55 protein-coding genes and 1 tRNA gene (2 of these 56 running past the window's edge) are annotated in these 56,115 nt (G+C 63.4%); 10 read left to right on the forward strand and 46 right to left on the reverse strand.

All coding sequences use genetic code 11. The annotated features are described in order from the left end of the window. Positions 1-800 carry the 5' portion of a tripartite tricarboxylate transporter substrate binding protein gene (locus RN01_RS27010; protein ID WP_011517696.1) on the reverse strand. The gene continues 172 nt to the left of window position 1, outside the view, so only the first 800 of its 972 coding nucleotides appear in the window; it begins with the start codon at positions 798-800; its stop codon lies beyond the left edge, outside the window. 103 nt (positions 801-903) lie between these two features. Next, entirely contained in the window at positions 904-2,427 is a 1,524-nt protein-coding gene (locus tag RN01_RS27015; RefSeq protein ID WP_024570332.1) for an acyl-CoA synthetase, read from the reverse strand. A gap of 124 nt (positions 2,428-2,551) precedes the next feature. Here RN01_RS27015 and RN01_RS27020 point away from each other — a divergent pair, with 124 nt between their 5' ends. From RN01_RS27020 to RN01_RS27030, 3 genes are all read left to right on the forward strand, one after another. Continuing rightward, positions 2,552-3,472 carry a LysR family transcriptional regulator gene (locus RN01_RS27020; protein WP_017512100.1) on the forward strand — a complete coding sequence of 307 codons (921 nt, stop codon included), beginning with the start codon at positions 2,552-2,554 and terminating at the stop codon, positions 3,470-3,472. Positions 3,473-3,585: 113 nt separating this feature from the next. Continuing rightward, entirely contained in the window at positions 3,586-4,098 is a 513-nt protein-coding gene (locus RN01_RS27025) for a helix-turn-helix domain-containing protein (protein ID WP_017512101.1), read from the forward strand. Further along, a complete protein-coding gene (locus RN01_RS27030; RefSeq protein ID WP_011517700.1) occupies positions 4,085-5,452 on the forward strand; it encodes an MATE family efflux transporter in 1,368 nt (455 codons plus the stop codon). Before RN01_RS27025 ends, RN01_RS27030 begins: the two co-directional genes overlap by 14 nt. 46 nt (positions 5,453-5,498) lie before the next feature. Here RN01_RS27030 and RN01_RS27035 read toward each other — a convergent pair whose 3' ends face one another. Then, the gene (locus tag RN01_RS27035) at positions 5,499-7,940 is read right to left on the reverse strand and encodes a carbohydrate-binding protein (protein ID WP_017512102.1); all 2,442 of its coding nucleotides are present in this window, start codon (positions 7,938-7,940) and stop codon (positions 5,499-5,501) included. A 268-nt stretch (positions 7,941-8,208) separates the two neighbouring features. On the opposite strand from RN01_RS27035, the gene RN01_RS27040 reads away from it, so the two are divergent. After that, positions 8,209-9,351 carry a metallophosphoesterase gene (locus RN01_RS27040; protein WP_029700381.1) on the forward strand — a complete coding sequence of 381 codons (1,143 nt, stop codon included), beginning with the start codon at positions 8,209-8,211 and terminating at the stop codon, positions 9,349-9,351. Between the two features lie 83 nt (positions 9,352-9,434). Here the strand turns inward: RN01_RS27040 and ettA are convergent, their stop codons facing one another. After that, complete coding sequence (gene ettA, locus RN01_RS27045; protein WP_008643099.1) at positions 9,435-11,102, reverse strand: energy-dependent translational throttle protein EttA; 1,668 nt, start codon at positions 11,100-11,102, stop codon at positions 9,435-9,437. Between the two features lie 141 nt (positions 11,103-11,243). Between ettA and RN01_RS27050 the strand changes: the two genes are divergently transcribed. Further along, positions 11,244-11,468: a hypothetical protein gene (locus RN01_RS27050; RefSeq protein WP_017512104.1), complete on the forward strand. Its 225-nt coding sequence runs from the start codon at positions 11,244-11,246 to the stop codon at positions 11,466-11,468. Between the two features lie 41 nt (positions 11,469-11,509). Then, positions 11,510-12,007, forward strand: a complete 498-nt coding sequence (locus RN01_RS27055) for a M48 family metallopeptidase (protein WP_017512105.1) — start codon at positions 11,510-11,512, stop codon at positions 12,005-12,007. A gap of 13 nt (positions 12,008-12,020) precedes the next feature. Here RN01_RS27055 and RN01_RS27060 read toward each other — a convergent pair whose 3' ends face one another. Next, positions 12,021-12,920, reverse strand: a complete 900-nt coding sequence (locus tag RN01_RS27060) for an endo alpha-1,4 polygalactosaminidase (RefSeq protein ID WP_017512106.1) — start codon at positions 12,918-12,920, stop codon at positions 12,021-12,023. A 468-nt stretch (positions 12,921-13,388) separates the two neighbouring features. On the opposite strand from RN01_RS27060, the gene RN01_RS27065 reads away from it, so the two are divergent. After that, the gene (locus tag RN01_RS27065; protein ID WP_024570331.1) at positions 13,389-15,080 is read left to right on the forward strand and encodes a diguanylate cyclase; all 1,692 of its coding nucleotides are present in this window, start codon (positions 13,389-13,391) and stop codon (positions 15,078-15,080) included. Positions 15,081-15,252: 172 nt separating this feature from the next. Here RN01_RS27065 and RN01_RS27070 read toward each other — a convergent pair. The 6 genes from RN01_RS27070 to petA form a co-directional block, all read right to left on the reverse strand. Then, positions 15,253-15,328, reverse strand: a tRNA-Thr gene (locus tag RN01_RS27070). A 52-nt stretch (positions 15,329-15,380) separates the two neighbouring features. Next, on the reverse strand, positions 15,381-15,878 hold the full coding sequence (locus tag RN01_RS27075) for a ClpXP protease specificity-enhancing factor (RefSeq protein ID WP_017510763.1): 498 nt from the start codon (positions 15,876-15,878) through the stop codon (positions 15,381-15,383). A 31-nt stretch (positions 15,879-15,909) separates the two neighbouring features. Continuing rightward, positions 15,910-16,521: a glutathione S-transferase N-terminal domain-containing protein gene (locus tag RN01_RS27080; protein ID WP_008643086.1), complete on the reverse strand. Its 612-nt coding sequence runs from the start codon at positions 16,519-16,521 to the stop codon at positions 15,910-15,912. A 278-nt stretch (positions 16,522-16,799) separates the two neighbouring features. Continuing rightward, positions 16,800-17,543 carry a cytochrome c1 gene (locus tag RN01_RS27085; protein ID WP_017510764.1) on the reverse strand — a complete coding sequence of 248 codons (744 nt, stop codon included), beginning with the start codon at positions 17,541-17,543 and terminating at the stop codon, positions 16,800-16,802. A 37-nt stretch (positions 17,544-17,580) separates the two neighbouring features. After that, on the reverse strand, positions 17,581-18,984 hold the full coding sequence (locus RN01_RS27090; protein WP_011517711.1) for a cytochrome bc complex cytochrome b subunit: 1,404 nt from the start codon (positions 18,982-18,984) through the stop codon (positions 17,581-17,583). Between the two features lie 2 nt (positions 18,985-18,986). Further along, on the reverse strand, positions 18,987-19,604 hold the full coding sequence (gene petA, locus RN01_RS27095) for a ubiquinol-cytochrome c reductase iron-sulfur subunit (protein ID WP_024570330.1): 618 nt from the start codon (positions 19,602-19,604) through the stop codon (positions 18,987-18,989). 219 nt (positions 19,605-19,823) lie between these two features. Between petA and mscL the strand changes: the two genes are divergently transcribed. Then, the gene (gene mscL, locus RN01_RS27100) at positions 19,824-20,258 is read left to right on the forward strand and encodes a large conductance mechanosensitive channel protein MscL (RefSeq protein ID WP_017510766.1); all 435 of its coding nucleotides are present in this window, start codon (positions 19,824-19,826) and stop codon (positions 20,256-20,258) included. A 14-nt stretch (positions 20,259-20,272) separates the two neighbouring features. On the opposite strand, the gene RN01_RS27105 is transcribed toward mscL, so the two are convergent. After that, complete coding sequence (locus RN01_RS27105; protein WP_017510767.1) at positions 20,273-21,019, reverse strand: Nif3-like dinuclear metal center hexameric protein; 747 nt, start codon at positions 21,017-21,019, stop codon at positions 20,273-20,275. Positions 21,020-21,039: 20 nt separating this feature from the next. On the opposite strand from RN01_RS27105, the gene RN01_RS27110 reads away from it, so the two are divergent. Then, positions 21,040-22,236, forward strand: a complete 1,197-nt coding sequence (locus RN01_RS27110) for a Do family serine endopeptidase (RefSeq protein WP_017510768.1) — start codon at positions 21,040-21,042, stop codon at positions 22,234-22,236. Positions 22,237-22,720: 484 nt separating this feature from the next. Here the strand turns inward: RN01_RS27110 and RN01_RS27115 are convergent, their stop codons facing one another. The 27 genes from RN01_RS27115 to RN01_RS27245 all read right to left on the reverse strand — a co-directional run bounded on the left by RN01_RS27115 (position 22,721) and on the right by RN01_RS27245 (position 43,603). Continuing rightward, entirely contained in the window at positions 22,721-23,863 is a 1,143-nt protein-coding gene (locus RN01_RS27115) for a porin (protein ID WP_008643071.1), read from the reverse strand. Positions 23,864-24,117: 254 nt separating this feature from the next. After that, positions 24,118-24,900, reverse strand: coding sequence for a twin-arginine translocase subunit TatC (gene tatC, locus RN01_RS27120; RefSeq protein WP_008643069.1), 783 nt, complete (start codon positions 24,898-24,900; stop codon positions 24,118-24,120). Between the two features lie 2 nt (positions 24,901-24,902). Further along, a complete protein-coding gene (gene tatB, locus RN01_RS27125; protein WP_011517717.1) occupies positions 24,903-25,409 on the reverse strand; it encodes a Sec-independent protein translocase protein TatB in 507 nt (168 codons plus the stop codon). 101 nt (positions 25,410-25,510) lie between these two features. Beyond that, complete coding sequence (gene tatA, locus RN01_RS27130; RefSeq protein WP_008643065.1) at positions 25,511-25,738, reverse strand: Sec-independent protein translocase subunit TatA; 228 nt, start codon at positions 25,736-25,738, stop codon at positions 25,511-25,513. Between the two features lie 153 nt (positions 25,739-25,891). Further along, positions 25,892-26,248: a histidine triad nucleotide-binding protein gene (locus RN01_RS27135; protein ID WP_008643063.1), complete on the reverse strand. Its 357-nt coding sequence runs from the start codon at positions 26,246-26,248 to the stop codon at positions 25,892-25,894. A 72-nt stretch (positions 26,249-26,320) separates the two neighbouring features. Beyond that, a complete protein-coding gene (locus tag RN01_RS27140) occupies positions 26,321-26,716 on the reverse strand; it encodes a hypothetical protein (protein ID WP_008643061.1) in 396 nt (131 codons plus the stop codon). 53 nt (positions 26,717-26,769) lie between these two features. After that, positions 26,770-27,138, reverse strand: coding sequence for a phosphoribosyl-ATP diphosphatase (locus RN01_RS27145; RefSeq protein ID WP_017510770.1), 369 nt, complete (start codon positions 27,136-27,138; stop codon positions 26,770-26,772). After that, positions 27,135-27,542 carry a phosphoribosyl-AMP cyclohydrolase gene (gene hisI, locus RN01_RS27150; protein ID WP_008643058.1) on the reverse strand — a complete coding sequence of 136 codons (408 nt, stop codon included), beginning with the start codon at positions 27,540-27,542 and terminating at the stop codon, positions 27,135-27,137. The genes RN01_RS27145 and hisI overlap by 4 nt, the downstream gene beginning before the upstream one ends. Before the next feature lie 2 nt (positions 27,543-27,544). Beyond that, positions 27,545-28,315: an imidazole glycerol phosphate synthase subunit HisF gene (hisF, locus tag RN01_RS27155; protein WP_008643056.1), complete on the reverse strand. Its 771-nt coding sequence runs from the start codon at positions 28,313-28,315 to the stop codon at positions 27,545-27,547. A gap of 61 nt (positions 28,316-28,376) precedes the next feature. Further along, positions 28,377-29,120, reverse strand: a complete 744-nt coding sequence (gene hisA / locus RN01_RS27160; protein WP_017510772.1) for a 1-(5-phosphoribosyl)-5-[(5-phosphoribosylamino)methylideneamino]imidazole-4-carboxamide isomerase — start codon at positions 29,118-29,120, stop codon at positions 28,377-28,379. 179 nt (positions 29,121-29,299) lie between these two features. Next, a complete protein-coding gene (gene hisH / locus RN01_RS27165) occupies positions 29,300-29,956 on the reverse strand; it encodes an imidazole glycerol phosphate synthase subunit HisH (RefSeq protein WP_024570329.1) in 657 nt (218 codons plus the stop codon). Next, entirely contained in the window at positions 29,950-30,573 is a 624-nt protein-coding gene (locus RN01_RS27170; RefSeq protein WP_008643049.1) for a YchE family NAAT transporter, read from the reverse strand. Before RN01_RS27170 ends, hisH begins: the two co-directional genes overlap by 7 nt. 81 nt (positions 30,574-30,654) lie before the next feature. Then, complete coding sequence (gene hisB, locus RN01_RS27175) at positions 30,655-31,242, reverse strand: imidazoleglycerol-phosphate dehydratase HisB (RefSeq protein WP_017510774.1); 588 nt, start codon at positions 31,240-31,242, stop codon at positions 30,655-30,657. Between the two features lie 7 nt (positions 31,243-31,249). Continuing rightward, complete coding sequence (hisC, locus tag RN01_RS27180) at positions 31,250-32,350, reverse strand: histidinol-phosphate transaminase (RefSeq protein WP_017510775.1); 1,101 nt, start codon at positions 32,348-32,350, stop codon at positions 31,250-31,252. A 36-nt stretch (positions 32,351-32,386) separates the two neighbouring features. After that, positions 32,387-33,721 carry a histidinol dehydrogenase gene (hisD, locus tag RN01_RS27185; RefSeq protein ID WP_011517723.1) on the reverse strand — a complete coding sequence of 445 codons (1,335 nt, stop codon included), beginning with the start codon at positions 33,719-33,721 and terminating at the stop codon, positions 32,387-32,389. A gap of 37 nt (positions 33,722-33,758) precedes the next feature. Next, positions 33,759-34,433: an ATP phosphoribosyltransferase gene (hisG, locus tag RN01_RS27190; protein WP_008643045.1), complete on the reverse strand. Its 675-nt coding sequence runs from the start codon at positions 34,431-34,433 to the stop codon at positions 33,759-33,761. A 68-nt stretch (positions 34,434-34,501) separates the two neighbouring features. After that, complete coding sequence (gene murA / locus RN01_RS27195) at positions 34,502-35,752, reverse strand: UDP-N-acetylglucosamine 1-carboxyvinyltransferase (protein ID WP_017510776.1); 1,251 nt, start codon at positions 35,750-35,752, stop codon at positions 34,502-34,504. 68 nt (positions 35,753-35,820) lie between these two features. Beyond that, positions 35,821-36,066, reverse strand: a complete 246-nt coding sequence (locus RN01_RS27200; RefSeq protein WP_011517725.1) for a BolA family protein — start codon at positions 36,064-36,066, stop codon at positions 35,821-35,823. Between the two features lie 34 nt (positions 36,067-36,100). Further along, a complete protein-coding gene (locus RN01_RS27205; protein WP_011517726.1) occupies positions 36,101-36,922 on the reverse strand; it encodes an ABC transporter permease in 822 nt (273 codons plus the stop codon). Beyond that, positions 36,919-37,869, reverse strand: coding sequence for an ABC transporter ATP-binding protein (locus RN01_RS27210; protein WP_008643041.1), 951 nt, complete (start codon positions 37,867-37,869; stop codon positions 36,919-36,921). Before RN01_RS27210 ends, RN01_RS27205 begins: the two co-directional genes overlap by 4 nt. 255 nt (positions 37,870-38,124) lie before the next feature. Continuing rightward, complete coding sequence (locus tag RN01_RS27215) at positions 38,125-38,421, reverse strand: lipid asymmetry maintenance protein MlaB (protein WP_008643040.1); 297 nt, start codon at positions 38,419-38,421, stop codon at positions 38,125-38,127. Positions 38,422-38,541: 120 nt separating this feature from the next. Further along, entirely contained in the window at positions 38,542-39,168 is a 627-nt protein-coding gene (locus RN01_RS27220; RefSeq protein WP_008643038.1) for a phospholipid-binding protein MlaC, read from the reverse strand. A gap of 185 nt (positions 39,169-39,353) precedes the next feature. Next, positions 39,354-40,154 carry a VacJ family lipoprotein gene (locus RN01_RS27225; protein ID WP_017510778.1) on the reverse strand — a complete coding sequence of 267 codons (801 nt, stop codon included), beginning with the start codon at positions 40,152-40,154 and terminating at the stop codon, positions 39,354-39,356. Beyond that, positions 40,151-40,690 carry an outer membrane lipid asymmetry maintenance protein MlaD gene (mlaD, locus tag RN01_RS27230; protein WP_008643034.1) on the reverse strand — a complete coding sequence of 180 codons (540 nt, stop codon included), beginning with the start codon at positions 40,688-40,690 and terminating at the stop codon, positions 40,151-40,153. The genes RN01_RS27225 and mlaD overlap by 4 nt, the downstream gene beginning before the upstream one ends. Positions 40,691-40,725: 35 nt before the next feature. Then, entirely contained in the window at positions 40,726-41,502 is a 777-nt protein-coding gene (mlaE, locus tag RN01_RS27235) for a lipid asymmetry maintenance ABC transporter permease subunit MlaE (RefSeq protein WP_008643032.1), read from the reverse strand. Then, positions 41,499-42,350, reverse strand: a complete 852-nt coding sequence (locus RN01_RS27240) for an ABC transporter ATP-binding protein (protein ID WP_024570328.1) — start codon at positions 42,348-42,350, stop codon at positions 41,499-41,501. The genes mlaE and RN01_RS27240 overlap by 4 nt, the downstream gene beginning before the upstream one ends. Positions 42,351-42,484: 134 nt before the next feature. Further along, positions 42,485-43,603, reverse strand: coding sequence for a tripartite tricarboxylate transporter substrate binding protein (locus tag RN01_RS27245; protein ID WP_024570327.1), 1,119 nt, complete (start codon positions 43,601-43,603; stop codon positions 42,485-42,487). Positions 43,604-43,775: 172 nt separating this feature from the next. Between RN01_RS27245 and RN01_RS27250 the strand changes: the two genes are divergently transcribed. Continuing rightward, entirely contained in the window at positions 43,776-44,285 is a 510-nt protein-coding gene (locus tag RN01_RS27250) for a GNAT family N-acetyltransferase (RefSeq protein WP_017510781.1), read from the forward strand. A 94-nt stretch (positions 44,286-44,379) separates the two neighbouring features. Here RN01_RS27250 and RN01_RS27255 read toward each other — a convergent pair whose 3' ends face one another. The 7 genes from RN01_RS27255 to pilQ all read right to left on the reverse strand — a co-directional run. Continuing rightward, positions 44,380-45,843 carry a glutamate synthase subunit beta gene (locus RN01_RS27255; protein WP_017510782.1) on the reverse strand — a complete coding sequence of 488 codons (1,464 nt, stop codon included), beginning with the start codon at positions 45,841-45,843 and terminating at the stop codon, positions 44,380-44,382. Between the two features lie 111 nt (positions 45,844-45,954). Next, the gene (locus RN01_RS27260; RefSeq protein WP_223277360.1) at positions 45,955-50,622 is read right to left on the reverse strand and encodes a glutamate synthase-related protein; all 4,668 of its coding nucleotides are present in this window, start codon (positions 50,620-50,622) and stop codon (positions 45,955-45,957) included. A 366-nt stretch (positions 50,623-50,988) separates the two neighbouring features. Then, a complete protein-coding gene (locus tag RN01_RS27265; RefSeq protein WP_017513334.1) occupies positions 50,989-51,732 on the reverse strand; it encodes a transposase in 744 nt (247 codons plus the stop codon). A gap of 86 nt (positions 51,733-51,818) precedes the next feature. Continuing rightward, entirely contained in the window at positions 51,819-52,967 is a 1,149-nt protein-coding gene (locus RN01_RS27270) for a deoxyguanosinetriphosphate triphosphohydrolase (protein WP_008643017.1), read from the reverse strand. Between the two features lie 53 nt (positions 52,968-53,020). After that, positions 53,021-54,127 carry a 3-dehydroquinate synthase gene (aroB, locus tag RN01_RS27275; protein WP_017513335.1) on the reverse strand — a complete coding sequence of 369 codons (1,107 nt, stop codon included), beginning with the start codon at positions 54,125-54,127 and terminating at the stop codon, positions 53,021-53,023. Next, positions 54,124-54,684: a shikimate kinase gene (locus RN01_RS27280; protein ID WP_051068992.1), complete on the reverse strand. Its 561-nt coding sequence runs from the start codon at positions 54,682-54,684 to the stop codon at positions 54,124-54,126. Before RN01_RS27280 ends, aroB begins: the two co-directional genes overlap by 4 nt. A 258-nt stretch (positions 54,685-54,942) precedes the next feature. Beyond that, positions 54,943-56,115: the 3' portion of a type IV pilus secretin PilQ gene (pilQ, locus tag RN01_RS27285; RefSeq protein ID WP_017513337.1), read on the reverse strand. 960 nt of this gene lie beyond the right edge of the window; 1,173 of the gene's 2,133 nt are visible here — the last part of the coding sequence; the start codon falls outside the window, past its right edge; it ends in the stop codon at positions 54,943-54,945.

Genomic DNA, 56,115 nt, shown 5'->3' on the forward strand with positions numbered 1-56,115 from the left:
AGCTTTGCGACGGCTTCGGGCGGCGTATGCGCCGGCACCGCCAGGCCGAACCATGTGGCGGCGCGGAAGTTCGGGTAGCCGCTTTCGGCGACGGTCGGCACGTTGGGCAGCACGTCGAGCCTCGAACTCCCTGTCACGGCCAGCGCCTTGAGCTTGCCGGCCTTGATATGCGGCAGCGACGTGCTGACCACGTCGACCATAAGCTGGACGTTGTTGCCCAGCAGCGCGGACAGCGCCGGGGCCGAGCCGTTGTACGGCACGTGCGTCATCTCGATGCCGAGTTCGGTTTTCAACATCTCGGTGGCAAGCTGCAGCGAGTTGCCGAGCCCCACCGACGAGTAATTGAGCTTGCCATTGGCAGCCTTGGCGTAAGCCGCGAACTCCTTGATGTTGTTGGACGGCACCTGGTTGTTGACGACCACCACAAGTGGCGCTTCCACGCCGACCGTGATGATCTTGAACTCCTGCGGCTCGTAGCCGGGCTTCTTGTAGAGCATCGGATTCAGCACCATGCTCGCGCTGGTGACCAGCAGCACCGTGTAGCCGTCCGGCTGCGCGCGCGCCACGCTCTGCGTCCCGATCATCGTGTTTGCGCCGGGGCGGTTCTCCACGAGCACCGGCTGCTTCAGTTCCCGCGACACGCCTTCGGCGATCCCGCGGCCGAACTGGTCGGTCGAGCCGCCGGGTGCGTAGGGCACCACGAGCTTGATGGGCCGATCCGGCCATGCGGCGGACGCGGATGACAGGGTCGTGGCAAGGCCGAGCGCTGCCGCGGCCAGGATGGCGGTTCTGCGATGCATGTTGTCTCCTGCTGCTTTGTGTTTTATGTGTGTTGTCTCCCCGCCCCCGCAGAGCGGGAAAGCGGAGTCTGTCAGTCGCCGACGCCGACGCGGGCGGCCTCCGTCAAACTCTTCGCTGCCGCCCTGCCCAGTGCTGGTCGCGCAGCCGGCGCTTTGCCAACTTGCCCGTCTCGTCACGCGGCAACTGCGCGACGATTTCGATCGTGCGCGGCACCTTGAAACCGGACAGCCGGCCTCGCATCCAGTCGATCACGGCCACCGGATCGAGCGTCGTGCCGGCCATGGGCTGAATCACGCCGTGGAGCCGCTCGCCATACTCGTCATCCGGCACGCCAAACACCACGCAATCGGCCACGCCGGGATAGCGCACGAGTTCATGCTCGATCTCGGCCGGATAGATGTTCACGCCACCCGAGATGACCATGTCCGACGCGCGGTCGCAGATGAACAGGTAGCCATCCGCATCGAGGTACCCCATGTCGCCAAGCGTGACGCGTCCGTCCACGTCGATCGTCCGTCGTGCGGCATCGTTGTTCAGGTAGGTGAAATCGGGATAGGCAGGCTGGCGGACGTACACGAGCCCGACTTCGCCCGGCGCGCAGGGCCGTCCGGATTCGTCGATGATGCGCACGCTGGCCGCATCGACCGGACGCCCCGCCGTGCCAGGACGCTCGGCCGCATCCTCGGGTGTGGCCACGGTGACCATGCCCGCCTCGCTCGACGCATAGGTTTCGTGGATCACCGGGCCGAACCAGTCGAGCATGGCGCGCTTGACCTCCGGGGCGCACGGCGAGCCCGTGGACGCGACAAAGCGGATCGACGACAGGTCGTAACGCGCGCGCACCTCGGGCGGCAGCTTGAGCAGGCGCACGTACATGATCGGCACGAGGTAGAGCACGTCGATGCGATGCTTCTCGACCAGCGCCAGCACCTGCTCGGCGTCGAAGCGCGGCGTCAGTACCAGACGCTCGGCCATCTGCAACGCGTTCTGGATAAAGACACCGGGCGCGCTGTGATAGAGCGGCGCGGACATCAGCGCACGGCACCCTGGCACGATCCCGATGGCCTTGGCCACCACCGATCGCATGCGCGCGGTCTGGTCCTCAAGTTCGCCCAGCGGCACCGCGCTGCGCAGCACGCCCTTGGGACGGCCGGTGGTGCCCGACGTATAGGCCAGATGTCCACGCGGCGCAACGCGTGGGCCGTCGTACGGCGATTGCGTGGCGAGCCAGGGTTCGTAGGCGATGGTGATGGTGGCGGTGCCGGTGGCGGCGGTGGCATCGGCGTCGCTGCCGTTCACGGTCAGCACGGTCATGCCTGCGGGAATCACTTCGCGCATCGACGGGAACAGATCGGCCTCGATGATCAGCACGCGGGCGCTGCTGTCCTCCAGCAGGAAGCGGGCTTCCTCCGGCGTGAAATGCCAGTTGATCGGGCAGTAGTAGACGCCGGCCGTCCGGCACGCGAAGACGACGTCGGCGAACACCGGGTCATTGCGCAGCATCACGGCCACCACCGCGCCCTCCTCAAGCCCCAGCCGCCGCAGGCCACCCGCCAGCCGGTTACCGCGGTCGAGCACTTCGGTGCCGGTGCGGTGCAACGATTCGAACCAGAGGTCTGCGGCCATGCGGGGTCTCCTGTCTGCGCATTTTGTTGACCGAACACTGTAGCGGCGCCTACTGGCATCGACAATGCCTCCAACTGGAATCACAATGTTGCGTCAAACTTGACAATGCTCAATCAGGCGCTTTATGGATCTCCATCTCGTCCAGGCTTTCGTAGACATCGTAGAAGCCGGCAATCTGGCCGAAGCCGGCCGGCGGCGCGGTGTCACGCGCTCGCAGATCAGCCGCCAGCTTGGCCTACTGGAAGAACAGGCCGGCGCGATGCTGCTGCGGCGGACCACGCGCCGGCTAGAGATGACCGACGCAGGACAATCGCTCTACGAGCACGGCTTGCGCATCCTGCAGGAAGTGGCGGCCGCGCAGGCCGAGATCGACAGCCTGGGCAAGACGCTGCGCGGTCATGTGCGCGTGAGCGTGCCCACCGGCCTGGGCGATGCGTTCATCGCCCCGCTGCTGCTGCAGTTTGCCGAGAAGCACCCGGGCATCTCGCTGCGCGTGTTCTTTGCCAACCGTGTGACCGACCTGATCGCGGCGGAAATCGACGTAGCGCTCAAGGTAACGTCCGAACCGCCGCTCGACACCGTGGCGCGCGACGTGTGTCCGATCCACTGGCAACTCTGCGCCTCGCCCGCCTATCTGGCCGGCATTGCGCCGATCCAGCAGCCCGCCGATCTGGCCGCCTGCCGCTTCCTCTGCCCGCCTTACACGTCCAGGCGCTTCCTGCTGACTCTGGGCCGCGATACCTGTGACGGCCCGGAACGGGAGGACGTCGACATTACGCCGTACCTGCAATCCGAACACTTTCCCTTCCTGATGAATGCCGTGCGCCAGGGGCACGGCATCAGCCTGCTGCCGCTCTACATGACCTGGGAAGATGTGCGGCGCGGCACGCTGGTACCCGTGCTGCCCGACTGGAAGCCCAAGGGACTGGGCAACCGGCTCTACATCTTCACCACCGCGAATCCGCATCTGTCGATGGCCACGCGGGCGCTGATCGGCTTCCTGCGCGAGACGGTGGCGGAGCTGGAGGTGTTCAAGGAGCGCTGAGAGCTCCACATCGCGCGCCATCGTCGATTTGCACTCGCTCTGCAAACTTTCAATTCGCAAGCTATGATTCATGCCATAGCTTGCAATCTGCAAGTAAAAGAGCGAGGAGACACATGGTACCGACCGATTTTTCCACCATGCCCTGCCCGATCGCCCGGTCGATGGCGATGCTGGGCGAGCGGTGGGCGATTCTGCTGATGCGCGAGGCCTACTACGGCAGTTCGCGTTTCGATGAGTTCGAGAAGAACCTGGGCATTGCCCCGAACATACTTAGCGCCCGGCTCAAGACGATGGTCGAGCACGGGCTGCTCGACAAGGTACCGGCCCCGGGCGGCGGCGCGCGCCACGTCTACGTGCTCACCGAGATGGGCCGCGACTTCTTCCCCGTATTCGTTACGCTGAAGGACTGGGCGGACCGGTGGCTGGCCGATCCGAAGGGTCCGCTCACCGTGCTCGAAGACAAGCGCGAGGGCAAGGAGATCATCGCCGGCAAGCTGACGCGCGACGATGGCAGCGCGATCACCGTGGACGACCTGCGCGTAAAACCCGGCCCAGGCGCCGGACGGTATCTGCGCGCGCGTTTTGGCGAACCATCCTCGGAGGCGGCCGATCATGCAAAAGTCTGATGCGCTTGCGCTCGATGGTTCGGCGGCCCTTGCCGAGCCGGTGCCCGCCACCGAGATCGCGCGCGGCATTGCCGTGCTGGCCGCGCCGACCAGTCTGGTGGCATTCCTGCAGGCCGGCGCGCAACTGATCGAAACCTGGCTGGCCGCGCGCCAAGGTACGGCATCGCTGGCCGGATGGGCGGTGGTGTTGCCATTCGCGCTGCTGCTGCAACAGATGTCGACGGGGGCGATGGGCGGTGGCGTGGTATCGGCCATCGCGCGCGCGCTCGGTGGTGGCAAGCGCGAGGAGGCATCGTCGCTGGTGCTCCACGCGCTGATCATCGCGGTGACGGCCGGGCTGATTTTCGCAATCGTGCTGGCAGGCTTTCCGCGCAGTGTGTTCGGTGCGGTGGCCGGCGCGACGGCGGCCGAAGCCGCGGCGAGCTACGCGATCTGGTTGTTCGGCGCCGGTGCCGTGCCCGCGTGGCTGGCCAATACGCTGGCATCGGTGCTGCGCGGTGGCGGACGCCACGCGCTGGCGGCACGTGTGCTGGGCGGCATGTGGGTGGTGTTTCCGGTGCTGTCCTGGTGGTTGGCGGAGCGCGTCGGCATGGGGCTGGCAGGCATCGGGGCGGCGCTGGCGGCCGTGTCATGGGGGGCGGCGTTGGTGATGGCCTATGTGGTGTTCCGTGGCGGCGCGGGCTTCGTGCCGTCGCTGCGCATCCGCCCGTCAAAGGCGCTGTTCTACCGGATTCTCTCCATCGGCCTGGTGGCCTGCGCTCTCGCATCGGTCGCCAATCTGACCACGATTCTCGTCACGGCCCAGTTGCGGCACTACGGCACCACGACCGTGGCCGCGTACGGCATCTCCGCGCGGCTCGAATTCCTGATGATCCCGCTCGCGTTCGGCGTGGGCTCCGCGTTGACAGCCCTGGTGGGCCGCGCGGTGGGCGCCGGTGACTGGCATACCGCGCGTCGCACCGCCTGGGTCGGCGCGTTGCTCGCCTTGCTGATTGCCGGGACGGTAGGGGCGGCGGTCGGGCTGGCGCCAAACCAGTTTGCCGGACTGTTCACCCAGGACCCCAATGTCGGCGCGATTGCCGCGCGCGCGCTGTCGTGGGTCGGCCCGGCGTTCGGCGGCTTCGGCCTGGGGATGGCGCTCTACTTCGCGTCGATGGGTGCGGGCCGTATGCGCTGGCCGATCGCCGCGGGCCTGTGCCGTATCGCCCTGGCGGCGGGCGGTGGCTGGCTGCTGGCCAACGTCGCCGGGATGGGGCTTGACGGACACTTCCTCGGCGTGGCGCTCGGCATCACGTCATACGGGCTCGTCACGGCCATCGGCGTGCGCAAGGGGGAATGGTCGCCGCGCCACTAACGGCTGGTGGCCAGCCGCTAATGGCGATTGGTTGATGGCGGCCGCCTTACCTGCGGAATCCCCCGCGGAAGTGGCCGCCACCACCACCACCACCGAGGCGTCCACCTCCGCCCTGGAATCCGCCGCCACCGAAACGGCCCTGCCATTGCTGCGCCGCTGAACTGTTGAAGCGCTGCTGGCCGGCCTCGCGCGCCTGGCGCTGCTGCTCGAGCTGGCCCTGCACATTGCTGTTCGGCTGCACCGGTTGCCAGCCGCTGGGCGTGTGCTGCTGCCAGCCATTGTCGGTGTGCTGGTAGACGTTGCCGTCGTGCCCGGCGTAGACATTGCCGTTGTTCCAGGCCACGGCATTGCCCTTGTCCGGGTTGGCGACGAATCCACGGCTGCCCGCCGTGTGCTGCCCCGTCTGGGTATTGCCCGCGACGCCCGCTTCCGCAGCGCCGACGCGTCCGGTCTGCGCGTTGTAGCCCGCCGCCTGTCGCCCTGCCGCATAGTTGCCGTTGTACTCGTTGCCGACCACGCCGCCACGCGCGGCGCCTTCGCGGCCGGTGGAAGGATTGGCGAACGAGCCCTGGCGCCCCGCCGCATAGTTGCCCGAGTACGGATTGAACGCGGCGCCCCGGCTGCCCTGGTAGCGCGCCCCGGTAGCGGCGTTATAGCCGTAGCCGGCCGTGCCGCGCCATTGCGTGCCCGTCCAGGCATTCCAGCCCTCGGCGTGCGTGACCGTGCCCTGCCCCCAACGGCCGTAGAAGTTGGCTTGGTTCACGTTCACGTAGTTCCAGTTGTACGGGCCGCCCCACCAGTACGGCCCCCAGTACGGAGCCGCCGCGCCCCAGATCGCGCCAGCCGCGAATCCGAAAGCGAAGCCTTCGGCCACGCCGATGCCAAACCCGGCACCATAGCCATAGGTCACCGGGTATCCGTAGTAGTAGGTGCCGACATACGGCGGATAGATGTAGCCGGTGCCATAGACCACGGTGCCGTCCGGGCTGACCACGACGCCCATGTAGCCGGGCGTGTAACCCACCACTACCGTTTCCGGCGTCACCGAATAGATGCGCACATAGGTCACGTAGTACACCGGCGAGCTCGGCGGAATCGTGTAGATCGCGGAAGGCACCTCGGTCGCGACCACCCACGGGCCATCCGGCGCACTGGAGGTGAACCAGATGCCGTTCGACACCGCGTAGTAGCGGCCGCTATCGACTTCGATCACGGGCGTGCCGGTGTTCACCGCATAGCGCAGCGACGTACCAGTAATCGGCTCGAATTTCGGCACGCCATCATAGGTCGCGGTCATCGTGGCCTTGGTGCGCGACACCGAGGCCGTCTGCGGAATCGTCGCCGCGATCTCGGCTTCCCGGGCCTGCGGCGTGCCGGGGACGGACACCAGCACGTTCGCCTTCGGGTCCTGCGGCGAGATCTTGGCGAAATTAGCGGGCAGCTTGTCGCCGGGGACGAACTCCCACGGCCCGCTCAGTACTGGCGCCCGGAACCAGCGGCCCGAGATCAGCACGTAGTACTGGTTGGTCGACGGGTCCAGCAGCACGGCGTGATCGGCGTTGCCCACCGTCAGCAGCTCGACGCCGCCGACCGGCTTCATCTGCGGCTCGCCGTCGGTGATCACCAGTTCCGCAGGGCCGGTTGCCAGCAATATGGTGGGCGGCCGGGCGGGCTTCTTGCCATCGGCAGGCATCATCGGATCGGGCCTGGTCTGGTCCTTGGCCGCCTGTAGCTTGCTGGCGGCGCCCAGCACGGCCGCGGGCGGGTTGGCCACGCTATCCCAATGGCCACCGGCCGATTCCGACCGATACCAGTAACCCGCCGCCTGCAGCCACAATTCGCCGCCCTGCTCGCGCAGCATCAGCGCGCGGCTGTTGATCGCGCGCTCGATCTGCGTGCCTGGCACTGCGCGCCAGACCGGCTCGCCATCGACATGCACGAGCAGCGTGGGCGTGGTCGCGAAGAAAATTTGCGGCACGTCGTTCTTGACCGGCACCCTGGTTGCGCGAGCCAGTTCCTGCGACACCGCGTAGCTGGCCTGCAGCTCATCGAGCGGGACGGTCAGCCCCTTGGGCGGCAGCCGGCCGATCAGCGCCGTGCGCACCTTGTCGGCAGCATCGGGGCGTGTGGGCACGTCAACGCTGTCGATCTGGATCTGCGTGAGCTGGACCAGCCCGGATGGCTTGTCGATATCGGCCTGCGCCGAGAACCGGGCCACGCCGTAGGTGGGTGTGCCGTCCTTCTCGCCAATGGCCACCGCGGCCCGCCCCGACAGTCGGTTCCCTTCCCATTTCTCGATCTCGGGCTGATAGAGCTCGATGTGCTCCCCCGCGGCGTCGAAGTTGCGTGGCCAGTTCAGCGACGGCAGCTTCTGGGCCGCGCTGGCCGAGGTTCCGGGGTTGGCGGCCAGGACGGCCGGCGTGGCCGCCGTCAGCAGGGCGGCGGCCATCAACGCCTGGCTCAGGAAGGTGCGCTTCGGGAATGACATGAGATCTCCGGCATGAGTGAGCAGTATGCGACACCGCTCGTATCGTCGGTCGAATCTAAAGTAGTGCGAAGACTGGAACAATCCGCCTCGAAAACATTCAGGATGACCACGGAAATCTGACAGATCACCTTCTCTGGGCCGGCCAGGGATTTCGGGATGGTGGCGTGCGTCTTTCTGCTCTCCGGTTCATGTTACGCCTCTCGAAACCCCTTGAAGCGCCCCGGCTGCGCCCTCACTTTCTAACGATCTCATCTTCGCGCCCCCCGCCATGAGTGCCATACGCTCCCGACGTTCGCTACTGATCCCCGTGCTGATCGTGGCGCTGCTCCATGTCTATATCGGCGTGCGGCTGCTGCCCGGCCTGCCCGTGCCAATGATCGTCCACAGCCTTGCGGTGCTGTGGCTCATCGCCTCGACCCTGCTGATGCCAGCCGCGTTGATGGCGCGCCGACTATCGACGCCATGGGCCGACCAGCTTTCGTGGGTCGGCATGATGGCGATGGGGTTCTTCTCGTCGCTGCTGGTGCTGACCATTGCGCGCGACCTCTTCCTGTTGGTGACGCTAGCCATCGGCTGGCGCCCGCCCGGCCTGACGGGCTATAGCGCCCTGGGCGCGATTGCGCTGGCCCTCGCCGTGACGGTGATCGGCTTCTTCCAGGCGCGCGGGCTGGCGAAGGTCAAGGAAGTGGACGTGCCGATCGCCAACCTGCCCGACGCGCTGCACGGCTTCACGATCGCGCAGATCAGCGATATCCACGTGGGACCTACCATCAAACGCCCGTATATCGATCGCATCGTCGATCGCGTGAACAGCCTGGCGCCCGATGCGATCGCCATCACGGGCGACCTGGTCGATGGCTCGGTGCGCGAGCTTTCCGCGCACACCGCGCCATTCGCGCGGCTTTCGGCGCGGCACGGCGCGTACGTGGTCACCGGCAACCATGAGTACTACTCTGGCGCGGAAGCCTGGATCGCGGAGTTGCGCCGCCTGGGGCTGCGCGTGCTGATGAACGAACACGTGGTGGTCGAGCGGGGCGACGCCTCGCTGGTGCTCGGCGGCGTGACCGACTTCACGGCCGGGGGCTTCATCGAAAGCCATCGCAGCGATCCGGTACAGGCCCTGGATGGCGCGCCCCGGGACGCGGCAGCACGCGTGCTGCTGGCGCACCAGCCACGCACTGCGCCGGCTGCTGCGGCGGCGGGCTTCGATCTGCAACTGTCGGGTCATACCCACGGGGGACAGTTCTGGCCGTGGAACCTGTTTGTACCGATGCAGCAGCCCTACGTACATGGGCTGAACCGGCATGACAACCTGTGGGTGTATGTGAGCCGTGGAACCGGCTACTGGGGGCCGCCGAAGCGGTTCGGGGCGCCGTCGGAGATTACGCTCGTGAGGCTGGTGAGGGGGTAAGGCTGGTGAGGGCGTAAGGCTGGATGGTTTTCTCCCCTCTCCCACAAGTGGGAAAGGGGTGCCAATCAAAACTACCTTACCTATCAGCGCGTGATCGGCTTATACCGAATGCGCTTCGGCTTCGCGGCCTCTTCGCCGAGACGCTTCTTCTTGTCCGCTTCGTATTCCTGGTAGTTGCCGGGGAAGAACTCCACATGCGAGTCGCCTTCGAAGGCGAGGATGTGGGTTGCGATACGGTCCAGGAACCAGCGATCGTGCGAGATCACCATCACGCAGCCGGCGAACTCGAGAAGCGCGTCTTCCAGCGCGCGCAGCGTTTCCACGTCCAGGTCGTTCGACGGTTCATCCAGCAGCAGCACGTTGCCGCCGGCAATCAGCGTCTTGGCCATATGCAGACGGCCACGTTCACCACCGGACAGCGTGCCCACCTGCTTCTGCTGATCGCCACCCTTGAAGTTGAAGCGGCCGATGTACGCACGCGACGGCGTTTCGTACCTGCCCACGGTCAGGATGTCCGACCCGCCCGAGATCTCCTCGAACACGGTCTTGTTGCCGTCCAGCGCATCGCGGCTCTGGTCGACGAACGCCATCTTCACCGTCGGCCCGATCTTGATCTCGCCGCTGTCCGGCTGTTCCTTGCCAGTCAGCATCTTGAAGAAGGTGGACTTACCGGCGCCGTTCGGGCCGATGATGCCGACGATCGCGCCCGGCGGCACCTTGAAGCTCAGGTTCTCGATCAGCATGCGATCGCCGAACCCCTTGCTGACGTTGTCGAACTCGATGACCTCGTTACCCAGGCGCTCACCCACGGGGATGAAGATTTCCTGGGTTTCGTTGCGCTTCTGGTATTCCTGGCTGTTCAGTTCGTCGAAACGGGCGAGACGCGCCTTCGACTTGGCCTGACGACCCTTCGGGTTCTGGCGCACCCACTCCAGTTCCTTGTTCAGCGCCTTCTGGCGGGCCGATTCGCTGGCCTCTTCTTGCTTCAGGCGGTTTTCCTTCTGCTCCAGCCACGAGCTGTAGTTGCCCTTCCAGGGAATGCCGTGCCCGCGGTCCAGTTCCAGAATCCACTCGGCGGCGTTGTCCAGGAAGTAGCGGTCGTGGGTGACGGCCACCACGGTGCCCGGGAAACGCGTCAGGAACTGTTCAAGCCAGTCGACCGATTCGGCGTCGAGGTGGTTGGTCGGCTCGTCGAGCAGCAGCATGTCGGGGCGCGACAGCAGCAGGCGGCACAGCGCCACGCGACGCTTTTCACCACCGGACAGATTGCCGATCTTGGCGTCCCACGGCGGCAGACGCAGCGCGTCAGCGGCGATTTCGAGCTGCAGCTCGGCGTTATTGCCGTCGCTGGCGGACAGGATCGCCTCGTACTTGGCCTGCTCGGCAGCCAGCGCGTCAAAGTCGGCGTCCGGCTCGGCGTAGGCGGCGTAGATCTCGTCGAGCTTCTTGCGGGCTTCGAACACCCCGCCGAGCGCCTCTTCGACCGATTCGCGCACGGTCTGCTCGGGATCGAGCTGCGGCTCCTGCGACAAATAGCCGATGTTCAGATTCGGCATCGGCGTGGCTTCGCCTTCAATCTCCTTGTCGAGACCGGCCATGATCTTCAGCAGCGTGGACTTGCCGGAGCCGTTCAGGCCCAGCACGCCGATCTTGGCGCCGGGGAAGAAGGACAGTGAGATGTCCTTGAGGATGTGACGCTTGGGCGGAACGATCTTGCCCACGCGGTTCATGGTGAAAACGTACTGTGCCATTGGGGTGCGCGTTCGGATGGATGTCGGGGAATGGCGGGAGTGTAGCAAACGGGCGGGCGCTGCCCCGGCCACACCGGATGAAATCGGGCGCGGCAAGTACAATATCTGGTTTCCCAATCGAACCCGATTGCTGTCGATTCCATGAGCAAAGCCGCCCTGACCCTCCGTTTCAAGTGCAAGAAGTGCACAAAACCCGTCACCCTGTACCTGCAGAAGACGTCCGCGTGCTCGCACATCCTCCCGTACCAGGGCTTCTGCAAGTGCGGCGAAATGATGCGCCATGCCATCGGTGACAAGGACGCCGTCGAGTCGTTCGTGAATTCGCTGGACAACAGCTGGATGCATCACCACCACCATCATCACTGAGCATCGTGACTGAAGCGTGGCGCCCGGGCGCGAAAGACCCGATGCGTTTTCTTGGCGGCTATCCGCCCGATGTGCTCGCGCAGGTGCGCGCACTGATCGATGCCGACCGTCTGGGCGAGCACATAGCCCGGCGCTACCCGGACCGCCACACGATCCAGACCGACCGCGCGCTCTACGACTACACCGCCGAGATCAAGCAGGAATACCTGCGCAGCGCGCCGCCGCTGCACAAGGTGGGTTATGACGCGCGGCTGGACACCGCCCAGCACGCGCTGGGGCTGCATACCGCGATTTCTCGCGTGCAGGGTGGCAAGCTGAAAGCCAAGAAGGAAATCCGGGTGGCGTCGCTGTTCAAGGAAGCACCACCGGAATTCCTGCGCATGATCGTCGTGCACGAGCTCGCGCATTTGAAAGAGACCGACCACGACAAGGCGTTCTACCGGCTTTGCGAATATATGGAGCCGCGCTACCACCAACTGGAATTCGACACGCGATTATTCCTGGCGTGGCGAGAGATGGAAAAGCGCGGCGGCGCCTGAGAATCTCCCGGAATCAGTCGCAGCTATACCGATACTTGTCGTTCAGCGCCAGCGGCAACACCAGCGTCCGGATACTCAGCGCGGCAGCCTTGGCGCATAACGCCGGCCGCTTTGTCGCATCCTTCCACTTCGTCGCATATTCCACGTTGAACACCGGCTTGCCTTGCGCCGTGAAGGCCGAGTATCCGCCGCACTCGTTGTACTGGAAGCATTGCTCGTTAATCGCGAAATCAAATGACGATGCCAGATCGGTGAGCTGGCCAACGTCGTTCTTCAATCCGATCGCCAAACCGCGCGCATGTGCCGCGTTAGCCAGAAAGCGGTTGTAGTCAAGCTGGGTGTCCACCATGAGCGGCAGGCCGGTGTTATTGGTATATCCATCGACATTGTCGGGATCAACGCCGTCGCACCCCTTCGAGACCGCCAAATCCATACGCGCGGCCATGATGCCGCGCACATTGCTGGATCGCGTATCCAGCCAGCGCTCGCCCGCCCAGCCGCTGAGTACGTTGCCCATATCCGAGGGTTGGAAACTCTGGAAATCGGGGCGCCAGTCCTCGCTGCTTCCCGCGGAGAAATAGCAGACGACTCGCCTGCCCTGCTCCTTGAGCGATGCAATGGTCGACGGTGGCGTGTCGAACAGGTCGAGCACGTAGACCGCAACGTTGTAACTCGTATCGAGTTTTCCCTGGAGTTGAAGCTGCCACGTGTCGGTTACCGATGGCATCCAGCGGACTGGATTGGCGACCATACTGTTGTTCACCTGCTTCGTCGAAAGCGTGGCGGCTTCCGTCACCCGGATCACCGTGCCGCCCGAATTGTCGTCCCCGCCACCACCACAGGCCGCTACTGCGATAACGGCCGTTACCGCAGCAAGGCACGCCTTCGCCGAGCTTGCCAGTTTTCCATCCATTTCAATTGCCCTTCCAGTTGAACCCCAACAAAACCTTCAATTGGCCGCTATATTCTTCCGCCCGCGCAGTCGGCCACCACACGGGAGGTGTCTTTCGTGGAAAAGGCATATGTGACGCACGGCGCATTATCACGGAGCCGGGTCTGATGGTAATGACAACTTGCGTCGATGGGTGGAAATGCGACACCGGTGCCACGAACACATCTCACCGATCATCAAGAAGCTTGCCTCCGTAACCGATATCGGATTCGATTATGAGTTCGCAAAAATGTCACATTCAGTTTCGCCCGTGGACGGACAAATAATGTCCGTTTCGCAATTTTGAGGTCCCAATCGCTATAGATCCGGTTTTCAAGTCTTATGTGTGCAACATCCGGGCGACCAGAAAAGCCCGAGGCAGCAACTCCGCAATACTCTGTCAGTCAGCGCTTCCTAAGAGTCTCCGCCGGTGCCTGCCTTGCCGTACTGATGCTGTTGGCCTGGCTGGTTTCTCATCAGTGGCAAGGATTCTCGCGCAGCGACCAGGCACTCTCGGATTTCGAGATCTTCCGCGCGGCGCTGCTGGCGATGGAAAAGGTATCAGCAGAACGCGGGCCCATGAATGCCGCGCTTGGCGAGGATGTACCGATGCCGGCGCAGCGCATCGCGGCACTACGCAAGGCCCGCGAGGAAAGCGATGCCAGTCTGCGTGACCTCGACGCAGCAATCGAGGCTAGCCACTGCGAGGAGTGCGCCGCGCTTTACGTGACAGCCACCCACGCGATCACCACGCTGGCCGAGGCACGCAAACATGCCGACGACGTACTGCTGGTGCCGCGCCAGACCCGGTCCCCAGAGCTGCTGGACAACGCCGTCAACCACATGGCGAACGTCATCCCGATCATTGCAGGCATCGCCGATGGCACCATCGGGGACATCGTCAGCGGCGACGCCGCAGTCCTGGACGTCCTGCAGATGGCCCGGCTCGCGGCCGCGCTGCGCGAACACGCCGGGCTGCTCGGTTCGCGCTTTACGGGCGCGCTCGCATCGGACCGGCAACTGACCGAGCAGGAACAGCAACACATCTTCAACAGCGAGGGCCGCGTGGAGCAGCTTCGCACGCTCCTGGCATCGCACGCCGGCAACCACCCTACCCTCGCGCCGGAAGCGGTAAGACGTGTCGGCATGGTGTTTGGCGAAGCCGGACTGGCTTATGTCACCAAGGTCTACCGCCGCGCGAAACGTCCGATGGGCGCTGGCATCACCACCGGTGATTTCGCCGCACAGTATGTGCCGACGATGCTGCCGATCGTCCAACTGCGCGACGAGATTCTCGACCACGCCCGCGCGCGCTTGCACCGCAACCGCGACGTCACCCTGACGCTGCTGCTCGGCGCATTCGCCATCGCCTTCGCGCTACTGGGAACGATGATCTGGCTGCATTCGCTGTTTCGCAGGCAGATCCTGAAACCATTCTTCGCGGCCACACGGTCCATCCTGGCCATTGCGAACGGCAATCTCTCCGTACGCGTGCCATCGCCCAACAACTACCGTGGCGAAATCCGAGCGCTGCTCGAGGCCGTTCACACACTCAAGCGCTACAGCCTGGACAAGCAGCAACTGGAACAAGACCGCCAGCGACTGATCGCCCAGCTGACCACCATGGCGGAAACGGACGCGCTCACGCAGTTGCTGAACCGTCGCGCACTCGAAGCACGGGCTTGCGACCTGTGCGCAAGCCCTGAAGCCGACAAACCCTACGTCGCGCTAGTGATGTTCGATATCGACCATTTCAAGCGGATCAACGACACATATGGGCATATCGCGGGGGACCGGGCGCTCGAGATCGTTGGCGCAGTGTGCCGGGACGTGCTGGGCACCGGCGACCTTGCCGCGCGCTTTGGCGGGGAAGAATTCGCGGTGGTTTCGCTGGTGAGTACACCCGGCGAAGCGTTGAGGCTCGCTGAGCAGCTAAAGGAAAAGCTGCGCGAGATCCGGGTGACGCTGGAGAGCGCCAGACCGTTCGGCATGACCGTCAGCCTCGGCGTCGCCATCGGACGCCGGGAGGATGTAGGCCAGGACCTCTCGGCGCTGATCAGGCAGGCGGATCTGATGCTTTATCGGGCGAAGCGCGGGGGGAGAAATCGGATTGAGGGGGATTGGGAACTGATGGTTGGTTGAGCGGCGGATGCCAAGCAACTGTTTCGCGTCGCAACTGGCCGCCAGATACTCTTTAGTTGCTGCAATCGACATCCCCATCCGGCATGACATCGCCCCATTACGCAGACCATCGACGTAAGGTATTCAAAAAGCAAAAAGGCCACGCTCTCGCGTGGCCTTTTTGCATAATTCCTGGTGCCGGCTGCAGGACTCGAACCCGCCACCTGATGATTACAAATCAACTGCTCTACCTGATGAGCTAAGCCGGCATTTTTGGTGCAGTCCGCGATTCTACTTCAAGCGGACCACTTTGACGATGGCTTATTTGACCACCTTCAGGGAGGGCTTTTTCCCGCCGATGCGCGGCACGGGCGGCGGCGTCGGGTCGTCGTCAGGAGAGACGCCCTCTTCCGCCGTTACCGGCGCCGGCGTATCACTGTCGACCGAGGCGAGCTTCGGCGGCGGGTTGTTCTCCCGCTCCGTCGCAGCCTGGGTTTCGGGGATACTGCGTTCCACCGGGAACGCCATGCCCTGGCCGTTCTCACGCGCGTAGATCGCCAGCACGTTATCCACGGGCACTTCGATCTTGCGCGACACGCCACCGAAGCGCGCGCTGAACGTAATCCACTCGTTCCCCATATCGAGACCGCTGGTCGCGTCGAAGCTCACGTTCAGCACGATTTCGTTATTCTTCACGAATTCGCGCGGCACGCTGGTATTGCCGTCGACGAAGACTGCGATGTACGGCGTGAAGCCGTTATCCGTGCACCATTCGTAAATGGCCCGGATCAGATAGGGCTTGGTGGATGTTTCAGACATTACGCTTTGCGGTGGCGACGTCGGATGTGTCTTAGCGACGCATCACCTTTTCAGACGGGGTCAGAGCTTCGATGTAGGCCGGGCGGCTGAAGATACGTTCGGCGTACTTCAGCAGCGGCGCAGCGTTCTTCGACAACTCGATGCCATAGTGATCCAGGCGCCACAGAAGCGGCGCGATGGCGACGTCGAGCATCGAGAACTCTTCGCCGAGCATGTACTTGTTCTTGACGAAGATCGGCGCCAGTTGCGTCAGGCGGTCACGAATCGCGGCGCGGGCGCGCTCATGATTCTTTTCCGCGGCCTTGCCCTTTTCGTTTTCCAGCACGTAGACGTGCGTGAACAGTTCCTTTTCGAAGTTGAACAGGAACAGACGGGCACGGGCGCGCTGCACCGGGTCGGCCGGCATCAGCTGCGGGTGCGGGAAGCGCTCGTCGATATACTCGTTGATGATGTTCGATTCGTACAGGATCAGGTCACGTTCGACGAGGATCGGTACCTGGCCGTACGGGTTCATCACCGAGATGTCTTCCGGCTTGTTGAACAGGTCAACGTCGCGGATCTCGAAGTCCATGCCCTTTTCGAACAGGACAAGGCGGCAACGTTGGGAAAACGGGCAAGTGGTACCCGAATACAACACCATCATGGTTGAATTCCTTGGGTGTGGAGTGCGCCAGATCGATATAACTTCATCGAAGTTGGCAGAGCTAGGTCGGACAGGGCAAACATTCTGTCAGAACGCCCTATCGAAAAGCAAATAAGTTACAAATACAAGGTGTGGCCCCAAGCCGACTTGACCGAGCGGCCGCCCGATGTCGCACAAAACAAAAGGGCCGACGCGGTGCTGCACTGCTGCAACCTCCGCGCCGGCCCTTCGGCGGGCACCGCCAGGCTGTTACAACCAGCCTGACAAGCCACACCGATTTACTTCACATCCTTCCAGTAAGCGGCATTCAGGCGCCAGGCAAACACGGTGAACATGCCCAGGAACAGGAGCACCCACACACCCAGACGCTTCCGATGGCTTTGTTCCGGCTCGGCCATCCAGTTCAGGTAGTTCACCAGATCGGCTGCGGCCTGGTCATATTCCTGCGTGCTCAGCTTGCCCGGGGTGATCTGCTCGAAACCTGCGAACTTGTGCACCTTCTCGCCGTGTTCCTCGACTTCCGCGAACTTGGCGGCACGCTGGCCCTGCAGTTCCCACAGCACGTGCGGCATGCCGACGCTAGGGAAGACCAGGTTGTTCCAGCCCGTGGCGCGGGTGTCATCACGGTAGAACGTGCGCAGGTACGTGTAGAGCCAGTCGTTGCCGCGGGCGCGGGCGATGACCGACAGGTCCGGGGGAATCGCGCCGAAGAATGCCTTGGCGTCCTTCGGGTGCATCGCGATTGTCATCGTTTCGCCCACCTTGTCCGCCGAGAACAGCAGGTTTTGCTGGATCTGCTCTTCGGTAAGGTCCAGGCCCTTGAGCCGGTTGTAGCGCATCATCGACGCGCCGTGGCAGTTCAGGCAGTAGTTGACGAACAGCTTGGCACCGCGCTGCAGCGATGACACATCGCTCGTGTCCAGCGGCGCCGGCTCCAGCGGGTAGCCCCCTTCTGAAGCCATCGCGGGCATTGCCGCGAAACAGGCGCCGACCAGTGCGAAGATCGAAAGCAACTTTTTCATCTTGTGTCCTTGTCCTCTTGTAGGGTCGCGCAGCGTCTTAGTGCGGATGGAACGTGACGCGCTCCGGCACCGGCTTGAACGTGCCGGCACGGCTCCACAGCGGCATGGTCAGGAAGAAGGCGAAGTACAGCAGCGTACCGAGCTGCGACACCTTCTCACCCACCGGCGACGGCGGTTGCACGCCGAGGTAGCCGAGGATCAGGAACACCACCACGAAGACAACCAGGATCGTCTTGTGGAATGCGGGACGGTAGCGGATGGACTTGACCGGCGAGCAATCGAGCCACGGCATGAAGAACAGCACGATCACCGATCCGCCCATCACCAGCACGCCCCAGAACTTGGCGTCGATGAAATAGAAGCCCACGGCCAGGATCACCAGGATCGCCACCGAACCCATCTTGATGCGTGCATCCTTGGTGCGCAGGAACACCATGCCCAGCACGATGGCGAAGAACGCCCACAGGATCGGCAGGAAGTTCGCCGTGGTTGCGCGCAGCATCGAGTAGAACGGCGTGAAGTACCACACCGGCGCGATGTGCGGCGGCGTCTTCAGCGGATCCGCCGGGAAGAAGTTGTTCGCTTCCAGGAAATAGCCACCCACTTCGGGGAAGAAGAAGATCACGGCCGAGAAGATAATCAGGAAGCCGGCCACGCCCAGCAGGTCATGCACCGAGTAGTACGGGTGGAACGGGATGCCATCGAGCGGAATGCCGTTTTCATCCTTCTTCGCCTTGATTTCCACGCCGTCCGGGTTGTTCGAGCCCACTTCGTGCAGCGCGATGATGTGCGCCACCACCAGGCCCAGCAGCACCAGCGGCACCGCGATCACGTGGAAGGAGAAGAAGCGGTTCAGCGTGGCATCGCTCACCACGTAGTCACCGCGGATGAACAGCGACAGGTCCTGGCCGATTACCGGAATCGCCGAGAACAGGTTCACGATCACCTGCGCGCCCCAATAGGACATCTGGCCCCAGGGCAGCAGATAGCCCATGAACGCTTCGGCCATCAGGCACAGGAAGATCAGGCAACCGAAGATCCAGACCAGTTCGCGCGGCTTGCGGTACGAACCGTACAGCAGCCCCCGGAACATGTGCAGGTACACCACGACGAAGAACGCCGAAGCGCCGGTGGAGTGCATGTAGCGGATCAGCCAGCCCCATGGCACTTCGCGCATGATGAATTCCACGCTGGCGAATGCCACTGGAATGCCAGCCGCGTTCAGCGTGCCGTCCGGCTTGTAGTTCATCACCAGGAAGATGCCGGTGACGATCTGGATCACCAGCACCAGCAGTGCGAGCGAACCAAAGAAGTACCAGAAGTTGAAGTTCTTCGGCGCGTAGTACTTGGAGAGGTGGTCTTCCCAGAGTTGGGTGGCGGGGAAGCGGGCGTCGATCCAACCCAGCAGCCCGGTAGTCTTGACTTCTTTTTCGGCCGCCATGATCAGGCTTCTCCTTTCTCGTCCTTGCCGATCACGAGCTTGGTGTCGGTCAGGAACTGGTACGGGGGTACGTCAAGGTTCTGCGGGGCCGGTTTGTTCTTGAACACGCGGCCAGCCAGGTCGAAGGTCGAGCCATGGCACGGGCAGAGGAAGCCGGGATCAGCGCCGAGCTGAGGGTTGGCGCCTGCGGGAAATGGGCCGGATGGCGAGCAGCCAAGGTGGGAACAGATTCCAACCACGACCAGCAGGTCCTTGTGGTCGGCACGGGAACGGCTTTCGTTCTTGCAGTACTCCGGCGTCGGCATGGTGAAGGGGACGTCGGAATTCGGGTCCGCGACTTCGGCGTCGGTCTTCTTCAGGGAAGCCATCATCTCCGGCGTGCGCCGCAGAATCCAGACTGGCTTGCCACGCCACTCCACCGTCATCATCTCACCGGACTTCAGGGCGCCAATGTCCGCCTCGACCGGTGCGCCCGCAGCCTTCGCCTTCTCGGAAGGTGCAAAGGTACTCACGAACGGTACTGCTACTGCTACGCCTCCTACGCCGCCTGCGACAGAAGTCGCGATCAACCAATTGCGGCGACCTTTGTCCACGCTCTTCACGTCTTGCTGGTCACTCATTCCAAACCCCAGGGGATGTCATCAATTGAATCTTGCGTCAACAAAAAATTATACCTGAGGCACATCTGGCGACGATAGGCGAACTACGGATAGCCGACCGCGCTTTTATCGGTCATGGAGACGCAATTTCCGCATCCAGACTTGCACTCGAGGGTGCGATGATGCAGTCTCTGTCAAACTCAGACGTTAATCTGGAACAACAAAACGGAGAATAGCGCTATGGGAATGATGAGCGAGTTCAAGACCTTCGCCATGCGTGGCAATGTCATCGACCTGGCGGTCGGTGTCATCATCGGGGCGGCATTCGGCAAGATCGTCGATTCTGTCGTTAATGACCTGATCATGCCTGTCATCGGCAGAATCGTGGGAAAACTCGACTTTTCCAACATGTTTGTCATGCTGGCGGATCCGCCGCCAGGCGTCCCGCAAACGCTGGATGCATTGAAGAAAGCGGGCGTGCCGGTATTCGCTTACGGAAATTTCCTGACCATCGTGGTGAATTTCGTGATTCTCGCGTTCATCATTTTCATGATGGTGCGCGCCTTCAACAAGATGCGCGAAAAAGAGGCGGAGCCTGCCGCGCCGGCCGTCACGCCGGAAGACATCGTTCTGCTGCGCGAAATTCGCGACAGCCTGAAGGCCCCACGCGGCTGATAATTGCGCCCGGTTCAGACCGGGTTCGGAATATCGATAAATGTGTGGCGCAGCCCGAAGCGCTGCGCCAGATGTTCGCCCACTGCACGGATGCCGTAGCGTTCCGTCGCATGGTGACCGGCAGCCAGATAGGCCACGCCGCTCTCCCGCGCCAGGTGCGTGGTGGGCTCGGATACCTCCCCACTCATATAAAGATCCACGCCCGCGTCCACCGCGGCCGCGAAGTACCCCTGCGCGCCACCGGTACACCAGCCTACGGTGCGGATCATCTGGTCTGCGTCGCCGATGACCAGCGGCTCCCGCTCCAGCACGCCACCCACATGGGCCGCGAAGGCGCTGAGCGGCATTGGCTGCGGAAGCGTGCCGGTCCAGCCCAACTGATCATCGCTGAAGCGGCCCGTCGGGGTGATCCCGAGCTGCAGACCCAATTGGGCGTTGTTGCCGAACTCCGGATGGTTGTCGAGCGGCAGATGGTAGGCCAGCAGATTGATATCGGCGCCCAGCAGGCGCTTCAGGCGAGCGTGTTTCTGGCCAACGATACAGGCGTTCTCATTTTTCCAGAAATAGCCGTGGTGCACGAGGATGGCGTCCGCGCCGGCTTCGATCGCCGCATCGACCAGCGCCAGGCTCGCCGTCACACCGGTGACAATATGGGCAACCTCCGGCCGACCCTGCACCTGGAGTCCATTCGGGCAATAGTCCTTGAAACGGGAAACCTGCAGCAGGTCGTTCAAGTACAATTCAAGCTCTTTTGTTTTCATTTTCTGCTCAAAAATCCAATATGTTGCGCCGCTTCTGGCTGTTCTTCGCTCAGGCTGTCACGGTTGTTCTGGCCGTGTGGTTCGTCGTGGCCACACTCAAACCCGAGTGGCTGCAGCGCGGGCGGGTGGCCGTGCAATCGGGTTCGCCCATTGTGGCGCTAAAAGAGGTCGTCCCCAGTGTGGAAGGTTCGGCCGCTCCGGGGTCCTATAGCGAGGCGGCCCGCCTTGCCATGCCCGCAGTCGTCAATATTTTCACCAGCAAGAACGGCTCGAAGCGATCGCCCAATAATCCGCAGGCCGAAGATCCGTGGTTCCGGTTCTTCTTTGGCGACCGCTTGCCGGAGCGCCAGGAACCGGTGTCGAGCCTGGGCTCGGGCGTGATCGTCAGTGCCGAAGGTTACATTCTAACCAACCACCACGTTGTGGACGGCGCCGACGAAATCGAGGTGGCGCTGACCGATGGACGCAAGGCAAACGCCAAAGTGGTGGGCTCCGATCCCGAAACCGACCTTGCCGTGCTGAAGATCACGCTCAAGGACTTGCCCGCGATCACACTGGGGCGGATCGAGAACGTGAAGGTGGGCGATGTGGTGTTGGCTATCGGCAACCCGTTTGGTGTCGGCCAGACCGTGACAATGGGTATTGTCTCGGCGCTCGGCCGCAGCCATCTCGGCATCAATACGTTCGAGAACTTCATTCAGACCGATGCAGCGATCAACCCCGGTAACTCTGGTGGTGCACTGGTCGACGCACAGGGCAATCTGCTTGGCATCAACACGGCGATCTATTCGCGCTCGGGCGGCTCGCTCGGTATTGGCTTTGCGATTCCGGTGTCGACCGCCAAGCAAGTCATGGAATCGATCATCTCCACGGGTAGCGTGACACGTGGCTGGATCGGCGTGGAGCCGCAGGATCTGACCCCAGAGATTGCCGAGTCTTTCGGGCTTGAAGCTAAGGAAGGCGCGCTGATTGCAGCGGTGGTCCAGGGTGGGCCAGCTGACAAGGCCGGCGTCAAACCTGGGGATGTGCTGGTCTCGGTCGACAATCAATCGATCTCGGACACCACCGCCCTGCTCAACGCGATTGCACAGTTGAAACCGGGCGCCGAGGTGAAGATGAAGGTGATTCGACGCGGCAAACCGGCGGAACTCACTGTCACGATCGGCAAGCGCCCGCCTCCTCCGCGCAGGCCGATGCCGCTGGATGAGGAAGAGTAGACAAGCTCGCTGCTCGCTGGTAAGTCACCCGGCATATATATCAATACAAAAACCCCCGTCTGCAATGACGGGGGTTTTTGTTTGTGCTGGCTGGGAGAGAAATTCGTTTGGGTAAATCGGGCACACACCGGAACCACACGGCGCTCTTCGGCACACACGGATTCTGCCGGTACTGCCGCGGAGGATGAAAAGCCAGCCACCCTACGCTCATAGCTCGCGGACTCGCTGCCTTCGCCAACCCCGCCCGGCCCGGCGGCGCGAGGGCGACTCACCTTCCGTGTCCACGTACCCGGCATCGCCTTGGTCATCGATCAGCTAAACGGTTGCCATCAAGTATCGAACTGGATGTAGCCCCCAACTTGAGCCCGAAATCTATCGCCGGTATGCTCACCCACTCAAAGCCACGGACAAAACAAAACGCCGACATCCTTTCGGATGCCGGCGTTCTGAAGCCAATCTGAAGCGGGCTTACACCCGCGTCAAATTAGAACTTGTGGCGCAGGCCAACCATGGCGCCGAACTGGTTGTACGAACCCAGAGTCGTGCCGAAGCCGGAGCCACCAACGCTGCCCGGGCTAGCCGACGACGTGCCCAGAGTCGAGCCGTCCTTGTTCTTCGTGTAGGCCAGGTTGAAGTAGGCGTCCGTACGCTTCGAGAAAGCGTAGTCCGTCGACACAACGAAGCTCCACGGATCAGCACCGGTGTTGCGGAAGTCTTGGTAGTACGCGGCGCCGGTCAGCGACAGAGCCGGGGTCAGCTGGTAACCCATGCCCAGCCAGTACAGGTTCGAGACGTTCGCAATCTTCGTAGCGCCGTCAACGGTGTTCACACCGCCGGGCAGAACTGCGCCGCCCAGACCGTGAGCGTAACGGTAGCCAGCGAACACCTTGGCCGGGCCGAAGGCGTACGTACCAGCAACCGAAGCGCGGCGGATCTTGGCGCCGTCAGCAGCAGCGATACCAACGTTGGTTTCGTCATAGATCGCGCCAACGGAGAACGGGCCACCGTTGTACATCACGCTTGCGCTCATCTCGCGGCCCAGGTGGTAGTTACCCGGAACTTCGCCGCTGGTGCCTTGGTAGATGCTAGCCGTGCCAGCCGTGTTCGAGCCGGTGCTGTACAGCAGCGAGCCGGTCAGGCCACCGAACGTACCAATGTACTTGATCGAGTTGTCAGCACGTTGCTGGAACTCCGGAGCTTGAGCCGTGATCGAGTAGTTCGACGAGATGGCCATCGGGTCGAAGGCCAGACCGAAGTCATAGAACGGCGTCTGGTGGCGACCCAGGGTCAGCGTGCCGAACTGGCTTTGCATACCGACGAAGGCTTGACGACCGAACAGACGGTTGTTTTGGCCCGACGTACCGGTGTCAACGTTGAAACCGCTTTCCAGCACGAAGACGCCCTTCAGGCCACCGCCCAGGTCTTCAACGCCACGCAGGCCCCAACGGCTGCCCGACATGCCACCCGAGTTCAGGCGCACGACGTCGTGGCTACCGGACACGCCCGGCTGGTGGTTAGCGTACTCGACGCCAGCGTCAACCACACCGTACAGGGTCACGCTCGACTGGGCATAGGCGCCACCAGCGGCCAGAGCGGCGACGGCAGCAGCAAACAGTTTCATCTTCATATCGACACTTTCCTTGTCAACTGATTGGGAAATCTTGGTTGCCCAAGTGTTTGGGCGACGCATTCACCTTCACGTCTGCGTCGTATTATGTGTCACCCCCCTTGCTCGCCAGAAGTCTTTTTCGCCGTAAACGCGGTTTACCGACGCTTCTTGTTGTGATGAAGCAACAGCAATTGGGGAGGATTTCACCAAATTGGTGCAATGCGCAGTATTCAGTCTCAGGGATTACCAACCGTTAACTGAAGTCCTGGAACTCAATCTGCCTGGGTTTCACCCTCGGCAGGTGCACCAAGCGGCTGTTTCGAGACGAATCGCGCCATCAGCAGCCCGAGTTCGTACAACGCGATCAAGGGTACGGCCAGCAGGAGCTGTGACATGACATCCGGCGGCGTGACGACTGCGGCGATGATAAATGCGCCGACGATCACATAAGGCCGGATTTGCTTGAGCTTCTCGAGCTCGACCACGCCGAATTTCACCAGCACGATCACCACTACCGGCACTTCGAACGTAATGCCGAAGGCCAGGAATGTCGTCATGGCGAAACTCAGGTATTTGTCGATGTCCGTCGACATGTCCGCGCCAAGCGGCGCGTTGTAGTGCGCCATGAAGTGGAACACGGTCGGGAACACCAGGAAGTATGCGAATGCGACGCCGCACAGGAACAGCACATAGGTGCTGGACACCAGCGGCACGACCAGCTTCTTTTCATGCTGATAGAGTCCCGGCGCCACGAACTGCCAGATCTGGTACAGCACCCATGGCAAGGCGATAAGGAATGCGACCAACATGGTCACCTTCATCGGCACGAAGAAAGAGCCGGTGACATCGGTGACGATCATGCGTCCGCCCTTGGGCAGCGAATGCAGTAGTGGCGCCGCGAACAGATTGAATATCTGCGGCGCCCAGTAGACCATGGCCAGGAAAACGATAATCACCCCCGCCACCGCCTTGACCAATCGCTCGCGCAATTCGATCAGGTGGGAGATGAAGGTTTCCTGCTGGGATTCGTCGTTGGGGTCTGCGGAGCCCGCCATGCTTATTCGAAGAAGGAACGGTTGCGGCCACTGGCGGGCCGGTGGCGCTTCACGCGTGCGGCGCCGGACTGCACCCACATGCGCGTGTTCTGCTGACGCTTGAACCAGATCGGACGCGCGCCCTGCTTGACGCGCCAGCTCTTGCGGCCGTTGTGCGACTTGTGCGCGCTGTCCCAGCTGGGCACATAGCCCGAGCCCGTATCGCTGGACGATGACGACGAGGCCGAGCCATCAAACGCTTCGTTAAGCGCCTGGGTGTGCTCGCTGACTTCCTTGTGGATCGTCTGCTCGACGTCGCGCGCGGCGTTCTCGAATTCCGTGCGCATCTTGCGCAGTTCCTCGAGCTCCACCTCGCGACTGACTTCGGCCTTGACGTCATTGATATAGCGCTGGGCGCGACCGACCAGCGCGCCGACGGTCCGCGCGACCTTCGGCAAACGCTCGGGGCCGATCACAATCAGCGCGACGGCGCCGATCAGTGCCAGCTTGGAAATGCCGAGATCGATCATGCAGACATCAGAACAGGGACACAGGAATGGCGGGCCGTCGCAACGTACGTGGCGGCGGCCGCCGCAAGGGTGACTGGCAAGGAGAAAATTCCGTCAGACAATTATTGCTGACGCGACTTTTCCTTGGCTTCGACGTCGATGGTGGTGGAATCGCGCAGTTCCTTGGCCGGAGCGGCCGGCTCGTCGGTATTGCCTTCCTTCATGCCGTCCTTGAAGCCCTTTACCGCACCACCCAGATCCTGGCCGATATTGCGCAGTTTCTTGGTACCGAAAACGAGCATGACGATCACCAGCACGATCAGCCAATGCCAAATGCTAAACGAACCCATTTCTTGCTCCTGATAAAGCCGCGGGCGTCGGAAGATATGCCGCCCGGCCCCGTAGTTCCGTCCCTCAAAGGCCGCGCCGGGCGACGGTTGCCGGCGCGACACCGGACCGCGACATCCGTCCCGGTCCACTCATTCCCTGGTTGCCCCGAACAGTCAGGGCGCCGGCGCCTTCCACTGGCTGCGCGGTCCGCCCATCACGTGGATGTGGAGGTGGAACACTTCCTGCCCTCCGTCGGTGCCGGTGTTGATCACCGTCCGGAATCCATTGTTGCAGCCGGCCTGGCGTGCCAGTTCGGGCACCTTAAGCATCATTCTAGCAAGCACATCCGATTCGCCGGGACCGCAATCGGCCAACGAATCGACATGCGATTTAGGAATCAGCAGAAAGTGTACCGGCGCTTTGGGGTGGATATCGTGAAACGCCAGCAAGTCTTCGTCCTCATACACCTTGTTCGAAGGAATCTGGCCGGCCACGATCTTGCAGAAAATGCAATTGTCCTGGGTTTTCATGGAGATCTTGTTGCAGCTTGTCCGAACAATGCCTAGTCACTTCCGGACTTGCCGCCATCGTCTTGGGACGCCTCAGAACTGCTCGTCCGGATACATCGGCTTGCGATCATTCAGATACAGCCAGCCTTTGACGATACGATACAGCATCCACAATGACAGAACACTCCACAGGCCGATCGCCACCGGAAACAGCAATACCGTGACGAACATGCAGCCACCCACCACGAACCACACGATCGACCACCAGAACGTGCGGATCTGCCAGGCGAAGTGCGAAGCGTAGAGCGTGCCCCGAGTGTCGTCGCGCTTCACGTAATTGACGATGATCGCGATCAACGCCGTGATGCCACCGGTGAACCAGTGGACTGCATAGAGCGCATAAAGAATGTGCGTGAGCTTGCGCAGGCCATCGAGCCTGTCAGCATCCGCGGTCGTCGTGACTTGCGAGGTATAGTCCGTCGCCATCATGCCCTCCAGGATCAAGCCGCGCCCGAACCGGTTCGGGCGGCGTGACTCGTATCCTACTCCTTGCGGCTGGCCTTCTCGACCAGTCCGGATAACCCTTCGCGGCGCGCCAGTTCATTGACGACGTCTTCCGGGGTCCGGCCGATGCGAGCCAGCAGCACCATGGTGTGGAACCACAGGTCGGCTACCTCGTAGACCACCTTGCTCACGGCCTCGTCGGCCAAGTCGGCAGCCCGCGCATCCTTGGCGGCCATGACCGTTTCGGTGGCTTCCTCGCCGATCTTCTTGAGAATCGCGTCGTCACCCTTCTTGAACAGCTTGGCGACATAGGATGTCTCCGGGTCACCACCGTTTTCGGGCTTGCGCGATTCCAGCGTGGCCGCCACGCGGGCCAGGATATCGGCCTGGGACAGGTTATCGCTCATGGCTTGGCCGCGTAGATCGAGGACGGGTCCTTGAGCACCGGCTCGACGGTCTGCCAGTCCCCGGACTCGACATCCCCTTCGAACTTTTGGAAGAAGCACGAGTGACGGCCGGTGTGGCAGGCAATGCTGTCGATCTGCGTCACCTTGAGCAACACCACGTCTTCGTCACAATCCAGACGAATCTCATGCACCTTCTGGACGTGGCCTGATTCCTCGCCCTTGTGCCACAGGCGCTTGCGCGAGCGCGACCAGAACACGGCCTCGCCCAGTTCCACCGTGCGTTGCAGCGCGTCGCGATTCATGAACGCGAACATCAGGACGTCGTTGGAACCCACTTCCTGGACGATCACCGGCACCAGACCGTTGTCGTCCCACTTCACCTTGTTCAACCACTTCTTCGCCATGATCACATCCGGACGGGAATGCCCTCGCGGGCCATGAAAGCCTTTGCCTCACCAACGGTGTGCTCGCCATAGTGGAAGATGCTGGCGGCCAGTACGGCGTCGGCGTGTCCCAGGCGGATGCCATCGGCCAGATCCTGCAGGCCACCGACCCCGCCAGATGCAATAACGGGCACGGGCACCGCGTCGCTGACAGCACGCGTCAGTTCGAGGTCGAACCCGCTCTTCGTGCCATCGCGATCCATGCTGGTCAGCAGAATCTCGCCCGCGCCGCGGCGCGCCATCTCGCGGGCCCACTCCACCGCATCAAGTCCGGTGGCCTTGCGGCCGCCGTGAGTGAACACTTCCCAGCGCGGCGGTTCGCCGGGCGCGGAACTGCGCTTGGCGTCGATGGCCACCACGATGCACTGCGAGCCGTACTTGCCCGTTGCGTCGGACACGAGCTGCGGGTTGGCGATGGCCGACGAGTTCACGCTGATCTTGTCTGCGCCTGCATTCAGCAGTCGCCGCACGTCTTCCACAGTGCGCACGCCACCCCCGACGGTCAGCGGGATGAACACCTGCGACGCCACCGCCTCGATGATGTGCAGGATCAGGTCGCGGCCGTCGCTGGTTGCCGTGATGTCGAGAAATGTGATTTCATCAGCACCCTGCTCATCGTAGCGCCGCGCGATTTCGACGGGATCGCCTGCATCCCGCAACTCGACGAAATTGACACCCTTGACCACCCGCCCATTGGTCACGTCCAGGCAGGGGATGATACGTTTGGCTAACATGAGTTTCCTTGCCCGCCGTCGCCCGCATCGGCGACGGCTGGTTGTGGCGCGCGAGCTTGGATTACTCCGCGCCCAGCTTGTCCGCGTGGGCCTGGGCCGCCGCGAAATTCAGGTCGCCCGAGTAGATCGCGCGGCCGCAGATCACGCCTTCCACGCCTTCGCCTTCCACGGCGCAAAGCTGGTCGATATCGGCCATGTTCGACAAGCCGCCGCTGGCGATCACCGGGATCGACATCGACCGGGCCAGCTTGACCGTGGCGTCGATATTGATGCCCTGCAGCATGCCGTCGCGACCGATGTCGGTGTAGATGATCGACTCGACACCGTAGTCTTCGTACTTGCGTGCCAGGTCCTCTACCTCGTGGCCGGTCAGCTTGCTCCAGCCATCGGTGGCCACCTTGCCGTCCTTGGCATCGAGGCCGACAATGATGTGGCCGCCGAATGCGGCGCAGGCGTCCTTGAGGAAGCCGGGGTTCTTCACCGCGGCCGTGCCGATGATCACGTACGACAGGCCGTCATCGAGCCAGCGCTCGATGGTATTCAGATCGCGGATGCCGCCGCCAAGCTGGACGGGGATCTCGTCGCCAACCTCGGCAATGATGGCCTTGATGGCGGCTTCGTTGCGTGGCTTGCCAACGAATGCGCCATTCAAGTCGACCAGATGCAGGCGACGCGCGCCCTGGTTGACCCAGTGACGTGCCATGGCGGCGGGATCTTCGGAAAAGACGGTGGCCTGGTCCATGTCGCCTTGTTTGAGGCGTACACACTGACCGTCCTTCAGGTCGATGGCCGGAATGAGCAACATATGCGTGACGAGCGTGGTGGTTGTGTAAAGGGAAAAAGGTAGCGATTCCGACGCCGGGCGTCGGCGCTCAGGTCATGTCAGTTTGGCAAAAGATGCGCAGTCTGGTTGGTGGCTCTGAACGAAAAGGTGATCGCTGTACGGTATTACTGGCGCTTCAGGTAACAGGTGCTTCTGACGCTTTACGGATTCCAGTGCACGAAATTCCGGTATAGCTGCAAACCCATCGCGGCGCTCTTCTCCGGGTGAAACTGCGTGGCGAAAATATTATCGCGTGCCACCGCACTGGTAAACACGACGCCATATTCAGTCTCGCCGGCGATGTGGGCCGGATCCTGCGCGTGCACATAGTAGCTGTGCACGAAGTAAAACCAGCTGTTGTCCGGAATGCCGTTCCACAGCGGATGCGGCTTCGACTGGCGTACCCGGTTCCATCCCATCTGCGGCACCTTGTAGCGCGAGCCGTCGGGCTGCATCATGCCTTCCAGTTCAAAGCGAATCACCTCGCCGGGCATCAGCCCCAGCGCCGGCGTACTGCCTTCGCCCGCACGAGCTTCGCTGCTACGTTCGAACAGCATCTGTTCGCCAACGCACACGCCCAGCATCGGCTTGGTCGCGGCGGCTTCCAGCACCGCCTCCTGCAGGCCGGAATTGCCGAGCGCGCCCATGCAGTCAGGCATCGCGCCCTGCCCCGGCAGCACCACGCGGTCTGCCGCGCGGATCGCTTCCGGGCGATCCACAATCTGGACATCCGCCTCCGGCGCCGCCGTGCGCAGGGCCTGCGCTACCGAGCGCAGGTTGCCCATGCCGTAATCCACAATTGCTATGGTAGTCATGATTTCAAAACAGGCAACAATGTCTTCAGCCCGTCCACAATGAATTCAACGGCCAGTGCCGATAGTATTAGACCCATCAGGCGCGTGCCAATATTGATCCCGGTCTGTCCGATCACCCGCGCGATGGGGTCAGCCGCGCGGAACGTCACATACACCACAGCGCCAAGCAGCACGCCGATGCCAACCAGGATCAGCAACTGGTACCAGTGCTGCGTCTTGCCCGCATAGACGATCACGGTACTGATCGACCCCGGCCCGGTCAGCAGCGGCAGCGCCAGCGGCACCACCGCGATACTGGCCTTGGCTTCGGCCTCATTCTCTTCCTCCGGCGTGGCCTTGGTACGACTGGTCTGCGCGTTCAGCATGTTCATGGCCATCATGACCATGAGCAAGCCGCCACCCACTTCCAGCGAGGCCACCGAGATATTGAAGAACTCGATGATCTGCTGGCCGAGCAACGCCGAGACCCCCACCACGATCGCCACCGATACCGATGCCGTCTTGATGGTCCGCAGCTTTTCCGCCTCGGTCTGCTGGCTGGTAAGGCTGATGAAGAACGGGATCGCCCCGATCGGATTGATCAGCGCCAGCAGCGAGATGAAGGACTTGAGCGTATCCATCGGGTGCGGGTGTCGGTGGTGGTCAGCGGGCGCCGCAACCAGCCGGCACGCCTACAGGGTGGCGCGTGAGATCAACCTGGCTTAGAGCGTGCCCTTGGTCGATGGAATCGTGTTGGCCGCGCGCGAATCCAGCTCCACCGCCATGCGCAGCGCACGCCCGAAGGCCTTGAACACCGTTTCGCATTGATGATGGGCGTTGATGCCGCGAATATTGTCGATATGGAGCGTCACGCCGGCGTGATTGACGAAACCGCGGAAGAACTCGATCGTCAGGTCAACGTCGAAGCTACCCACACGGGCGCGCGTGAACGGCACGTGGAACTCCAGGCCCGGACGGCCCGAGAAGTCGATCACCACCCGCGACAGGCACTCGTCGAGCGGCACGTAGCTGTGCCCATAGCGCGTGATGCCCTTCTTGTCGCCGATGGCACGCGCCACGGCCTGGCCCAGCGTGATGCCGACGTCTTCCACCGTATGGTGATCGTCGATATGGGTATCGCCCGTGGCTTCGACCTCGAGGTCGAACATGCCATGGCGGGCAATCTGATCCAGCATGTGGTCGAGGAACGGCACGCCGGACGCCAGTTTCTGGCGGCCAGTGCCATCGAGATTCAGCGAAACGCGGATCTGCGTTTCCGAAGTATTGCGGGTGACCTCTGCGACACGCATGGTGGGGTTAATCCTGCAACGAGGCCTTGAATGCCTCAAGAAACTGCGCGTTTTCTTCCGGAGTGCTGACCGTCACGCGCAGACAGTTGGCCAGCAACGTGTGCATTTTACTCACGTTCTTGATCAATACCTTCCGTGCCAGCAGGCTATCGAAGATCTGTGCAGCATTCGACACGCGCACCAGCACGAAGTTGGCTGCGCTCGGGAACACCGTCACGCCAGGCATTCCGGCCATGGCCTCGACCAATTTCGACCGTTCGGCACGCAACTTGGCGGCCTGGTCATCCAGTACGGCCACGTGTTCGAGGGCGAACAGCGCGGTGGCTTCGGTCAGCACGTTGACGTTGTACGGCGGGCGCACCTTGTCGAGCTGCGACAACCATTCGGGCGCGCCGGCTACATAGCCCAGACGGATACCGGCCAGACCAAGCTTCGACACGGTCCGCATGACCAGCAGGTTGCCGAATTCCGTCAGGCGCGGCATCCAGCTTTCCTGCGCGAACGGCTGGTACGCCTCGTCGACCACCACCAGGCTCTGGCACACCTCGCCCTGGGCGGCACGCACGATCGCCGCCATATCGTCGGCGTCGAACAGGTTGCCCGTCGGGTTGTTCGGGTAGGCCAGATAGATGATGGCGGGCTTGTGCTCGGCCATCGCCGCCAGCATTGCCGCGCGGTCCAGCGTGAAGTCCGGGCGCAGCGGCACACCAACGAACTCGAGCCCGGCGAACTGCGCCGACATTGCGTACATGACGAAGCCCGGCACCGGCGCCATCACCTTGGCACCCGGCCTGGCCGCGGCCAGCGACAACATGCTGATGATCTCGTCGGAGCCATTGCCCAGCAGCACATCCATGCCGGCCGGCACGTTCATCACCGTCTTGAGCTTGGCGCGCAGCGCCTCGCTGCTCGGCACCGGATAGCGATTCAGCGCGACCTCGCCGAGCCGCGCGGCCAGTTGCGCGCGCAGCTCAGGCGGCAGCCGGTACGGATTCTCCATCGCGTCGAGCTTCACCAGTCCGTGCGAATCGGCAACGTGGTAGGCGCCCATGGCGCGCACGTCGTCACGGATGATGCGTTCGATCAGGGATGGGTCTACGGCTGACATGATGGTCCTCGTTGGTCCTGCTTTGATGAATCCGGCTTAACGTTTGAAGCGGTACTCGGCACTGCGCGCGTGGGCCTGCAGGCCTTCGCCATAGGCAAGCTCGGCAGCGATCTGGCCCAGCATCTGCGCACCGTTCTCGCTCACCTCGATCAGGCTCGAACGCTTCTGGAAGTCATAGACACCCAGCGGCGACGAGAAACGGGCGGTGCGCGAGGTGGGGAGCACGTGGTTCGGGCCGGCACAGTAGTCGCCGAGCGACTCGCTCGTGTAACGGCCCAGGAAGATGGCGCCGGCATGGCGAATCTTCTCGCTCCACTGGCGCGGATTCTCGGCGGAGATCTCGAGGTGCTCCGGCGCGATCGCGTTGGCAATCTCGCAGGCTTCCTCCATGTCGCGCACCTTGACCAGCGCGCCACGGCCCGACAGCGACGCGGCGATGACCTCGCGGCGGGGCATCGTCGGCAACTGGCGCTGGATACTTTCCAGCACGCGGTTCAGGTACTCGGCATCCGGGCACAGCAGGATCGATTGCGCGAGCTCGTCGTGCTCGGCCTGCGAGAACAGGTCCATCGCCACCCAGTCGGGGTCGGTGGTGCCATCGCAGATCACGAGGATTTCCGACGGGCCGGCGATCATGTCGATACCGACCGTGCCGAACACGCGGCGCTTGGCCGCGGCCACGTAGGCATTGCCCGGGCCGACGATCTTGTCGACCTGCGGCAGCGTGGCGGTGCCGTATGCGAGCGCGCCCACGGCCTGCGCGCCACCGATCGTGTACACGCGATCGACGCCGGCGATCTGCGCTGCGGCCAGCACCAGTTCGTTACGCACGCCGCCCGGCGTCGGCACGACCATGATGACTTCCTTGACGCCAGCCACGCGCGCCGGAATCGCATTCATCAGCACCGACGACGGGTAGGCGGCCTTGCCACCCGGCACGTAGAGGCCCACGCGGTCGAGCGGGGTCACCTTCTGGCCCAGCATCGTGCCGTCGGCCTCGGTGTATTCCCAGCTATGGCTGCCGCATTCGATTTTCTGCTTCTCGTGGTACGCACGCACGCGGGCAGCGGCGGCTTCCAGCGCGGCGCGGCGCTTCGGCTCGAGGTCCTCCAGCGCGGCTTCGAGTTCGGATTGCGACAATGCCAGCGCCGACATCGACGAGGCTTCCATGCGATCGAAGCGGCGCGTGTACTCGAGCACGGCCTCGTCGCCACGGCGGCGCACATCGGCCAGGATATCGGCAGCAGCGCGGTCGATCGCCTCGTCTTCGGATGCTTCGAACGCCAGCACCTGACGCAGCGCGCCGGCGAAACCGGGCTCGCGCGAATCAAGCCGGCGGATCGACAGGTTTTCCATTTCGGTATCGTTCATGACTTCTTTCCTCGCGGGTCTCCGGTCACCGCCCGCCTCAGGCGAGCGCGGCCGAGGCCCGTTCAAATGCATCGAGAATCGGCGCCAGCCGTTCGCGCTTGAGCTTGAGCGCCGCCTGGTTGACCACCAGACGCGACGAGATCTGGACGATCTCCTCCACCTCGACGAGGTTGTTGGCGCGCAAGGTGCTGCCGGTACTGACCAGATCGACGATAGCGTCGGACAGCCCCACCAGCGGCCCCAGTTCCATTGAACCGTAGAGCTTGATCAGATCAACGTGCACACCCTTCTTCGCGAAGTGCTCGCGCGCGGTCTGCACGTACTTGGTGGCCACGGCCAGGCGCGCACCCTGGCGCACCGCATTGACGTAGTCGAAGCCGGCCGGCACTGCCACAGACATGCGGCAGCGCGCGATGTTCAGATCGATCGGCGCATAGAGGCCGGCCATGCCATGTTCCATCAGCACGTCCTTGCCGGCCACGCCGAAATCGGCCGCGCCGTACTGCACGTAGGTCGGCACGTCCGAAGCACGCACGATGATCACGCGCACAGCCGGATCGGACGTGGGCAGGATCAGCTTGCGCGAAGTCTCGGGATCCTCTGTCACCTGAATGCCGGCGGCAGCCAGCAGTGGCAGCGTTTCCTTGAAGATGCGGCCCTTTGACAGTGCCAGCGTAAGCTGGTCGGGCGAAGCATTGAAAGCGGGGCTCATCGTAGATTCTTCAGCAGTGTTCGGGGGCGGCTTGCCGTTTCGGCATCGTTCGTGGCGGGCGTCTTGCCTCAGCTGATGCGGAGGATCTTCGCGCCGACCGCGGACAGCTTGTTTTCCATGCGGTCGTAGCCACGATCCAGGTGGTAGATGCGGTCGATCACCGTCTCGCCATCCGCCACCAGACCCGCGATCACGAGACTGGCCGACGCGCGCAGGTCGGTGGCCATCACGCTGGCGCCGGACAGTCGCGGCACACCGGTCACCACGGCCGTATTGCCTTCGGCGGTGATGTTGGCGCCCAGGCGGTTCAGTTCCTGCACGTGCATGAAGCGGTTCTCGAAGATCGTCTCGGTGATACGCGCGGTACCCTCGGCCACGGCATTGAGCGCCATGAATTGCGCCTGCATGTCGGTCGGGAACGCCGGGTATTCGGAGGTGCGGAAGCTCACGGCCTGCGCGCGCTGCGGCATGGCCAGGCGAATCCAGTCATCACCGGTTTCCACGGTAGCGCCGGCTTCGCGCAGCTTGATCAGCACAGCGTCGAGAATCAGCGGCGGAATGCCGCGCAGCACGATGTCGCCAAGCGTGGCCGCAGCGGCGCACAGGAACGTGCCCGCCTCGATACGGTCGGCCACTACCTTGTGCTCGGCGCCGTGCAGGCGATCCACGCCCTGCACCACCAGGCGGTCGGTACCGATGCCCTCGATCTTGGCGCCCATCTTCACCAGCAGTTCGGCCAGATCGGTGACCTCGGGCTCGCGCGCGGCGTTTTCAAGCACGGTCTCGCCTTCGGCCAGCGTGGCTGCCATCAGCAGATTCTCGGTGCCGGTCACGGTGATCATGTCCGTGACCACGCGAGCGCCCTTCAGACGATTGGCGCGGGCATGAATGAAGCCGTGCTCGATGGTGATCTCGGCGCCCATCGCTTGCAGGCCCTTGATGTGCTGGTCCACCGGACGCGCGCCGATGCCGCAACCGCCGGGCAGCGATACACGTGCCTCGCCAAAGCGCGCCACCAGCGGCCCGAGCACGAGAATCGACGCGCGCATCGTCTTCACGAGGTCGTACGACGCTTCGGGCGAGTTGATGTCGGCGCCCTGCAACGTGGCGATGCCGTCGACCATCTCGGCCTTCATGCCCATCTGGCGCAGCAGCTTGAGCATGGTGCGCGTGTCCTGCAGGTCGGGAACGTTGCCGATGGTCACCGTATCGGCGGTCAGCAGGCCGGCGCACAGGATCGGCAGCGCAGCGTTCTTGGCGCCCGAGATGCGGATTTCGCCCTTGAGCGGCCCATTGCCCTGGATCTGGAATTTGTCCATGTTCTGTCAGTAGTCCCAGCCGGGCACACGCCCAGCCGGCAAAGTTGTTCTGTGGTGCGGAACGCCGCTTACTTGCCGCCGGCCTGCCATTCGGCGGGGGTCAGCGTCTTCATCGACAGCGCGTGGATCTCCGCGCGCATCCGCTCTCCCAGCGCCGCGTACACACGCTGGTGCCGCTGGATCAGGCGTTTGCCATCGAACTCCGCGCTCACGATCGTCGCGAAGAAGTGCTGGCCGTCGCCGTCCACTTCCAGATGTTCGCAGGGCAATCCTTGGGCAATGTAATCCCTGACTTGTTCCGGTGTTGGCAGCATGTCTATCTCTGGTTGAATCCGTTAGGGCGGCACATCAGTACCGTAGCTTGTATCCGTTGCGCAGCAGCCGCAGCGCCAGCGCCGCCAGCACCACGAAGGCCACGACCACGACGGCCAGGCTCTGCAACGGCGGCACGTCCGACACACCGAAGAAGCCGTAGCGGAAGCCGTCGATCATGTAGAAGAACGGGTTCGCGTGGGACACAGCCTGCCAGAACGCCGGCAGCGAATGTATGGAATAGAAGACGCCGGACAGGAACGTCGCCGGCATGATCAGGAAGTTCTGAAACGCGGCCAGCTGGTCGAATTTTTCGGCCCAGATGCCGGCGATCAGGCCCAGCGTGCCGAGAATGCCCGCGCCCATCAGGCCGAACACCAGGATCCAGCCGATATGGGCGAAATGCAGGTTGGCGAACCAGGCGGTCACCAGCAGCACGCCCAGGCCGACGCAGAGCCCACGGATGATCGACGCCACCACGTAGGCGCCAAACATTTCCCAGTGCGACAGCGGCGGCAGCAGGATGAACACCAGGTTGCCCGTGATCTTTGACTGGATCAGCGACGACGAGCTGTTCGCGAACGCATTCTGCAGCACGCTCATCATTACCAGGCCCGGCACCAGGAACGCGGTATAGCTGATCTGGTCGTAGACGCGCACGCGATCTTCCAGCACGTGACCAAAGATCAACAGGTACAGCACAGCGGTCAGTACCGGCGCGGCCACGGTCTGGAAGGACACCTTCCAGAAGCGCAGCACCTCCTTATAGAGCAACGTGCGGAAGCCGATCAGGCCACCCACGGCCATCGACTCCAGGCGCTGCTGGTCGGCAACGTCGATTTCAGCCGGGTTCTTCATGCCGCAGCCTCCATCGCGGTATTGGGCAGGGCGCCCGGCATCTGGCCTTCGCGGCGCATGATCTGGACGAACACGTCCTCGAGGTCGGCCTTGCTGATTTCCATGTCTTCGATTTCGCAACCGGCTTCCCGCAGCGCAGCAAGAATCGGCTCCACGGCTTCGTATCCGGACAGGCGCAGGCGATGCGCGCGCTCCCCCGGGTTGGACGGCGTGCGCAGCGCTTCCAGCGCCGGCGGCAGCGTGCCCCGTGACAGCGTGAGCACCAGTTGCAGCCCGGCAAACTGGGTCAGCAGGTTGCTGGTGCGGTCCAGCGCCACCACTTCCCCGAACTTGAGCATGGCGATGCGATCGCACAGCGCCTCGGCTTCTTCCAGGTAGTGGGTGGTCAGGATGATCGTGTGGCCCTCGCGGTTCAGGCGCGAGATGAACTTCCAGAGCGTCTGGCGCAGTTCCACGTCCACGCCGGCGGTCGGCTCGTCCAGCACGATCACGGGCGGCCGGTGCACCAGCGCCTGCGCCACCAGCACGCGGCGCTTCATGCCGCCCGAGAGCTGGCGCATGTTGCTGTCCGCCTTGTTCGTGAGATCGAGGTTGGCCATGATCTCGTCGATCCAGTCGTCGTTGCGCGTCAGCCCGAAGTAGCCCGATTGCAGGCGCAGGGTCTCACGCACCGTGAAGAACGGGTCGAAGACCAGTTCCTGCGGCACCACGCCCAGCATGCGGCGCGCCATGCGGTAGTCGTCCACGACGTCGTGGCCAAGCACGCTGACGCGTCCCGAATTGGCGCGGTTCAGGCCCGCGAGGATCGAGATCAGCGTGGTCTTGCCCGCGCCGTTGGGCCCGAGCAGGCCGAAAAACTCGCCGCGCTCGACGCTGAAACTGACCCCCTTGAGCGCCTGCAGATTGCGGTAGCGCTTGCGGACATCGGTAATTTCGATGGCTTTCATGGCCGAATGTCTTGTGACTGGGCCGCTTTGCGGCCGGCCTATCTTGAGTTGGGGAACGCCCTTGAGGTTAGCCGCGCAGCACCTGGGGGAATCGTGTCAGGACACTTGGGGACGACTTGGGGACGAACAACCCGGAATTATAGGGGATGCAGGGGAAACCCCGCTTTGCTCGACGCGACGCCGACCCTCGGTCGGACGCCGTGGCATCGCATGGCTACGCGCGAAAGCTGCTGGCGCGCGGCAACGGATGCCGGTTCAATGTCGGTGGTGATGGTCCGCGTGATCGGCGGCCGAAGCGAGGCCCAGCAGGCCATCGACGCCATAGAGACTGGCCAGCGACCGCAACTGGGCGGGCACGCCGCTCAATGCCAGGGTCTGCCCGCGCCGCGACGCGACACGTTGCCAGGCCAGCAGCACGGCAACGGCAGCCGAATCGACCTGCTGCAGCGCGCTGCAATCGACCGTCACTTCGCCCTGCGTCACGCGCGACAGCCCGTCACGCAGCACAGTGGCGGCGTTGCGGTTGGTCAGCGAATTGCCAAGGGCGGGCATGAAAGGTCGTGGAATCAGGGAGATGGAAATGAAACGCTCCCGCTCAGCGGTTGCAGGCGGGAGCGAGCGGTCATTGTAGACCAGATCGTTGCGACGTGGTGCGCCGCAACGAAATCCGGATCAGCCCTTGGCGCTGGCCAACTGGCGGTTGCGGTCCTGCAGCGTCTTGATGATGCCGTCGACGCCCTGCTGGTTGGCGATCGTGTTGAAGCTGCCCTTGTAGGCCTCGGTCAGCCAGGCGCCCAGCACGTTGATGTCGTAGACCTTCCAGCCTTGCGCGGTCTTCTCGAGACGGTAGTCGAGCTGGATCGGCTCGCCCTTGTTGATCACCTGGGTGCGGATCGTGGCATCGGTGTCCTCAGGCGCGCCGCGGTACGGACGGAACTGGACCTGCTGGTCGCGAATCTGCGCGATGGCGCCCGCGTACGTGCGGATCAGCAGCGTCTTGAACTCGTCGGTGATGACCTTCTGCTGCTCGGGCGACGCCTTCGACCAGTTACGGCCCATCGCGATCTGCGTGGTCTTGGTGAAATTGGCGTTCGGCAGGATCTTCTGCTCCACCAGCGCCGAGATCTTGCCAATGTTGCCGGCCTGCATGTCCTTGTCCGCGCGCACGCTGGTCATCACGTCGTTGACCACGGACTTGACCAGGCCGTCAGGGGTGGACGTGTCCGCCGCCTGCTGGGCGTGCGCGGCACCGGCGAAGGCGAAAACGGTGAGGAAGGGAAGCAGCAGTCGCTTGATCATCGTGAATATCCTTTCGATTCTGGTCCGGCCTGGACGCTGCCGGGTACCGGAACCATTGAAACACAGGCGTTGGGCAAGCGCGGGGCGCGAAATGTTCCAAACACCACATTCAAACACTTTGTTGCAGGGCTCACAGCGTGCTCACAGGCGACACAGGCGTTGTCAGCACTGGCCTGACGGGGCAATCAACCCACCTTCGGACTTGCTGGGGTCGGGGGCGTGGCGGGCTCCGGTGCGGATGGCTGCGCGGGCGCGCCGTTGTCGTCCTGCTTTCCGTCCGGCGCACCGCCATCCTTGTCCGGCACCTCACCGTCGTGGATCAGGTAGTTGCGCCGCTGCAGGTATGAATCGCGCAGGAACGAATAGCGGTCCAGCGCTGCCGCCTCGATCAGGCTCGACGCGCCAAGCAATTGCGCGCGCGTGTCGATCACGCGGACGGTCTGCAGGCCCAGGCCGGCATACCAGGGCGAGATATAGGTGGTCGGATCCGAGAAGCGGTCCACGATCATGCCTGCGGTATCCCGCACGCTGCTAGGCCCGAAAAGCGGCAGCACCAGGTACGGCCCCGCAGGCACACCCCACACGCCCATGGTCTGGCCGAAGTCTTCCTTGTACTTCGGCAGGCCGGCCGGCGTGGCGATGTCGATCAGGCCCCCGATGCCGAGCACACTGTTGATCGCCACCCGCATCGTGTCCTCGGCCGCGCGCGACGGCTTGCCCTGCAGCAGATTGTTCGCCGCGGAGTAGACGTCACTGACATTCGAGAAGAAATTGCCGACCGCAATCTGCACCGGGGTCGGCGTGTAGTCCGAATAGACCGTGGCTACCGGCTTCAGTGCATAGGTGTCGAGCTTGTCGTTGAACGTGCTGACGCCGCGGTTGAACGGCTCGAGCGGATCCGCGGGATTCGCGTTCGGGCCCGTTGCGCAACCCGCCAGGGCAAGCGCCGCCAGCGATGCAACGGCCAGGCGCTGCAAGACCATCATTTGCCGCTCCCGCCAGTACCGGGCGCTGCAGGCAGCGCCGCGGCGCCCGAGCCTGACGACGTCGATCCACCACCGGCGCCGGCATCGGCCGCCTTGTTGTAGAGGAACTGGCCAATCAGGTTTTCAAGCACCACCGCCGACTGGGTCATCGTGATCTTGCCACCCTGCGCCAGCATCGCCGTGTCGCCACCGGCCTCGAGGCCGATGTACTGCTCGCCGAGCAGGCCCGACGTCAGGATCTTGGCCGACGTGTCCTTCGGAAACTGGTAGCGCTTGTCGAGGTTCAGCTCGACCGTGGCCATGTAGTTCTTGTCGTCGAGGCGGATGGATGCGACGCGGCCAACCACCACGCCCGCGCTCTTGATCGGCGCGCGCGGCTTCAGTCCGCCAATGTTGTCGAACTGCGCGGTAACCGTGTAGGTCTCCTGGAACGAGAAGCTGCTCATGTTGCCGGCCTTGAGCGCCAGGAACAGCAGCGCGGCAAAGCCCAGTACCACGAACACCCCTACCCAGTAGTCGAGCGTAGTCTTCTTCATGCGATTCTCTTTCTCATGCGATCGGTGCGGCTGGCCTAGCTGAACATCAGCGCGGTCAGCAGGAAATCCAGTCCCAGCACGGCCAGCGAGGCCAGTACTACGGTACGCGTGGTGGCGCGCGATACGCCCTCCGGGGTCGGCTTGGCTTCGAAACCCTGATACAGCGCGATGAACGTCACGGTGATACCGAAAATAAAGCTCTTGATCACGCCGTTGAGCACATCCGCGCGCACATCGACGCCGTTCTGCATCTGCGACCAGAATGCGCCGGCGTCCACACCAATCAGTTGCACGCCGACCAGGTAGCCACCCAGGACACCCAGGGCACTGAAGATCGTGGCCAGCACAGGCATGGCGATCACGCCGGCCCAGAAACGCGGGGCGATCACACGCTGCAGCGGGTTCACGGCCATCATCTCCATGGCGCTGAGTTGCTCGCCGGCCTTCATCAGGCCGATTTCGGCCGTCAGCGACGTGCCGGCGCGGCCAGCGAACAGCAGCGCCGCCACCACCGGCCCCAGTTCGCGCACCAGCGACAGGGCTACCAGAAGGCCCAGCGCCTGCTCCGAACCGAAGCGGTTAAGCGTGTAGTAGCCCTGCAGACCCAGCACGAATCCGACGAACAAACCCGACACCGCGATGATCACGAGCGAAAGGTTGCCGACGAAGAACACCTGATCGGTCACCAGCCGGAAGCGGCGCAACAGCGCGGGCGAAAGCGCCAGCATCGTCAGGAACATGCGCGAGGCATGACCCAGGCCGCCGACGAACTGGCGTACCGTCGAGCCAATCGAGGTAAAGAAGCCGTTCACTTCGCGCCTCCTACGCCGAAATCATCAGCCAGTGCCGGACCGGCATAGTGGAACGGCACCGGACCGTCCACCTCGGCGTGAACGAACTGGCGCACGAATGGATCATCCGAGCCGCGCATCGCCTCGGGCGTGCCTTCCGCCGCGATACGGCCGTTGGCGATGAAATAGACGTAATCGGCGATCAGGAATGTCTCGTTCACGTCATGCGAGACGATGATCGTGGTCGCGCCGAGCGCGTCGTTGAGATTCCGGATCAGGCTTGCGGTCAGGCCGAGCGAGATCGGGTCGAGGCCGGCGAACGGCTCGTCGTACATCAGTAGCGCGGGGTCCAGCGCTATGGCGCGGGCTAGCGCCACGCGTCGCGCCATGCCGCCCGAAATCTGCGCGGGCATGAGGTCGCGCGCGCCGCGCAGCCCTACTGCGTTGAGCTTCATCAGCACCAGATCCCGGATCATCGACTCCGGCAGATCGGTGTGTTCGCGCAGCGGAAATGCAACGTTGTCGAATACCGACAAGTCAGTGAACAGCGCGCCAAACTGGAACAACATTCCCATCTGTCGCCGGACCGCATACAGGCCCTTCTGGTCCATGGCGTCGATGTCGGCACCGTTGAAAGTGACGCTGCCGCGCTGCGGGCGCACCATGCCGCCGATGAGGCGCATGACCGTGGTCTTGCCACAGCCGGAGCCACCCATGACGGCCACCACCTTCCCGCGCGGAAAGCGCATGGAAAGGCCGGAAAGGATGGGCTTGTCGCCAGCCGCGTATGCAAAATCGACATCCGCGAGTTCGACAACATTCGGGCCAGCAAATACTTGGCCAGAAGGGTTCGGCACAGTAGCGGTCACATTGTCACCGTTTTTGGACAGTCCGCCATTATAAGGGCTAGTACCTACCCAGCGCCGGTTCCAAATGGTGACCGCACTGTTCCGGAAACGATAACAATCGTTAAGAGAAGTATCTTCGCTTGGCAGAAGACATTTCAGGGATCGCCGTGTTGCCCTGTCTGACGCAGGATGGCCTGCCACTGGGTCGATTCGGAGCGGATGGCCGTGGCGAATGCCTCAGGCGAGTCCTGCATCGGCGTGAGGCCCGCGGCAAGCATCCGGGCACGCACTTCGCGCTCTTCGGTGACGTTGTCGAGTTCATTCGCCAGCTTGGCCACGATCGCCCGCGGCGTCTTCGCCGGCACCATCACGCCATACCACGCGGCGGCGGCATAGCCTTCGATGCCAGACTCCTGCAGCGTTGGCACCTGTGGCGCAAGCGGCGAACGCGCCACACCGGTCACGGCGATCATGCGCAGTGCGCCCGAGCGAATGTGTTGCTGGATCGATACGTACGAGCAGAAGCAAGCGCTGATGCGGCCGGCCAGCATTTCCTGCACCACGGCACTCTCGCCCTTGGCCGTTACCAGCGGGACCGCATTCGGGAGCCCTCGCACGGCGTACTCGGCATACAGGTGAGACGGACTGCCGGGCTGGCCGTAGCCATAGCTGTAGGAGCCCGGATTCGAGCGTACCGCGGTGGCCCACTGCTGGGGCGTCTGCATGGGCAGGCGACCGTCGATGACCAGGAACAGCGGCATTGTCGCCACACGGCCCACCGGCACGAAGTCTCGAATGACATCGTATGGCACAGGCTCCAGACCAGGCTGGATCAGCATGTTGGCCTGATGGAACAGCAACGTGTGGCCATCGGAGCTTGCCTTCGCCACCACATCGCCAGCCATGGTGCCCGAGGCTCCGGGACGATTGTCGACCTCGATCGGCACGCCGAGTCGAGCCGACAGCCGCTCGGCCAGCAGCCGCGCGACGGCGTCGGACACACCGCCCGCAGGAAACGGAACGATCATCCTGATAGGACGTGCCGGAAATGACACCGGACGACTCATCTCCGAACGGCCGGCGCTAGGAATGCTTGCCAGCTGCGCGATGGCGGGCGGTTGCGCGAGAGCCGTCGCCGTGCTCGCGGCACAGGCAACCAGGCCCCACGATATGGCGCTCCGCGGCCCGCACCGCAGAACTGCCAGGATGGCAGCAAGTTTTGGCAACTTCGCTATACCTCGCCAAAGTCGCTTCGATTTGCGCACTTCGGACATCAATTTCCTCCGGTCCGCCACACAAGGCGACGGCTCCAAATCGGCTGAAAGGGATTCGAGGCAGTTTCTTCGTTATCGTTTCGGGCCATTGTAGAGACATGCTCCCGGCCAGCACAGACCACGTAAACGCTGTCCGGGAGGACCCCAATGTGAGCCCATTTATAATCGCTGGATGTCTGAAATCGTCCTGCGGCCATTAGCGGTCGCCGACATGCCCGCCGTGCTCGCCGTCCAGGCGCAGTGCTACGGCGACATGCTGCTCGAATCCTCCGATGCCCTCGCCAGCCGGCTGGCGCTATCCCCCGACACCTGCTGGGCAGCCGCCCTGCCAGATGGCGCGCTGGCGGCGTACCTGTTCACGCACCCCTGGCCCGAAGACGCGTTACCGCCCCTCGATGGCGTGCTGGCGCGCGACTGGATGCCGGACGTGGCGCTCACCTGGTTCGTACATGACATGGCGGTGGCGCCGGTCGGCCGGGGAATGGGCCTGGCGCAACGGCTTTACGCGGCGGCCCGCGATGCCGCGCTGGCGGATGGCTTGCGGTCGTCGCGCCTGATCGCCGTGCAGTCGGCGGCCGTGTGGTGGCGCAGGCTTGGGTACGCGGCGATCGCCGCTGGTGAGTATGCGGAGAAGCTGGCTGACTACGGCGATGACGCCGTGTTGATGGAGCGTCGGCTTTAGAACGCCCCGCCACGACTCTCAACCCAGCCATAAACAAAACCCCCCGCAAGTTCACACTTGCGGGGGGTTTTGCTTTTGAACCCGACGCTACGGATCAGCGCGGCAGGGTCGAATGGCCCATCAGGAACGCGTCCACCGAGCGGGCAGCCTGGCGGCCTTCGCGGATGGCCCACACCACGAGCGACTGACCACGGCGCACGTCACCAGCGGCGAACACCTTCGGCACGTTGGTGTAGTAAGCGCGATCGCCTTCGGTCGATGCCTTGGCGTTCTTGCGTGCATCCGTGTCGACACCGAACGCTTCGAGCATCGAGCCGACCGGGTTCGTGAAGCCCATGGCCAGCAGCACCAGGTCGGCCTGCAGCACGAACTCGCTGCCCGGCACTTCCTGCATCCTGCCGTCCTTCCATTCGACGCGGCAGGCCTTCAGTGCCTTGACCTTGCCGTTCTCGCCGACCAGTTCCTTGGTGGCCACCGACCAGTCACGCGAGCAGCCTTCGTCGTGCGACGACGACGTGCGCATCTTGATCGGCCAGTACGGCCACACCAGCGGCTTGTTCTCTTCTTCCGGCGGCTGCGGCAGCAGTTCGAACTGCGTCACCGAGGTTGCGCCGTGGCGGTTCGACGTGCCCACGCAGTCGGAACCCGTATCGCCACCACCGATCACGATGACGTGCTTGCCTTCGGCACGAATCTCGTTGACGCCATCGCCCGCCACTTCCTTGTTCTGCGGGATCAGGAACTCCAGCGCGTAGTGCACGCCGGCCAGATCGCGGCCCGGCACGGGCAGGTCGCGCGGCACTTCCGCGCCACCGGCCAGTACCACGGCGTCGAACTGCTCCATCAGCGCCTGGGCCGAGATCGTCTCGCGAGCGTAGTTCTTGATGCCGGCCGGCAGCGCGCCGTCGGTCACCATCACGCCAGCACGGAAGGTCACGCCTTCGGCCTGCATCTGCTCGATGCGGCGGTCGATCAGGCTCTTCTCCATCTTGAAGTCGGGAATGCCGTAGCGGAGCAGGCCGCCGATGCGGTCATTCTTCTCGAACACGGTCACAGCGTGGCCGGCGCGCGCCAGTTGCTGGGCGGCCGCCATGCCGGCAGGGCCCGAACCCACGATAGCGACGGTCTTGCCGGTCTTGTGCGCAGGTACCTGCGGCTGGACCCAGCCCTCTTCCCAGGCCTTGTCGATGATCGCGTGCTCGATCGACTTGATGCCAACCGGCAGCTCGTTGATGCCGAGTGTGCAGGCAGCTTCGCACGGTGCCGGGCAGATGCGGCCCGTGAACTCGGGGAAGTTGTTGGTCTGGTGCAGGACTTCGATCGCCGACTTCCAGTCCTGGCGATACACGAGGTCGTTGAAGTCCGGAATGATGTTGTTGACCGGGCAGCCGTTGTTGCAGAACGGGATACCGCAGTCCATGCAGCGCGCACCCTGAATCTTCGCCTCGCTGTCCGACAGCGCGAACACGAATTCCTTGTAGTGCTTCACGCGCTTGACTACGGGTTCGTAGCCTTCGTTCTGGCGCGCAAATTCGAGAAAGCCAGTCGCCTTACCCATGTTGCATCCTTGGTCTTGCTTGGCGCGAGGCGGCCGGGCCGGCCTCGCGTGGGGTCAGTATCTTGTCGGCGCCGCGAACCTGGCCGCGGCGCCATCTCGTGGGGCTACCGATCAGGCGGCCACTGCCTCGCGATCGTTGTCGCGCGCGGCCTGTTCCTTCGCGTACATCTCGCCCAGCGCGCGCTTGTACTCGGTCGGGAAGACCTTGACGAACTTGCGGCGTGCCGTGGTCCAGTCCGCCAGCAGCGCCTTGGCGCGCTCCGAACCGGTGTAGCGGAAGTGCTGCTCGATCAGGTTACGCAGGATGACTTCATCGGCCGTACGCTCGCCACCGAACTTGTGCCACTGCGCCTTGGGCTGGCCCTTCTCCTGGTCGGCCGAAGCCAGCACCGCCTCGAGCGCCACCATCGACGTGTTGCAGCGCTTGTCGAACAGGCCATCCTCGTCGTAGACGTAGGCCACGCCACCGGACATGCCGGCTGCGAAGTTACGGCCCGTGCCACCCAGCACCACGACGGTACCGCCGGTCATGTATTCGCAACCGTGGTCGCCCGTGCCTTCCACGACAGCCGTGGCACCCGAGTTACGCACCGCGAAGCGCTCGCCGCCCACGCCGTTGAAAAAGGCTTCGCCAGCGATGGCGCCGTACAGCACCGTGTTGCCGACGATGATGTTGCGGGTCGGATCGCCGCGGAACTCGTGCGGAGCGCGCACGATCACGCGGCCGCCCGACAGACCCTTGCCCACGTAGTCGTTGGCGTCACCCACCAGATCCATCGTGATGCCATGCGCCAGGAACGCGGCAAACGACTGGCCGGCGGTGCCCTGGAACTGGATGTGGATGGTGTCGTCGTCCAGACCTTCGTGGCCGTGCTGCTTGGCGATCACGCCGGACAGCATCGCGCCAACGGTACGGTTCACGTTCTTCACCGGCTGGATGAACGACACGCGTTCGCCCTTGTCGATGGCCGGACGCGCCTTGGCGATCAGCACGTGGTCGAGCGCCTTGCCGGCTTCCGCCGACAGGCCGTGATCCTGCACGTCGGTGTGGTAGCGCGGCACGTCGGCCGGGAACGGCGGCTGGTAGAAGATACGGCCGAAGTCCAGGCCACGCGCCTTCCAGTGTTCGATACCGGTGCGCATGTCGAGCAGGTCGGCGCGGCCGATCAGCTCGTCGAACGTGCGGATACCCAGTTGCGCCATGATCTCGCGTGCCTCTTCCGCAACGAAGAAGAAGAAGTTCACAACGTGCTCGGGCTTGCCCTGGAATTTCTTGCGCAGCGCCGGATCTTGCGTGGCCACGCCCACCGGGCAGGTGTTCAGATGGCACTTGCGCATCATGATGCAGCCTTCGGCAACCAGCGGCGCGGTAGCAAAACCGAACTCGTCGGCGCCCAGCAGCGCGCCGATCACGACGTCGCGGCCGGTCTTCATCTGACCGTCGGCTTGCACGCGGATACGGTTGCGCAGGCCGTTCAGCATCAGCGTTTGCTGCGTCTCGGCCAGACCCAGTTCCCACGGCGTGCCGGCGTGCTTGATCGACGACAGCGGCGATGCGCCGGTGCCGCCGTCATGGCCGGCGATCACCACGTGATCGGCCTTGGCCTTGGCCACGCCAGCCGCCACGGTACCCACGCCCACTTCGGACACGAGCTTGACCGAGATGTCCGACACCGGGTTCACGTTCTTCAGGTCGTGGATCAGCTGTGCCAGATCCTCGATCGAGTAGATGTCGTGGTGCGGCGGCGGCGAGATCAGACCCACGCCCGGCACCGAGTAACGCAGCTTGCCGATGTAGTCCGAAACCTTGTGGCCGGGCAACTGACCGCCTTCGCCCGGCTTGGCGCCCTGGGCCATCTTGATCTGGATCTGGTCGGCCGATGCCAGGTATTCGGCAGTCACGCCGAAACGGCCCGAGGCCACCTGCTTGATCTTCGAGCGCAGCGAATCGCCCGCCTTCAGTTCCAGGTCGCGTTCGATCACGCCATCGCCCAGCAGGCCCTTGAGCGTGTCGCCCTGCTTGATGGGGATACCGCGCAGTTCGTTGCGATAGCGCTTCTCGTCCTCGCCGCCTTCGCCGGTGTTCGACTTGCCGCCGATGCGGTTCATCGCCACGGCCAGCGTGGTGTGGGCTTCGGTCGAGATCGAACCCAGCGACATGGCGCCGCTGGCGAAACGCTTGACGATGTCCTTGGCCGATTCCACTTCTTCCAGCGGAATGGCGCGGGCCGGATCGACCTTGAACTCGAACAGGCCGCGCAGCGTCATGTGACGGCGGCTCTGGTCGTTGATGATGTTCGCGTATTCCTTGTACGTCTGGTACTGGCCCTTGCCATCGTCGGCGCGCACCGAGTGCTGCAGCTTGGCGATCGAGTCCGGGGTCCACATGTGTTCTTCACCGCGGATACGGAATGCGTATTCGCCGCCGGCTTCGAGCATGTTTTCCAGCACGGGGCTGCTGCCAAACGCGTCGCGATGCAGACGCAGCGCTTCCTCAGCCACCTCGAAGATGCCGATGCCCTCGACGTTCGACGGCGTACCATGGAAGTACTTCTGCACCAGTTCGCGCGACAGGCCGATGGCTTCGAAGATCTGGGCGCCCGTGTACGACATGTACGTGGAGATGCCCATCTTCGACATCACCTTGTGCAGGCCCTTGCCGATCGCCTTGACGAAGTTCTTGACAGCCTTTTCCGGCGACAGGTCACCCGACAGGCCCGAGGCCATGTCGGCCAGCGTTTCCATCGCCAGGTACGGGTGCACGGCTTCTGCGCCATAGCCGGCCAGCAGCGCGAAGTGGTGCACTTCGCGGGCCGAACCCGTTTCCACGACCAGGCCGGCCGACGTGCGCAGGCCCTTCTCGACCAGGTGGTGGTGGATGGCCGACGTGGCCAGCAGCGCGGGAATGGCCACCTGGCCATCATCCACGCGACGGTCCGTCACGATCAGGATGTTGTAGCCCGAACGCACCGCGTCCACGGCTTCCGCGCACAGCGACGCCAGGCGGGCCTCGATGCCTTCCTTGCCCCACGCCACCGGGTAGCAGATGTTCAGTTCGTACGAACGGAACTTGCCGCCGGTGTAGTGCTCGATGTTGCGGATCTTGGCGATGTCCTTGAAGTCCAGTACGGGCTGGGACACTTCGAGGCGCATCGGCGGGTTGATGTTGTTCAGCTCCAGCAGGTTCGGCTTCGGACCGATGAACGACACCAGCGACATCACCATGTTCTCGCGGATCGGGTCGATCGGCGGGTTGGTCACCTGGGCGAACAGCTGCTTGAAGTAGTTGTAGAGCGTCTTGTTCTTCGACGACAGCACAGCCAGCGGCGAGTCATTGCCCATCGAGCCCGTGGCTTCCTCACCGGCCAGGGCCATCGGGGCCATCAGGAACTTGACGTCTTCCTGCGTGTAGCCGAATGCCTGCTGGCGGTCGAGCAGACGCGCCACCGGCTTTTTCTCGGCGGCTACGTCCTCGGCCTTGGCCTCGAGCTCGTCGAGCTTGATGCGCACGGCGTCGATCCAGCTCTTGTACGGCTTGGCGTTGGCCAGGTTGTCCTTGAGTTCCTTGTCGTCGATGATGCGACCCTGCTCCATGTCGATCAGGAACATCTTGCCCGGCTGCAGACGCCACTTCTGGACGATGCGCGACTCGGGGAACGGCAGCACGCCGGCTTCCGACGCCAGCACGACGAAATCGTCTTCGGTCACGTAGAAGCGGGCCGGGCGCAGACCGTTACGGTCCAGCGTCGCGCCGATCTGGCGGCCGTCGGTGAAGCAGATCGCGGCCGGGCCGTCCCACGGCTCCATCATCGCGGCGTGGTACTCGTAGAAGGCACGACGGTTGTCGTCCATCAGCGTGTGCTGTTCCCAAGCTTCCGGGATCATCATCATCATCGCGTGGACGAGCGGGTAGCCGGCCATTGTCAACAGTTCGAGGCAGTTGTCGAACGATGCCGTATCCGATTGACCCGGGTAGATCAGCGGCCAGAGCTTGGGCAGATCATCGCCGAGCACCGGCGACGAGATCGCGCCGGTACGCGCGTTCACCCAGTTCACGTTGCCCTTCACCGTGTTGATTTCGCCGTTGTGGGCGACCATGCGGTACGGGTGAGCCAGCTCCCAGGCCGGGAACGTATTGGTCGAGAAACGCTGGTGGACCAGGGCCAGGGCCGACACGGCGCGGGCGTCCAGCAGGTCCAGGTAGTACTCGCCCACCTGGTTGGCCAGCAGCAGGCCCTTGTACACGACGGTACGCGCCGACATCGACGGCACGAAGTATTCCTTGCCGTGCTTGAGCTTGAGCGCCTGGATGGCGTGGCTGGCGGTCTTGCGGATGACGTAGAGCTTACGTTCCAGCGCGTCCGTGGTCATGATGTCGCGGCCACGACCGATAAAGATCTGGCGGATCACCGGCTCGGTCTTGCGCACGGTCGGGGACATCGGCATGTTCGCGTCCACCGGCACATCACGCCAACCCAGCACGACCTGGCCTTCCAGGCGCACGGTGCGTTCGAGTTCCTGCTCGCAGGCCAGGCGCGAAGCGTGTTCCTTAGGCAGGAAGATCATGCCCACGCCATATTCGCCGGCGGGCGGCAGGGTCACGCCCTGCTTGGCCATTTCCTCGCGGTAGAACTGATCCGGGATCTGGATCAGGATACCGGCGCCATCGCCCATCAGCGCGTCGGCGCCCACGGCACCCCGGTGGTCCAGGTTCTCGAGGATCTTCAGACCCTGCGAGATGATCTCGTGGGATTTCTTGCCCTTGATGTGAGCCACCATGCCGACGCCGCAGGCATCGTGCTCGTTGGACGGGTCATACAGGCCCTGAGCCTGCGGGCGGGCGGCGAGTTCGGAGGATTGTTGCGAGTGGTCCACGGGCTGAATTCCGGTGAAGGCTGCGCAGCCAGCAAGGCAGACCGAACGGAATGGCTGTGTACGTGCTTCTTCGAGCGACGATGTCAGACAGCGGGACCGCAGCGGCGTACACGAGCGTGACGCGCCGCACAATGACTGTGGGTGGAGCAACTATAAAAGAATCGTCCGAGCTCTTGCAAAAAAATTAAATGGGGTCAGAACACATTAAATTTCTCACCATCTCGGCGCACAATTTAATTGGGGACACATTATTTATGACGCACAAATGCATCATGTTGGTGCGCTGTCAAAATCCTCTGTATCGCCCGTATGCTCGCTCTCGGATTCGGTGGATTTCCGGGGGCGTCCTTTCGGCAGCGGATGAATGCGTCGCGTGGCATGACGCTCGAGCTGCGCCAGGAAAGCATCGTCGCCTAACGGCCAGCCACTGTGCGCATGTTTCTGCAACGTCGCCAGCGTTTTGCCGGACAGCCCTTCCAGCGCCAGCGCACGGTAATTGGACTGCCGCTCGAATGGCGTATTGCCAAGCTCCCAGTAAATAGAGTGATCACTCACAAGCGGGCTCGCCTCGATACCGATGTGATGACGATAGCTGCTCCAGCGATCCGCCTCCAATGTTGCGGTATCGCCCGCGCGCATGGCGTTGGACTCTACGTAGAGCATGGCCGGCAGCAGCCAGGCGCCTGGCTCGATCACGGCCGAACGGAAGCGCCCTTCCCAAAGGGTGCCGGTACGGCTGGCCGCTCGGTTGAAATGGCGCGCGTAGCGACGGCCGACGGCCTGCATCGTCAGGCTCAGCGAGTCAGCGCCCTTGGGCGTGGCAACCAGGTGAATATGGTTCGGACGCAGAACGTAGGCGTGGACCGCGACGTCATGCTCGCGCGCGGCCATGCGCAGGCAGTCGAGGTAATGCAGATAGTCGTCCGGGCCCAGAAACACGGGCTGACGATTGTTGCCGCGTTGCAACACGAGGGCCGGCAGGCCGGCGGGAGAGAAGCGGGGAAGACGAGCCATCGAACATCCTGCTGAAACGATGGCGCAATGATACGCTGATCTGTCCCCGTTTATTGATGGGCGCTAATTGCCCACCCGCTGCCTGCCTAGTTGCTCTCGCTGACGGCGAAAATCCGCCGGTGCTCGCGGATGGCGTACCGGTCAGTCATGCCCGCGATGTAATGCGCGATCAGGCGCGGCTGGTCCGCCCCGTGGCCTGCCTGATATTGCGGTGGCAACAGGCGGGAATCCTGCATAAAGGCCGTGAACAGGTCCGAGATGATCCGTTGGGCCTTGGCCGACATCCGCATCACCAGATAGTGGCGGTACAGGTGCCGGAACAGGAAGCGCTTGAGGGCTGCGGCTTCCTCGTGCACCTTGGGACTGAAGGACACCAGCGGGCCAGCCGCGCGCACCGCATCGATCGACTTTGGATTGGCGGTGGCAATGTTGCGACTGGTGGTCTCGATCAGGTCGACGATCAGCGTATTGATCATGCGCCGAACGGTCTCGTTGATTGCCCGGCGCCCATTGATCTCCGGGAACGCCTCGGCCACTTCGGCACGGTGGCGACCCCACATGGGCACTTCGTCGAGCTGCTCCAGGGTCAGCAACCCCGATCGCAGGCCATCGTCGATATCGTGATTGTTGTAGGCGATCTCATCGGCCAGGTTGGCCAGTTGGGCCTCGAGCGACGGCTGCGTGCCCTGCAGGAAGCGGCGTCCCAGCTCGCCGAGCCCCGCCGCGTTGACACGCGAGCAGTGCTTGAGAATCCCTTCGCGCGTCTCGAAGGTCAGGTTCAGGCCATTGAAGCCGCCGTAGCGCTCTTCCAGTTCGTCCACCACCAGCAGGCTTTGCAGGTTGTGCTCGAATCCGCCGTGGTTCTTCATACAGCCATTCAGCGCGTCCTGCCCGGCATGGCCGAACGGTGTGTGGCCGAGATCGTGGGCCAGCGAGATCGCCTCGACCAGATCCTCGTTGAGGCGCAGGTTGCGCGCGATCGACCGCGCGATCTGCGCGACTTCCAGGCTATGGGTCAGCCGCGTCCGAAACAGATCGCCCTCGTGATTCACGAAAACCTGGGTCTTGTACTCGAGCCGCCGGAACGCGGTACTGTGGATCACACGGTCGCGGTCGCGCTGGAACTCGCTGCGGGAGGACGAGGCCGGCTCCGCGTGCACCCGTCCGCGGGTCTGCGCGGAGTGGGCGGCGTACGGAGCAAGGTGGGCTTCAAGGTCGGTCGACAGGGCGGTCATGCGGCAATCCGTTATCCGTTACAGGGTCAGGGCTGCGAGGCATAACCGTTCGCTCAGGCGACCGGGGCCTCGGTGGGAGGTTTCAATACCGCGTGACGCAGCGTCTCGCGCAGGTCCGCGTCCGGCACGGTGGTGATGAAGGCAGAACCCAGCTTGCGCAGCAGGATGAACTTGATGCTGCCCGCTTCGGCCTTCTTGTCCACCTTCATCAACTCGATATAGCGATCGATACCCAGATCCGGCGCCACCACCGGCAGCATCGCCGCCTGCGTCAGCGTGCGAATGCGGGCGCGCGTCTCGACGTCGATAAAGCCGAGCCGGTGCGAGAGGTCCGCAGCCATCACCATGCCACAGCCCACGGCCTCGCCATGCAGCCATTCGCCATAGCCCATGCCGGCTTCGATCGCGTGACCAAACGTATGGCCGAAATTGAGAATCGCGCGCAAGCCGCCTTCGCGTTCGTCCTGGGCCACCACGGACGCCTTGATCTCGCAGGAGCGTCGCACCGCTTCGGTCATCAGGCCGGTGTCGCAGGCGTTCAGCCCGGCGATATGGTCCTCGATCCAGGCGAAGTAGTCGGCGTCGGCGATTGCCCCATGCTTGATGACCTCGGCCATGCCCGCCGCCAGTTCGCGCGGGGGCAACGTGCGCAGCGTGTCGATGTCGGCGATCACCGCGTTGGGCTGGTGGAACGCGCCGATCATGTTCTTGCCGAGCGGATGATTGATGCCGGTCTTGCCGCCCACCGACGAATCGACTTGCGCCAGCAGCGTGGTCGGCATCTGCACGAACGGCACGCCGCGCATGTAGCAGGCGGCGGCAAACCCGGTCATGTCTCCCACCACCCCGCCGCCCAGCGCGATCAGCGTGGTCTTGCGGTCGGCCCCTGCCTGGAGCAGCGCATCGAAAATCAGGTTCAGCGTTTCCCAGTGCTTGAAGCGCTCGCCGTCTGGCAGCACCACGGTGCGCACGGTCTTGCCAAGGCCGGCAAGCACAGCTTCGACGCGCGCCGCGTACAGCGGACCCACGGTCTCGTTGGTGACAATGACGGCGTGCTGGCCGCGCACATGCGGGGCCAGCAGGTCGGCGCGGTCCAGCAGGCCGCTACCAATGTGGATCGGGTAACTACGCGTCCCGAGATCGACTTCAAGCGTGATCATGAATGGGTGTCCTGCGCCGGCGGCCCGTCATCCTCGGCGGATTCAGGCACGATTTCCGCGGGCGGAAACACGAAGCCGGCCATTTCAAGTTGCATAAGAACCATATTAGCAAGCTGCGCCACGGTCGGCTTGCCGGTTTCGATAATGAAGTCCGCCACCTCGCGATAGAGCGGATCGCGCTCGGCATAGAGTGCCTCGAGGCGGCCCTTCGGATCCTCCGTCTGCAGGAGCGGTCGGTTACGGTCATGCCGCGTGCGCAGCCACAGATCGTGCGGGCTGGCGCGCAGATAGACCACGGTGCCATTGGCCTTCAGCGCCGCGCGGTTGACCTCGCGGAGCACCGCGCCGCCGCCCGTGGCCAACACGATGCCACTGCGCCCGGTCAGCTCGGCAATCACCTGGGCCTCGCGATCGCGGAACCCCGCTTCGCCCTCATGCTCGAAAATTATCGGGATTCGCACCCCGCAGCGCGCCTCAAGTTCATGATCGGAATCGAAGAACGGATAGTTGAGACGACGGGCCACGGTGCGGCCGACGGTGGTCTTGCCGGCGCCCATCAGGCCAACAAAGAAGATATTCGGGCGATTGGCTGTCACTGGACTGAGGTCTTGCACAATAAGGCGGCGGGCACCCGCGTCAGGCCGGGAACCCGCAAGGGGCGTGATGCATACGCCATTGTGCATCATCCCGCCGCGCTGGTCCTGGCCGACCCTCAGAGCCGCCAACGTTGCCGCCAAATAGAAAAAGGCCGCGTCGTTTTGCGACGCGGCCTGCCAGTCTACTGCATCCGGGCCCCCTGCTGCACCCGGCCGGCGTTATTTGAGCGACACGTTATCGTTCAGGACACGCGGCGTCAGGAACACCAGCAGTTCGGTCCGGTTGTTGACCTTGGCGTTGTTCTTGAAGAAGTTGCCAAGCACCGGGAGGTCGCCCAGCCAAGGTACCTTGTTCACGGTATTGGACTCTTCCTGGCTATAGATACCGCCGATCACGACCGTGCCGCCGTTCTCCACCAGCACCTGCGTCTGCACGTGCTTGGTGTCGATGGCGAAACCGTTGTCCGTTCGGATACCGACGCTGTCCTTGTTCACGTCGACGTCCAGCAGCACATTGCCTTCCGGCGTGATCTGCGGCGTGACTTCAAGCTTCAGGTTGGCCTTGCGGAACTGCACCGAGGTCGCGCCGCTTGAGGTGGCCGACTGGTACGGCAGTTCGGTACCCTGCTCGATCAGTGCCTTGATGTTGTTGGCCGTCACGACGCGCGGGCTCGAGATGATCTTGCCCTTGCCGTCGGCTTCCAGTGCAGACAGTTCCAGATCCAGGAATCGGCCCGCGGCGGCGTTGAAGATACTGAATGCCGCCGTAGCCGGGTTCACGCTGTTGATGGCTGCCGCCGGCAGGCTCAGTGCCGGGGTACCGTCGTTCGTGGCATTCGGCAGCGAGTTACCGTAGTTGCTGCTCAGCGAGCTGCCGGACTTCGGCAACGCAAAGCCGAGCTTCACACCGAGGTTCCGGCTGAAGGTATCGCTAGCCTCGACGATGCGTGCCTCGATGATCACCTGCCGAACCGGGATATCGATCTTCTGCAGGAAGATCTGCACTTCCTCCAGCTTGCTCGATACATCGGACACGAACAGCTGGTTCGTGCGGGGATCCGCTGTCAGCGAACCGCGCTTGGACAGCATCCGCGTCGCGCCCATCATGCCTGCCGCGCCACCAACCGGCACCGGCATCGCACCTGCCGCCCCGGCAGTGCCTGTAACCATGCCGAGCAGCATCTTGCGAACGTCGTCGGCACGCTGGTAGTTGAGCTGGAACACCTGGCTGCGGATCGGTTCGAGTTCGTTGATCTGCTGCATCGCCTCGAGTTCGAGCTTCTCCTTGGTCGCCAATTCCGCCTTGGGCGCCACCCACAGCACATTGCCGTTGCGGCGCGAGGCCAGGCCCTTCGAATCCATCACGATCTGCAGCGCCTGGTCCCAGGGCAC

The sequence above is a fragment of the Cupriavidus sp. SHE genome (assembly GCF_000812445.1).
Classification (GTDB): domain Bacteria; phylum Pseudomonadota; class Gammaproteobacteria; order Burkholderiales; family Burkholderiaceae; genus Cupriavidus; species Cupriavidus metallidurans.

What these genes read in the sequence shown, in the direction of transcription:
- RN01_RS27015 (WP_024570332.1), bottom strand. Translation starts at nt 2,427, where the DNA reads ATGGCCGCAGACCTCTGGTTCGAATCGTTGCACCGCACCGGCACCGAA.
- RN01_RS27020 (WP_017512100.1), top strand. Translation starts at nt 2,552, where the DNA reads ATGGATCTCCATCTCGTCCAGGCTTTCGTAGACATCGTAGAAGCCGGC.
- RN01_RS27025 (WP_017512101.1), top strand. Translation starts at nt 3,586, where the DNA reads ATGGTACCGACCGATTTTTCCACCATGCCCTGCCCGATCGCCCGGTCG.
- RN01_RS27030 (WP_011517700.1), top strand. Translation starts at nt 4,085, where the DNA reads ATGCAAAAGTCTGATGCGCTTGCGCTCGATGGTTCGGCGGCCCTTGCC.
- RN01_RS27035 (WP_017512102.1), bottom strand. Translation starts at nt 7,940, where the DNA reads ATGTCATTCCCGAAGCGCACCTTCCTGAGCCAGGCGTTGATGGCCGCC.
- RN01_RS27040 (WP_029700381.1), top strand. Translation starts at nt 8,209, where the DNA reads ATGAGTGCCATACGCTCCCGACGTTCGCTACTGATCCCCGTGCTGATC.
- ettA (WP_008643099.1), bottom strand. Translation starts at nt 11,102, where the DNA reads ATGGCACAGTACGTTTTCACCATGAACCGCGTGGGCAAGATCGTTCCG.
- RN01_RS27050 (WP_017512104.1), top strand. Translation starts at nt 11,244, where the DNA reads ATGAGCAAAGCCGCCCTGACCCTCCGTTTCAAGTGCAAGAAGTGCACA.
- RN01_RS27055 (WP_017512105.1), top strand. Translation starts at nt 11,510, where the DNA reads ATGCGTTTTCTTGGCGGCTATCCGCCCGATGTGCTCGCGCAGGTGCGC.
- RN01_RS27060 (WP_017512106.1), bottom strand. Translation starts at nt 12,920, where the DNA reads ATGGATGGAAAACTGGCAAGCTCGGCGAAGGCGTGCCTTGCTGCGGTA.
- RN01_RS27065 (WP_024570331.1), top strand. Translation starts at nt 13,389, where the DNA reads ATGCTGTTGGCCTGGCTGGTTTCTCATCAGTGGCAAGGATTCTCGCGC.
- RN01_RS27075 (WP_017510763.1), bottom strand. Translation starts at nt 15,878, where the DNA reads ATGTCTGAAACATCCACCAAGCCCTATCTGATCCGGGCCATTTACGAA.
- RN01_RS27080 (WP_008643086.1), bottom strand. Translation starts at nt 16,521, where the DNA reads ATGATGGTGTTGTATTCGGGTACCACTTGCCCGTTTTCCCAACGTTGC.
- RN01_RS27085 (WP_017510764.1), bottom strand. Translation starts at nt 17,543, where the DNA reads ATGAAAAAGTTGCTTTCGATCTTCGCACTGGTCGGCGCCTGTTTCGCG.
- RN01_RS27090 (WP_011517711.1), bottom strand. Translation starts at nt 18,984, where the DNA reads ATGGCGGCCGAAAAAGAAGTCAAGACTACCGGGCTGCTGGGTTGGATC.
- petA (WP_024570330.1), bottom strand. Translation starts at nt 19,604, where the DNA reads ATGAGTGACCAGCAAGACGTGAAGAGCGTGGACAAAGGTCGCCGCAAT.
- mscL (WP_017510766.1), top strand. Translation starts at nt 19,824, where the DNA reads ATGGGAATGATGAGCGAGTTCAAGACCTTCGCCATGCGTGGCAATGTC.
- RN01_RS27105 (WP_017510767.1), bottom strand. Translation starts at nt 21,019, where the DNA reads ATGAAAACAAAAGAGCTTGAATTGTACTTGAACGACCTGCTGCAGGTT.
- RN01_RS27110 (WP_017510768.1), top strand. Translation starts at nt 21,040, where the DNA reads ATGTTGCGCCGCTTCTGGCTGTTCTTCGCTCAGGCTGTCACGGTTGTT.
- RN01_RS27115 (WP_008643071.1), bottom strand. Translation starts at nt 23,863, where the DNA reads ATGAAGATGAAACTGTTTGCTGCTGCCGTCGCCGCTCTGGCCGCTGGT.
- tatC (WP_008643069.1), bottom strand. Translation starts at nt 24,900, where the DNA reads ATGGCGGGCTCCGCAGACCCCAACGACGAATCCCAGCAGGAAACCTTC.
- tatB (WP_011517717.1), bottom strand. Translation starts at nt 25,409, where the DNA reads ATGATCGATCTCGGCATTTCCAAGCTGGCACTGATCGGCGCCGTCGCG.
- tatA (WP_008643065.1), bottom strand. Translation starts at nt 25,738, where the DNA reads ATGGGTTCGTTTAGCATTTGGCATTGGCTGATCGTGCTGGTGATCGTC.
- RN01_RS27135 (WP_008643063.1), bottom strand. Translation starts at nt 26,248, where the DNA reads ATGAAAACCCAGGACAATTGCATTTTCTGCAAGATCGTGGCCGGCCAG.
- RN01_RS27140 (WP_008643061.1), bottom strand. Translation starts at nt 26,716, where the DNA reads ATGATGGCGACGGACTATACCTCGCAAGTCACGACGACCGCGGATGCT.
- RN01_RS27145 (WP_017510770.1), bottom strand. Translation starts at nt 27,138, where the DNA reads ATGAGCGATAACCTGTCCCAGGCCGATATCCTGGCCCGCGTGGCGGCC.
- hisI (WP_008643058.1), bottom strand. Translation starts at nt 27,542, where the DNA reads ATGGCGAAGAAGTGGTTGAACAAGGTGAAGTGGGACGACAACGGTCTG.
- hisF (WP_008643056.1), bottom strand. Translation starts at nt 28,315, where the DNA reads ATGTTAGCCAAACGTATCATCCCCTGCCTGGACGTGACCAATGGGCGG.
- hisA (WP_017510772.1), bottom strand. Translation starts at nt 29,120, where the DNA reads ATGTTGCTCATTCCGGCCATCGACCTGAAGGACGGTCAGTGTGTACGC.
- RN01_RS27170 (WP_008643049.1), bottom strand. Translation starts at nt 30,573, where the DNA reads ATGGATACGCTCAAGTCCTTCATCTCGCTGCTGGCGCTGATCAATCCG.
- hisB (WP_017510774.1), bottom strand. Translation starts at nt 31,242, where the DNA reads ATGCGTGTCGCAGAGGTCACCCGCAATACTTCGGAAACGCAGATCCGC.
- hisC (WP_017510775.1), bottom strand. Translation starts at nt 32,350, where the DNA reads ATGTCAGCCGTAGACCCATCCCTGATCGAACGCATCATCCGTGACGAC.
- hisD (WP_011517723.1), bottom strand. Translation starts at nt 33,721, where the DNA reads ATGAACGATACCGAAATGGAAAACCTGTCGATCCGCCGGCTTGATTCG.
- hisG (WP_008643045.1), bottom strand. Translation starts at nt 34,433, where the DNA reads ATGAGCCCCGCTTTCAATGCTTCGCCCGACCAGCTTACGCTGGCACTG.
- murA (WP_017510776.1), bottom strand. Translation starts at nt 35,752, where the DNA reads ATGGACAAATTCCAGATCCAGGGCAATGGGCCGCTCAAGGGCGAAATC.
- RN01_RS27200 (WP_011517725.1), bottom strand. Translation starts at nt 36,066, where the DNA reads ATGCTGCCAACACCGGAACAAGTCAGGGATTACATTGCCCAAGGATTG.
- RN01_RS27205 (WP_011517726.1), bottom strand. Translation starts at nt 36,922, where the DNA reads ATGAAGAACCCGGCTGAAATCGACGTTGCCGACCAGCAGCGCCTGGAG.
- RN01_RS27210 (WP_008643041.1), bottom strand. Translation starts at nt 37,869, where the DNA reads ATGAAAGCCATCGAAATTACCGATGTCCGCAAGCGCTACCGCAATCTG.
- RN01_RS27215 (WP_008643040.1), bottom strand. Translation starts at nt 38,421, where the DNA reads ATGCCCGCCCTTGGCAATTCGCTGACCAACCGCAACGCCGCCACTGTG.
- RN01_RS27220 (WP_008643038.1), bottom strand. Translation starts at nt 39,168, where the DNA reads ATGATCAAGCGACTGCTGCTTCCCTTCCTCACCGTTTTCGCCTTCGCC.
- RN01_RS27225 (WP_017510778.1), bottom strand. Translation starts at nt 40,154, where the DNA reads ATGATGGTCTTGCAGCGCCTGGCCGTTGCATCGCTGGCGGCGCTTGCC.
- mlaD (WP_008643034.1), bottom strand. Translation starts at nt 40,690, where the DNA reads ATGAAGAAGACTACGCTCGACTACTGGGTAGGGGTGTTCGTGGTACTG.
- RN01_RS27245 (WP_024570327.1), bottom strand. Translation starts at nt 43,603, where the DNA reads ATGTCCGAAGTGCGCAAATCGAAGCGACTTTGGCGAGGTATAGCGAAG.
- RN01_RS27250 (WP_017510781.1), top strand. Translation starts at nt 43,776, where the DNA reads ATGTCTGAAATCGTCCTGCGGCCATTAGCGGTCGCCGACATGCCCGCC.
- RN01_RS27255 (WP_017510782.1), bottom strand. Translation starts at nt 45,843, where the DNA reads ATGGGTAAGGCGACTGGCTTTCTCGAATTTGCGCGCCAGAACGAAGGC.
- RN01_RS27260 (WP_223277360.1), bottom strand. Translation starts at nt 50,622, where the DNA reads ATGGTGGCTCACATCAAGGGCAAGAAATCCCACGAGATCATCTCGCAG.
- RN01_RS27265 (WP_017513334.1), bottom strand. Translation starts at nt 51,732, where the DNA reads ATGGCTCGTCTTCCCCGCTTCTCTCCCGCCGGCCTGCCGGCCCTCGTG.
- RN01_RS27270 (WP_008643017.1), bottom strand. Translation starts at nt 52,967, where the DNA reads ATGACCGCCCTGTCGACCGACCTTGAAGCCCACCTTGCTCCGTACGCC.
- aroB (WP_017513335.1), bottom strand. Translation starts at nt 54,127, where the DNA reads ATGATCACGCTTGAAGTCGATCTCGGGACGCGTAGTTACCCGATCCAC.
- RN01_RS27280 (WP_051068992.1), bottom strand. Translation starts at nt 54,684, where the DNA reads ATGGGCGCCGGCAAGACCACCGTCGGCCGCACCGTGGCCCGTCGTCTC.